This window comes from Spirosoma fluminis (assembly GCF_054778895.1).
On sequence record NZ_BAAGZD010000004.1, the window covers coordinates 921,005 to 978,675 of the forward strand.

Genomic DNA, 57,671 nt, shown 5'->3' on the forward strand with positions numbered 1-57,671 from the left:
AAGCTTCGGGCGGTAACGGTTGATCAGTTTTATCCGCGCCTGCCGACGGGAAACGAAACGCAGGTAGTTATATCGCCCGATACGCTTGCCCGCCGTATCTCGAATATGGTGTTGCTCGACTGGGCCGAAGGCACACGTATCGATCTGCCGAAGCTGTGGGCGGCCTACCGCGCCGAGCTTCGTGAGCGGGGTATACACGCTGATTTCAAACTCGATACGATAAGTGTTCATCCTCAAAAGCCTTCCAACAACGTACTGGTTCATCAATTGGGGGCACCCTCAAGGCCAGATGATCGACCGAACGTAATGAATAAGTTAGTATTGCCTATCAATCCGATTCGGAATCTGTTTGTGCAGGTGTCCTTTGACACGCCAACGTTCTATTTGTTACGTCGGATGGGCTGGCTGCTGGGTGGTTCGGTGCTTTTGGTATTGCTGACTACGGGTAGTTTCCTGTTCATGCTGAGTACGATTCTGCGCCAGAAGAAACTGTCGGAAGTAAAGAACGACTTCATCAACAACATGACGCACGAACTGAAAACGCCAATCGCAACGGTAACCGCGGTTGTGGAAGCGTTGCAGAACTTCGGCGCGTTGAACGATCCGCAGAAAACGCAGACGTACCTGGCAATCTCGCAGAATAACCTGCAACGACTCTCTGATCTGGTGGAGAAAGTGCTCACGCTCGCGGCCGAAGAAAAGAAAGAACTCGTCCTGAATCCGGAGTGGGTAAAACCGTCCGAACTGATTCAGCAGGTGATCAGTAATCATCAGCTTAAAGCCGACAAGCCCGTGCAGTTTGAGATCGACGCATCGGCAGATGATGCACCGGTCCGGATCGATCGCTTTCACATCGCGAATGCCATTAATAACCTGATCGACAACGCCATTAAGTATTCCAGCGAATCCGTGACGATTCACATCAAAAGTCAGCAGCAGGAACGGCTTTGGCGGCTATCGGTGAAAGACAACGGCATCGGCATTCCCAAGACGTACCAGGGCGCAATTTTCGACCGTTTCTTCCGCGTACCCACCGGCAATCTGCATCCCGTAAAAGGGTTTGGCCTGGGGCTATCCTACGTGCGCCAGGTAATGGAGAAACACGGTGGGCACATTGACGTCACGAGTGAACCCGGCGCTGGCAGCGAATTTACTCTGTTGATTCCGGAGACGGGTGGTGACGGCCATGCCGGCGTGAAACGATTACGTGTCAACCTGAATCCTCCTGACTTTTATTCCGCTTCGAAATAGATGGCCAGCGTTTTACTCGTTGAAGATGAATTAGCCCTCGGCATGATCGTGCGCGATAGCCTGGAAGTGCGGGGGTTTACGGTCTTTTACGCGGCCGATGGGGCTGAAGGCCTTAACCTGTTTCGCCAGCAGCAACCTGATATTGTGGTGGCCGACGTAATGATGCCCGAAATGGACGGGTTCTCACTGGCGGAGCACATTCGCCAGGACAATGCCCATATACCGATCCTGTTTCTGACGGCCCGTTCGCAGACCGCCGACGTGGTACGCGGCTTTGAACTGGGCGGAAACGACTACCTCAAAAAACCATTCAGTCTCGACGAGCTTATCGTGCGCATCAACGCCCTGCTCCGCCGTCCGGCCAGTCTGGGTACAACCCCATCGACGCCAATGCTGCTGGCAGTTGGGCGGTATCGGTTTGATCCCCCCAAACAAAAATTGTTTCTGGATGGCAACGAGACCGTACTGTCGCACCGCGAAGCCGAACTGCTCCGCAGACTGTATGAACAGCGTAATCAGGTTCTGGAACGTAGCGCGGTGCTTACTGAACTCTGGGGTGATGATTCCTTTTTCAACGGCCGCAGCCTGGACGTATTCATTACCCGACTCCGACGCTACCTCCGTGACGATCCGCAAGTGCAGATCATCAACGTTCGCGGCATTGGCTATAAACTAATTATTTGAGTGCCGATCAGTTGCCTGATTGTGGGCAAGGCCGGGCAGAACGCCCGGCCTTGCTGGCTAGTTACGCAATTGCGTATCCGCAAAATAGACCATCGCTTTGTTCAGAAACGCGGCATACTCCGGGTTTTCCTGCCCGTTCCCGCTCGTGTACCGGAGGTCGTCGACGTACAGTTGAGCTAACCCTTTGTAGGCTTCGGCCATGTCTTTGCCCGCACATACCGACTCGCCCCAGAAACCCCTGATGTTGCGGTAATGCCGGGCAATCTGCTGCTGGACAACCGCACTGGTCGGGTCCTGATCTATGAGAGTTAACAATCTCTCGCCGATGTCTCTGGCGTCGGCTTTTAACTGCTCAAAACCCACTTTCCCTAACCGATGGAGTCCATTTTCCGACCCCTCAACTACGTCGGCACCGTACTTCTCCACGGCCTCCCGACGATAGGCTTTCCCGTTCGGAAAGCCTTCATACAATTCTTCGTCTGTCAACATAGTTTGTTCACCTTTAAGTGATTTAATTGTCTTGTCAATCGTTGTCAAAAGAACCGAAAGCTGGTCTCTACGACGCAGTAGGGCTTCTTTGTGTTGGTTTAAGGCAAGTATCGTATCAAAATCAGGGCCTTCCAGGATGCGCTGGATTTCACTAAGCGGGAAATCCAGTTCCTTGTAAAAGAGAATCTGCTGCAGTCGGATTAACTCGGTTTCGCCATACAGCCGGTACCCGGCCTCGGTACGGATGGACGGCTTTAGAAGACCCAGCCGGTCGTAGTGGTGTAGGGTGCGCACGCTGACACCGGCTAACGCGGCTAGTTTTTTAACAGAATACTGCCTCATAAACAACCTAAGCTTGATTGACGGGGTAAATGTAGACTATGACGTAAGGGGAGAGTCAAGGAAAATTTTGACTTTTTTTGTTCTTGCCAGATAGAGCCAGAAACGAGACCACAAAAATTCATTTTTGTCATTTGCAATCGCAGCCTATCTTTGCGGCATGATTATCGGCTGGGCTCTATTCTCCTCGTTTCGACATCGTCGCCATCATGGCGGCTGTTAAGTTCTTGTCGCTGACCCGCCGAACCCTCTCTTTTGCTTACTTTTGCCCTCAATTTGTTGATTATAGCTCACTAAGGCCGATTGTGTGACGGTGGGTTAACGCGTTTGTTCTCCTGAATTATGTCTTCTTTATTACGGATTGCCTTACAAAAATCGGGTCGGCTGAGCGAAGACTCGTACCAGCTTTTTAAAGAGTGCGGGATTCGCTTCGATTACGGCACCGGAAAGCTCAAATCGGTTTCGTCGAACTTCCCGGCCGAGTTTCTTTTTCTGCGCGATGATGATATTCCGGGTTACGTTGAAGATGGCGTGGCTGATCTGGGTATTGTCGGTGAGAACGTAGCGGTCGAAACCGGCCGACCCGTCCAAACGGTCCATCGGCTGGGCTTCTCGAAGTGCCGCTTGTCTATTGCCGTGCCCCGCGCCACCGATTGGAAAGGCATTCAATACCTGGATGGGAAAAACATTGCGACCTCGTACCCGAACCTGTTAGGGAAGTATCTGGCCGAACAGGGCGTAAACGCTGAAATTCATGAGATCAGCGGATCGGTGGAGATTGCCCCCAGCATTGGGCTGGCTGAGGCCGTCTGCGATATTGTTAGTTCGGGCAGTACGTTGCTGAGCAATGGCCTGAAAGAAGTTGAAACGATTTTTCGCTCGGAAGCAATTCTGATCGCCCGTCCTGAACTGGAAGCCGACAAACAGGCGTTAGTGGAGAAACTGCTGTTCCGGATCAAATCGGTGCAGGCGGCTAAGAACAACAAGTACATTGTACTGAACGCTCCCAATCACGCCCTCGATCAGATTACGGCGTTGTTGCCCGGTATGAAGAGCCCGACGGTAACGCCCCTGGCTACGGAAGGCTGGAGTTCTGTGCATTCCGTATTAAACGAGAATGAGTTTTGGGAAAACATCGAAGCGATTCGGACTGCCGGTGCCGAAGGTATTCTGGTCATTCCGATTGAGAAAATGATTTACTGAACTAGTATATAGAAGTGAGGAGAGAGAAGCGAGAATGCTCTGCTAAAGCGACCGAATGAATTCTCTCTCGTATCTCCTCGCTCCACGCTCCTTTTAAAATGAAAATCATTCCCTTTCCCAGCCGTACCGAATGGCCTGCTCTTTTAGCCAGGCCCGTGCAGTCGAACCAGCAGATTGAAGCGACGGTCGCGCCGATTCTGGCGCAGGTAAAAGCCCGGGGCGATGCGGCCCTCGTTGAGTTTGCTCAGAAATTTGACAAGATCGACTTGGCCCAGTCTGGCTTGAGCGTTTCGGAAGCGGAACTCGATGCCGCCGAAGCGCAACTGAGTCCGGAACTCAAAGCGGCCATCCTGCAGGCGTACCGGAACATCCGCCTGTTTCACGAGCGGCAGCGGCAGCCCATCGAAAAAATCGAAACGATGCCGGGCGTTACGTGCTGGCGCCGGAGTGTGGGCATCGAAAACGTTGGCCTGTACATTCCGGGGGGAACCGCTCCCTTGTTCAGCACAGTGCTTATGCTGGGCATACCGGCCCAATTGGCAGGATGCCGTAAAATTGTTCTTTGCACGCCCAGCAATCACCCGGCTATCTACTTTGCCGCCAAGCTGGTGGGCGTCACAAACGTGTTCCGGATTGGGGGCGCCCAGGCCATTGCCGCTATGGCGTACGGTACCGAATCCGTGCCGCAGGTTTATAAACTGTTTGGTCCGGGCAATCAATACGTAACGGCCGCAAAAATGCTGGTTGCCAAAGAAGGCGTAGCCATCGATATGCCCGCCGGTCCGAGCGAAGTCGCCGTATACGCCGACGACACGGCTGTGCCTTCGTTTGTGGCCGCTGACTTGCTCTCGCAGGCCGAACACGGTGCCGATAGTCAGGTGTTGCTCGTGTCGACCAGCAAACGGTTGGTTGAACTGGTCAATCTGGTTCTGATTACCCAATTGAGTAAACTCTCCCGGCAGGATTTGGCCGTTAAGGCGTTACAAAACAGCAAAATGATTCTGGTGGAAAGTCAGGCCGAAGCGATTGATCTGCTGAATGCGTATGCGGCCGAACACTTGATTCTTAGCGTTGACAATGCCGAAGCCGTAGCCGAGCAGATTGTAAATGCCGGGTCTATTTTCCTGGGGAACTACACGCCCGAATCGGCCGGCGATTACGCATCGGGTACCAACCACACACTGCCGACCAACGGCTTCGCCCGGGCCTACAGTGGCGTATCACTGGATAGTTTCGTGAAAAAAATTACGGTGCAGCACATTACGCCGGAGGGTTTACAAAACCTGGGTCCGATCGTTGAGGCCATGGCAGAGGCTGAATCGCTCGACGCGCACAAGCGGGCTGTGAGTCTGCGACTGGCGAGTCTGGCCGAAGCGAATCCGGCCTGATTTTGTTATTTTGTCCCAAAAGGAGGAACTGTTATGAGTCAGCTATTGATCGAAATAGATACGCCAGCGGATGAAGCCTTACTGCGGGCGTTGTTACCAAAATTAAACGCACGAGTTGTCGAAGAGAAAGCCGTCCCGAGCGATCAGGCAAAGAAAGAGCAATTGAAGGCTTTTTTCGATACGGCCGAGAAGATAGCGGCTAGCGGAGGGGTTGGCGAATCGTTTGGCGATCCATCCGAGTGGCAACGGGAAGTACGTAGCTGGGATCGGGTATTAGATGGCCGGGAGGAATGATTCTCGATAGTACTATCCTAATTTATTTCGTTGAGCCCAATTATGAGACCTTACGGACGTATCTGCAAGCACAAGAAGATACATTGTATTTTTCCTTAGTCACTAAACTAGAAGTATTAGGTTATCATAAACTCAAACCGGAGCATAAGATCCAACTTGAGCAGTTATTTCTGAATGCTTCAATGTTACCCATCAGCCAGGAGGTCATTACGGAAGCCATCCGTCTGCGCCAGCAGCGTAAACGTTCGCTGGCCGATTCAATCATTGCGGCTACAGCGTTGCTGTATTCGTTGCCAGTTCTTACCCATAACGTAGCCGACTTCACCGATATTGATGGCCTGCAACTCATTGCGCTGGCTGATATTCTGAATGCATGATTGACCTTTCTTCTCTGCGCGTTGGTACACAGGACTATCACTCCACATGAACAATACAGCAAGTCAGAGCTGTCCTGCGCATCTCACCGTATTCGTTTAAAAATGGTGAAGAGACGGTTCTGTACATCTTCGATCTATGAAACACCTCGCTGACTTACTGCTTCTTGGCGACCCGCGGCTGTACGAAACCTGCGAACCCGTTCTGGAATCGGAGTTGCCACTGGTTGCCGGTTGGGTTGCCGACCTGCACAACGTAATGGAGGAGATTCGGGCGAAGTACCAGTTCGGGCGGGGGATTGCCGCTCCGCAACTGGGTATTATGAAACGGCTGATTTATGTGAATGTTGACCGGCCGCAGGTGATCATAAACCCTGAATTTGTTGCGGTAAGCGACGAAACCGAGGAACTTTGGGACGATTGCATGAGCTTTCCCAATTTACTGGTACGTGTGCGTCGACATCGTTCGCTGACAATGACCTACCACGACGAATATTGGCAACCCCACAACTGGCACGTAACCGACTGGGCAATGTCAGAGCTCATTCAACATGAATACGATCACCTGAATGGCGTATTATGCACCATGCGGGCGGTTGATCAACAGGCGTTTCGCTGGCGGCCAACACCGGATGAACGGGGCTAGCCGATGACTATTTCAATACGTTTACTGTCAAGATTTTTATGTTTAATCTACAAGCGCTTCTTCGTCCACACATCTTTACGTTAACCCCCTATTCATCGGCTCGGGATGAATACACGGGAAAGGAGGGTGTGTTTCTGGATGCGAACGAAAACCCAATCGGGTCCACTACAACCGGAACGTATAACCGGTATCCTGACCCGCATCAGTGGGCCATCAAGCAGCGTCTGGCGCCGATAAAAGGCGTTCGACCCGAGCAGATTTTTCTGGGAAACGGCTCCGATGAACCCATCGACCTACTGGTGCGGGCTACGTGTACGCCGGGCGCCGATTCGATCCTGATTATGCCGCCCACTTATGGTATGTATGAGGTTTCGGCAGCCATCAACAACGTACATATCATCCGGATTCCGCTTACGGCCGATTTTCAGGTGGATGCTGATGCAGTGTTAGCTTCCATAACGCCAGCCACAAAGCTGATCTGGCTGTGCTCACCGAATAACCCATCAGGCAATCTTTTGCAGGCTGATGCAATTAAAGCGATACTTGAAGCGGCTGGGCATTCGCTGGTCATTGTCGATGAGGCTTACATCGACTTCGCCGACACCCCTTCCTGGACAAACGAGCTGGATACGTACCCAAACCTGGTAGTGTTGCAAACGTTTTCGAAGGCCTGGGGGCTGGCGGCTTTGCGGTTGGGCATGTGTTTTGCCTCCGAGGAATTGATTCAGGTGCTTAACAAGATTAAGCCGCCCTACAACATCTCCGCGCCGACCCAGCAACTGGCGCTCGGAGCCCTGGAACGCGAAGCGGAAAAGAACGAGATGGTAACCCAAATTTTGGCCGAACGTCTCGTTTTGGCGGAAAAACTGCGTTCTTTGCCTGCTGTGCGGGTCGTGCATCCGTCGCACGCTAATTTCCTGCTCGTACAGTTTGAGGATGCCAAAGGAACGTTTGAACACCTCATTGAGCAGCAGGTGATCGTGCGCGATCGGTCGAACGTAAAACTGTGCGATGGGTGTCTGCGTATAACCGTCGGTACACGATCCGAGAACGAGCGGCTGCTCGACGTGTTACGAACCATGAGCCACACACCGGTTACGGGCGATTTGCCGTTAGGAACAGGAGAGGTGGCCACCCGGCCGGAAGTAGTATCAAACGCCTAACTGGTACGCATAGAACGAAGCGGAACAGACGGCAAATATCAGTCTATGAGAACACTACGTATAGTTGCGCTGCTGGCCATTTCGGGCTGGCTGCTGATGCCCAGTCAGGCACGGGCGCAATACAACAACTGGTCGGTCGGTTTCCGCATCGGTGAACCCGCGGGCGTAAACATCCGAAAATACTTCGGAAGCAATCACGCATTCGACCTGAATATTGGTACGTATGGTGGCCTGTACGGCAATCGGCGGAGCTACCGTTCGGGTGATTACAAAAGCGTTGGGCTGGCGGTTCAGGGACATTACATCTGGCATAAGGCGTTAACCAGCAGCGAGAGTCTGCGCGGGTATTATGGCTTTGGTGGACAGATCAATACACGTCGGTACTACGCCAACCGGCTTGCCAGCGTGGGCCAGTACGAGAATGCGTTATCCATTGGCGGATCGGGCGTGGGCGGCCTGGAGTATTTCCCGGCCAACAAACCGTATTCGTTCTTTCTGGAAGGCGGTCTCTACGTCGAACTTCTTCAGGCTCCGTTTTTCCTGAATCTGAATACAGGTTTAGGGTTGCGGTATAATTTTTAGGAAGGGAGAAAAGGGAGGAATGGGATGAAGGAACAAAAGCGCTTGCGCATATCATCCTGTCCCTCTATCCCCTCTCGTCCCTTTCTTCCCTCTCATCCCTTTCCTCCACATGTTCAAGATCTACAGTTCTTCGGCTGGTTCGGGTAAGACTTACACGCTCACCAAAGAGTACCTTAAACTGGCACTCCGGCCCGACGCGCGCGACGATTACTTTCGGCACATCCTGGCCGTTACGTTCACCAACGCGGCCGCCAACGAGATGAAGAATCGGATTCTGGAGCGGCTGCGCGAGATTGCCGATGGTAAGCAAATGCCGCTGCTCGATGATCTGGTTAAGGAACTGTATGCGCTGACCCCGGGGGAAGATGCCTTTGAAATCGCCAAACTTGAGGTGCGTAAGAAAGCCGAGTCCGTTTTTAAAACCATTCTGCACCGCTACGCCGATTTCAGCGTCACCACCATCGACTCGTTTACGCAGCGGGTCGTTATGGCATTTACGGATGAACTAGGGTTTCCCTATTCGTTCGAAGTCGAGATGGAAACCGACGAAGTCCTCGAACTGGCGATTGATAACCTGATCGAAAAGGCCGGAACCGAGGAAATGGACGAGATCACGACCATTCTGGGCGAATACTATACGCACACGGCGGCCGAAGGAAAAAGCTGGAACATGCTTCCCGAACTGCTCAAAGAGTTTGGCAGAAATTTAACCTCCGATCAGTTTTACGAGGCCGTTAGCTCCGCGCAGGAGCTGTCACCGACGGCGTTACGTACTATTCGACTACAGTTGCTGGAGTACAACCGCCAGGCCGAAACCGATATCGTCGGGCACGCACAGCGGGCCTGGAAGCTGGTCACCGATGCGGGGCTGGACGAAACGGATTTTGCCTACGGAGCGTCGGGTGTGGGCGGTTATTTAAAAGCAGTTGCCAACGGTGAATACCGAAAAGAAGCCGGGGCGCGGGTGAACAATGCGGTAAACAACGGCGATTGGTACGGCAAGAAAACGCCCCAGCCCGTGAAGGATATAATCGACGGCATGGCTGCGGAGCTTAGCGACTGTATCGAGCAGATTAATGGCATTCGGGAGGAGCGTGGCAAGCAGATGGTCCTGTTCGACTGTCTGCTGCCTCATTTGCAGAAACTAGCCTTACTGAAGCAAATGCGTGTGGAGTTCGATGAGCTGCTCCGCAAAGACGGGCGCGTGCATATTTCCGAGTTTAATAAAAAAATTCTGAGTATTGTCGCTTCGGAACCCGTGCCGTTCCTGTACGAACGGTTGGGTACGAAATACAACCATATCCTTATCGACGAGTTTCAGGATACGTCGCGGCTGCAGTTCGCCAATCTGCTGCCGCTCATTGAAAACTCGCTCGGGGGTGATCATTTCAACCTCGCCGTTGGTGATGGCAAACAGGCCATCTACCGCTTTCGGGGGGGCGATATGGACCAGATCGTCGCGCTGCACCGGAAGGATCTTACTACGTTGAAAGAAGCCCATAAGCCCGGCTCGTGGACCGCCGATCGGATCGACATGCTTGATGGCCACATTCAATCGGCACTACTGACGACCAACTGGCGGAGCGCAGAGCCGATTGTGCGTTTCAACAACGATTTCTTCGAGTTCACCGCCCGCCGGTTTGAGCACCAGCACCCGAAACTGGCGGATGTTTTCGACGTTAAGCAGGAGTTTCATCAGGTCGCGCAGGCCAACGCTCGTACGGAAGGGCACGTACAGATTGATTTTGTGGCTAGGGACGAAGCCCAGGTTAAGGATCTGACTACGATGATGCTTGAGAAAACGATCGAGCATCTGGAGCGGGCCATTGCTGAAGGATATCAATACGGCGATATCGCCATTCTTTGCCGGAAAAAAGGGCAGGCAAAAGCCCTGGCCAACGAACTCAACGCCCGGCAAATTCCGCTGGTGTCGGCCGATTCGTTGTCGCTGGAGTTTTCTGATCCGGTGAAGTGGCTCATTACGTTGATGCGGCTGCTTCAGCAACCCGATCAGAAGCTGCTCCGCTACGAACTGCTGTATTTATTCCACCGGGTGGTGCAGGGCGTCTTCCCCGACGATGCACTGACTGAAAAGATTCGGAATGTTGCGGAAGGGGAGATTGGCGGCATGTATGACTACCTCGGAGCGCAGGGCTACCCCCTCGATCCGTATGCGCTGGGGCAACTGAACCCCTATGAACTGGCCGAACGCCTGACGGCTCAGTTTCATCTGTTCGACCAGGCCGAACACAACCCGTTCCTGTTCCGCTTCCTCGATGAAGTGTTGACCTTTAACCAGAAACGCAGCGGGCACTTAAGCGATTTTCTGCTGTACTGGGAAAGTGTCCGGCAGAAGATTTCGGTGGAGGGAAACGCGCGGAATGCGGTTAGTATTCAAACCATTCACAAATCGAAGGGGCTGGAGTTTCCGGTCGTTATCATTCCGTTTGCCAACTGGTCGGTTGAGCCCAACCGAAACAGCTCGATCTGGCTCAATCTATCGGAGATCCGGGCCGATCTCCTGGCGCACGAAAGCCACACTGGTGAGGTAACCCGACTCATGGCGGCACCTGTCGTGGCGAGCAGTACGTTGACAAAAACGCCCGAACCCGTAGCGGCTCAATATGAGGAGGAGCTGACGCGGACTTTTCTCGAAAATATGAACCTGCTTTACGTAGCGTTCACGCGGCCAACCGATCGGCTGTACGTCATTGCCGAAGCGGCTGACTTTACCAAAGGGGGGAGCCAGAAAGACGTGAGCTACTGGCTGCATTCGTTCCTGCGCGATAGTGAGGTTGCCCGTTCCTGCGGCTATGCCTGGCAGGAAGGCCAGTTACAGTACGAAATATGCCAGTGCGCTGACGGTAGTTCGCATTATCAGGTTGATGCTGTCGATGAGGAGATAGTGCTCGATGAAGTGATTAGTGGTCACCGGGGACAGGATTTGCAGTTACGTCGGCAGGCCGATCGGGTGTTCGACGTCGCTACGTTTGAGCGTACCCGCGAGCGCGATCGCAAGCTCGGCGCGGCTCTGAGCCTGATTAAAGGACCCGGCTGCATCGACAAAACGCTTCGGCAGCTGGTCAGCGAAGGGCTCGTCCGGAGCGTCGAATGTGCGGACCTTAAACGGAGTCTGCTGACCATTGTGACGCACCCGAACCTGGCCGATTTATTCGACCCAACGCTACGTATCGACACAGACCGGAGCATTTTAAGCCGTACGCGCATTCATGGTGCCCCGCATCGGGTCGTGCATTACCCCAACGGAAGCGTTGTTTTGGTTCAATATGAATCGGAAGTCGCGTGGCAGGCTAGTGAATCCGCAACTACCTACGACCCCATTAAATCCCTGAAATATTTTACCGGCTTATACCGCGAGATGGGCTTTCATGAAGTGGAAGGCCGAGTTGTGTTTCTATCCGACGAACCACAGGTCGTGCACGTTATGTAAGCCATTAACCCGTTGAATGTTGAGACAAAAAACCTTATTCGTTTCCCTGTGGCTTACTGTGCAGTCACTAATTGGCCTGGCGCAGTCAACTGATGCCACGCAGCTTAGTAACTCATCACCGTACCAGCTGAAAACAGGCCGTGAATTAACTGCCTTAGGAGTGGGTGCGGTAACCTTCGGTGCATCGCTGGCGCTGACGAGCATTATTGATCCGCTGACGGCCGCTGACATAGTCACGCTGAATCGGGCGGATATAAATGCCTTCGATCGCAGTGCTGCCAATCACTGGTCGAAAGGCGCCGATCGGCTCAGTGACGTAACACTGGCGGGGAATATAGCGCTGACGGGCCTGTTGACCATAGCCGCACCGAAGATGCGCCAGGATGTAAAGACCATTGCCGTGATGTACGTGGAAACCATGCTCCTCACCAACGGAGTCAAGGGGACCGTAAAAGCCCTTACCCAACGGACCCGGCCTTTTGTCTATAACCCAATTGCTCCGTTGGACGAGAAACTGGAGCGCGACGCCCGCCAGTCGTTTTTCTCTGGCCACGCGTCCAATGCGTTTGCTACGGCAGTGTTCACGGCGGAAGTGTTTCGGCATTATTTCCCGCACTCGCGGCTGAAGCCGGTGGTATGGGTCGGTTCGCTGGGGCTCGCCACGGCCACGGCAGTGCTTCGCTACGAAGGCGGGCTGCATTACCCTTCCGATCTGTTGACCGGGGCTGCCGTTGGTTCCCTGCTGGGATGGGGGATTCCGAAACTGCACGAAGTGAAAAATCAGACCGAACTGGGGCGACGGCTGGATGTACAGCCTTGGAGTACCGGAACTGCCAACGGAATCTCTGTCTGCCTGATGGTGTTCTCGCGTTAGATTCGCTGCGCAATGACCAAAATTACCGACCACATTCGGGCTGCCAATGGCAAGCCCATCTTTTCCATTGAAGTGATCCCGCCGATTAAAGGGGATAATCTGAAAAGCCTGCTCGACAACATTGAGCCGTTGATGGAATTTAAGCCGCCGTTCGTCGATGTTACGTACCACCGCGAAGAATACATCGAACGGCCCTTACCCGATGGCACCATCCAGAAGATTGTCACCCGCAAACGCCCCGGTACAGTCGGCATTTGTTCGGCCATCATGCATCGCTTTAGCGTTGACCCCGTGCCGCATGTGTTGTGCGGAGGGTTTTCGAGGGAAGAAACCGAAGATTTTCTCATTGATCTGCATTACCTGGGCATCGACAATGTCCTGGTGCTGCGGGGTGATCCGGCCAAGCCATTTACGACCTTTAAGGCCAAAGAAAACGGGTACGCATACGCCAGTGAACTGGTGGAGCAGGTGGCTAACATGAACCAGGGAATTTACCTGCACGAAGAAGACACACCCCTGGCTCCGAGTGGCTTCTGCATTGGCGTAGCGGCTTATCCCGAAAAGCACTTTGAAGCGGTCGACCACGACATCGACTTCTACTACCTGAAACAAAAGGTCGACAAAGGAGCGGACTACATCGTGACGCAGATGTTCTTCGATAACCGGAAGTACTTTGACTTCGTCGAGCGCTGCCGTCAGCACGGCATTCGTATCCCGATCATTCCTGGCCTGAAACCTTTGAGTACGCGCAAGCAGCTTCAAGTGCTGCCCAAAATCTTTCATCTCGACATGCCCGACGACTTAGTCCGTGCCGTTGAAGCCTGCGAAAACGACCAGCAGGCCCGGCAGGTCGGTATCGAGTGGAGTATCCAGCAGTCGCGCGAATTGCTGGCGGGTGGCGCGCCCGTGCTGCATTTTTACACGATGGGCAAATCGGACAACATCACCAAAATTGCCAGGGCGATATTTTAGCTCAGGCGATCTTGCCGGAGTTCACGTAAAAGTCGGCCAGTAACGACAGGAAATCGTCTTTGCGCCGACGCGATACTTCCACTTCGGAGTTGTCGCTCAGCCACACCTGTCCGCCGTCGCCTTTAACGTACCGTTTGATATGTTCGAGATTCACGATGTTGGACTGGTGAACCCGGAAGAAATAATAATTATCCAGAATCTCTTCGTATTCTTTCAACAGCCGGGATACCACAATGGATTTACTGGTAGTGAGGTGAAATTTTGTGTAGGAACCCAGCGATTCGCACTGGATGATATCGGCCATCTGCACGAAATGAATCCCTTCGGCGGTAGGCAGGGCCAGGCGCTGATTGGCGTTGGGTGTACGCTTTTTCAACTCCGAATGCCGGGGTTCGTCGATGTGCTCCTGCAATATTTTCAACTGCTGCTGATCGACGGGTAACAGCTTTGTTTTAAACTTACCGATGGCCGACTGAAGCTCATCCGGATCAATCGGTTTGAGTAAATAGTCGATGGCGCTGAATCGAAACGCGCGAATGGCGTATTCCTGGTAAGCGGTGGTGAAAATGACCCCAAAGTCAGCTGTAGGGAAGCTGGACAAGAGATCAAAACCCGTTTTCCCGGGCATCTGAATGTCCAGAAAAACCAGATTTGGGTGCTGTTCATGGATCAGGGCAATCCCTGAATCCACATTTTTCGCTTCGCCACAGATAACCACATCCGGGCAAACTAGTTGAAGCAGGTTCGAGAGGGCCTGGCGGGCGTTGGTTTCGTCGTCGATAATAACGGCACGTAGCGGATTCATTGGTTCAGGGCGTTTCAAGGGGAATAGTCATGACAATCTGGGTGCCCGCGGGGTTATTGTCGGCATCGACCAGGTCGATTACGGCCAGGCGGGCGGTACTGTCTTTATGGCGCAGCGACTCAAAGATGCCGTTGGTCATTTCCTGTCCTCGGGAAATGTGCCCCTCCCGGCGGGGCGAAAACGCCCGACCTACGCCGTTGTCTTCGATGGTGCAAATGATGTGCTGCTGGTCAACCCTGGCCGAAATAATAAGCCTTTTCTCGCCTTCTTTCGGCATCAGGCCGTGCCAGATCGCGTTTTCGACGTAAGGTTGCAGGAGCATGGGCGGCAGGAGCGTGTTCAGCAGGGCGTCGTCATCGGCAATGTCAAATTCGTAGCTGAACTCATGGTTGAAGCGGAACGACTCGATCTCGACGTACATCCGCAACGTATCGATAATCTGCTCGAACGGCAGATATTGGTGGTTCGAATTCTCCATGATCCGACGAACCAGCTTTGAGAATTTTGAGAGATACTTCGCCCCTTCAATGCCCTGGTTTGTCAGCAGGTAGTTCTGCACCGAGTTCAGCGAGTTGAACAGAAAATGCGGGTTCATCTGCGATTGCAGGGCCTTCAGCTTTAGCTCGGTCATCTGTAACTCCAGCCGGTTGCGTTCGGCCAGGGTGTATACCCGCCAGCGCATAATGCTCACCAGAATACCCGCCACAAGTAGCCCGACCAGACTTCTGAACCACCAGGTGCCGGTAAAATGCGGTTTAATGGTCAGCGGCACGATTAAAGGTGCAGCGCTCCATTCGCCAAAACTATTACTCGTTTTTACCCGTAGCCGATACGTTTTGGCCGGGAGGTTGGTGAACGATACCGTATTCTTGGTGCCAAGGTCTACCCAGTTATCATCGAAGCCTTCGAGCTGGTATTGATACCGGTTCTGGGAGGCTGGCTCGAAATTCAGCGACGAAACACTGAAGGTAAGCGCGTTTTCGTCGGGGTTGACCGTGATGCCCTGGGTCGGATTCCCGACGTAATAAGTTCCTTTAACCTCAACGGAGGTGATAACAATTTTGGGAGCGCTTTTTCGGACACTTAAGGTGTCGAGGTTCAGGATGTTGAGGGTATTGATGTGCCCAATCAGCAGTTCGCCCGACTGAGTTTTCAGAAAGCCAACCGGGTAGTTGCTGTGCAGTCCCTCAATTGTGGTCAGGTATTTTAGTTTCCGCGTTTTCAGATTGGCGATATGAATTCCCTCGTTGGTGCTGAACCATAAGTTGCCCAATTTGTCTTCGCAGATGTTCGAGCAATACGTATCTGCCAGTTTATCGTGCTTGTATTCGAACGTAGCCAGAATCGCACCCGATGCCGAGACTTTGTTGACCCCGCCCCAGCTAGCCACCAGAATCGATCCGTCTTTCGCCCGCTGTACGGCGTTGATACAGAGTCCACTCAGCGGTTTTCCTGTATTGATGGAGAGTTCATTGATATTAACAAACCGCGACTGAGCCGGGCGCGACGGCCGTTCGTCGAAATAATATAACCCATTTGGGCAGGTGGCGACCCAGATTTTTCCGTCGGCTCCTTCGGTGATCGATTTTATGTAATTGTTATGGCATAGCTGTTTCCCCGTCGAACTGGGCCACAGCTTCACTTCGGCATAGCTGGCTGGGTCAATCACTTTTAGCCCTTCGGTCAGATTGGCGATCCAGAACCGCCCGTGCCGATCCAGCAGCCCGTCCCGGAACTCGACAGAGGTAAACAGCCGGGATACGGCCGGTACAGTCACGAAATTGCCTTGAGCGGCATCGCCAAAAAATACGCCTTTATCGGTAAACGCAACCGGACGGTTCTGTATCCAGCGGAGACTGTAGGTGTAGGCATTGGTCGGGTATGAACGCAGCTTAAAAAGGTTTGTCGATGGCTGCCAGTCCAGAACGCCCGAGTGCGAAAGCCCCAGCAGGTAATTTCCGTCGGGCTTCTGCAGGGGACTGGTCAGTTCAACCGGTAGTCTGACGGCGCTGGCGGGGACATCGACGGTGTGAATGCCTGAATTGCGGTACCGGTATTTGAAAAGGCCCTCCCGCGTGCCGATCCAGAGAATGCCGTTCTCTTTATCGTCATACATATCTTTGACGTGGATGCCTTTGTTGTAAAATTCCGGTACGTGGTATACCTTGCCCTGCGCCGGATAATACAGGCTAACGCCTTTCTCTGTACCAATAAACAACAGTTTCCGGCCATTCTCATCGATCGACTCCTGCCCGCAGATGACGTTCTGATTCTCGAAACCGGCGGCCAGAACCGAAAACGACCTATCATCGGGCGAAAATCGAACCAGTCCCTGGTCATACCCGCCAATCCATATACTACCTTGCGCGTCTTCGAAGGCTTTCTCCAGCCGGATTGGCCGTTTATTCTTGGCCAGCCGGGCTTCGCGGCCGATGATGCAGCTCAGTTGGTCGGACCGGCGGTCGTACTGGTAAAGACCGATCTCGGAAATTACCCAGAGCCGATGGCGGCTGTCTTCAAAAAAAGTGGCATCCTGGTGCACGTTGTCGGCCGAGGAAAGGGCGTAATTGCGAAGCTTTTTCTGACGCGGATCATACCGTTTAACCGATGTATAATCAGACATCCAAACCTGATTATACGAATCGACAAAGACCCGCTCATGCATGTCATTCGTCGGGTCCTTATCTTCATAATTATTGCGGAGTAAAGTTCGGGCTGTCAGCCGCCCGGCATCAATGGCGCACAACCCTTCTGTCGCAATGGAAGCATACACCGTACCGCCCGAGTCGAGTGCGATGCTGGAACAGTAGCCGACTTTTAAGGTCTCCAGCCGCTGAAACGTATAACCATCATACCGGCAGATGTTCCGGCCGGTGCCTACCCACAGGAAGCCCTGTTTATCCTTTTTCGTACACCAGATGTCATTAGACGGTAATCCTTCTTTAGTGGTCAGGTGTTCGAGGGCCAGCGTAGGCATCTGTGCGCTGACGGTTCCAGCTAGCAAAAGCTCCAGCATAACCCAGAAAAAGCAGCGTAGATACCTCATGAGACATAACCAGGCTAATTAGCCTGTAAGGACGTATGAACTAAGGATTTAGAGTGGAGCGCTGTAAGTTAGTGCGTAACGGGTTCTGGATCAGCCGCGCTCTTACTTAAAGGTAAATCTGCAAGTTGGCCGTAGCGGACGAACTCGTTGGTCGGTTGGTTTTCCGGGAGAATCGGCGCGTCTGACTTTATATCCGGAGCGCAGCTAACCTAACCAGGAAAACGCTTGCCCGTTACGGCCGTTGAAAAAGTTGCCCGATGCGGCTGACGACACGCGCTGGGTAAAGGGTTCGGGAAAGGAACTGTCGGGTATCGTACACGACCCGGCCATTTTCGTCGGTCAGGTATTCGAAGAACGTCCCCTGGTGTGTCTCAATCCGGTAGTTACCCAGCAGCAGCCAGCCCATACTGCCCAGTACAAAAAGAAAAATGGGTAAAACCAGCAGATAAACCGTAATTGTAAGCTGGCGTTGGTAGCTGGTGACCAGCCACACGGTACCAGAAGCTGAGTTGAAAAAAATCGGTACTACGTCGCCGGGCTGCACATTCGCAAACGTATCGTTCCATCGGCCAACGGTTTGCTGACTAATTCGGCCTTTACCGCTTCGGTCGGTGAAGCGCAACCGGACACGGGTAGTCATGAACTGGGTCGACCTATCAATTACCGTGGCCTGAGTGAAGGCGCTACGTTCCTTTATCTCGTTGAGCGAGCGAAAATGGATAAACCAGCCACAACACAGACTAATGCCGATAAGGAAACATACTGAGAACAGCCGGAATCCCAGCGAGTTATACCTCCGCAACACCAGTGTATAGAACATTATTAACCCCGCTCCCAAACCGAGTAGTTGCCAGTATTTCATTACGGTGGACATAATTGATTACCTCCTTAAACCTACGAGTGCCAGAACTGTCAAATGACTGGGCTGCATATATGGCAGCTTCTGATTCAAAAACGGTGCCGTTTGACTTATGGACGGTTTGCTGACTGCCTCGTATTGGTTGTGCGCTGATTTATATTAGTCGTTGATCGTACTCATTACGTTAGTTGGTCATACGCCACAGATCGTCCGGCATTTGCACAAACTTCTGGTTTGTGAGTAGTCTGTTGCCTGTTTAGTTAGGCGGATTTGGGTAAAGTATGGGGGGTAAACTGTGATGGACACAGCATTGCTCCTGAAGGCCTGAATAAACGTAAGCCGCTATGTCGAAACAACTTAGAGTATGCGCATACACTAATTTTTCCGAGTCCTATCAGCATCTGCCTGCTATTTTCGTTATTGAATAAGCATAAACCGACAGTGCATCCTTTAGTTATGTATAGATTTCGCCCGGCGCTGCTGCTTTTACTGGTAGCCATACTGACAAGCTCGTTCTCGCCCAAATCGGACAATCCGGATGCGGTGGTAGGGAAGTGGCTTAGCTCAAAGAAGAAAAATCAGGTGCAGATTTACAGACAGGGTACCAGCTTCTATGGGAAGCTGGTCTGGATGCAGGAACCCAACGACCCGTCCACAAACCGCCCAAAGGCAGACGAAAAAAACCCCGATGAAAAGCTGCGGACACGGCCACTGATCAACATGCTAATTATGACCGATCTTCGCTATAAGGGCAATAATGTCTGGGGGGATGGATTAATCTATAACCCTGAAGATGGAAAAACCTACGGCTGCCAGGTAACACTTAAGGACGCGAACACGCTCGATGTGCATGGGTACGTATTCGGCATCAGTATGCTGGGTAAAACCCGTACCTGGACCCGGGTAAAATAGATTTTACGAAGAGAAAAAGACGTAAGACGACACTGTCAGCAGGCTTGCGGCTCAACTCGTATGTCTTTTGTCTAACGTCTTTTTCTGTTAATGTCACCGAATCAGGGTTACGGGCCCTTTAAACGTTCGTTTGCTGGTGGTCAGCAGGTAGTAGTACGTTCCGGTTGGCGCGTCGGTACCAGCCCAGCGGAACTTCGGGTCTGTGGACGAAAACACCGTCTGCCCCCAGCGGTTGGTGACCTGAATCGACCTGAACTGTTCACTACAGGCATTTTCCGGCAGATCTTTCACCGTAAAATAGTCATTCATCCCGTCGCCGTTGGGCGTAAATACGTTCGGAACGGTTATCTCCGCGTCGACCGATGGATCTTTCAGACGAAACGTAACGGTCGTTACAGCCTGGTGATTAGGCTGGCATGAACGGTCGTCTACAACAAAATCCACTACGAACGTTGCTTCACTTCGCCCGGCGAGCAGTTCGCAGCTGGGCCGCCAGCTAAACGGTGATTGCAGAAGAGGAGCGCCCAGCTTATTGATGAACGACATGCCCACGCCCTTTACGTCAAATCCCCGACCGACACCCGTAAGCTGCAACGTATCTCGGTCGGGGTCGTTTCCAAGCACATCAAAATCGACCTGCCCGTCGGCACCCGTCGGACTAACGATCATATCAACAGTTTGCTGCGCCAGACTTGTGCGTACATTGGGGGGCTGACTGGGCAGCCCTTCAGCCGCGAGTCGGACGGTAATGGTGTCGCGCAGGTTCCGGCTGCACCGATTGTCGGTTACAATAAAATCGACCAGGTACTCCGGCTGAGTCGCCTGCGAACAGGTTGGTTTCCACACGAACGGCTGGGCGACTTTACCGATACCCGTTGCTGAAGAAAACGACATCCCCGCCTGAGCCAGGGAGAATCCACGCCCGACGGCCTGAATGCTGATGTTGTCATTATCCAGATCGTTGCCAAAGGCGGTGAACGTTAGCGATGAGCCGACCGAAACCCGGCTCTGGTTATTTGTCAGGTTTGTGCTCGCTACCGGTTTATTGTTCGGGCCGGGAATGATGTTCAGGCGAATGCTGATGGTGTCGCTTAGTCCTTGCGGACAGCCATCGTCACTGGCCCGGATGAGTAAGGTAAACGGGCGGCCATCTCCCCCCACGCATTTGCCAAAGCAAAACTTGGCCTGCAACGTATCGCGGCTGGTGCGGGTAAGCAGTTCACCCGGTGCAACGGTCAGACCGGGCAGCGATCCACTCATGTTAATGATCTGAATGCGCTGGTTGGCGTTGGGATCGGTGATGTACAGATTCAGGCAGTTTGTGTCTTGCTCGGCAATCGTCAGCACCGTTCCTTCTGCGTAAAACGCTTTCTGCCCTTCGGTACGTAGCAGCAGCCTGGGCGGATCATTTTTCTGACAGTCGAGCACCAGCACTTGGTAGTCGCGCCGGACGCGGCCAATGAGCTTACCAGCCCGGTATTCGCCAACTTCGACCGAAAAGACGAATAAGCCAATCCGGTCAGGCGTTACGTTCAGCAGGCCCGAACGTGCGTTGATGCGCAACGGAACCGTACCCGGAATCTGGTTGGCGGCTGAAATACCGTTTATCCAGCGAACCGGCGGGTAAGGCCCCGGCGCAAAATAAGGCGGTACGTTACGGTTCAGCGCCCCTGGGTTTGGGTCGAGCGTGGTACTGAAGCCATTAAAGGGCGTCACCAGGGCGTAACTCAGGCTGTCGCCGTCGGCATCTTTCGCGCTGAAATCAAGCGTAAACGGTTGGCCGATACAGGCGTAATCGCCTTTCGGAATGGCAAACACCGGAGACGAGTTGTTGACCCGTGTTTGGCCGTTCACGATCGCCGGAAATTCGAGATAAAACGTTGAGCCTGAGCCACCGGGATTGTCAATGTTCACAATCGTGCGGTTGCGGCAGCAGCGTTCCCAGGAGATGTAGTAGCCATTCGGATCATTAAACACGTTCGGATCGAGCGTCAGATCGACACTGTGGCGAATCAGGCGGGTGCTCAGACTGCCGCTGGTGCAGGCCGGTCGGGTATACGGTACGTATTCGCTGCTGATTCGGTTAAGGGGCACGTAGCCAATGAACTGGTTATTCCGTTTGGCAAAGATCCCCACCGTCACCCGGCCGTCATCCGCGCCGGGGTCACCGTTCACATCATCGAAGTATAGGTTAAGGTTGATGCGATGCGTAAAGGCACTCTGCGCACCCAGATAGCGCAGTTCAAGTTCGCCCCCAACGATGTGCGTGGCAAACGTGAACTGACTGATGGTCAGTAAAAAGCTGGTTACTAAAATCGTTAACCGCCAGACACGGTAGACGTTGGACATAGAGAGAAACGGTTCGTAATTGGGCTCGTCCGAAAACGGCTGCTTAAATTAGCAGTTTTTTAGGACTTATGCGTAGGAAGATCCATAAAACACCCGAACGGTTGGCAGGCATGCGTATCGATGCTGTAGCTGCGGAAGGGAAGTGTATAGTACGTACTGACGAAGGTGTCATCTTTGTCGAAAATCCCACCGGAGGGCCCGGTGTTGCGCCCGGCGATATTGTTGATCTGCGCATCACCAATAAGAAAAAACAGTACCGCGAGGCAGTTGCGGAACACATTCAGGAACGGTCGCCCGTACGAACGGAGCCATTCTGCGAACATTTCGGTACGTGTGGCGGGTGCAAGTGGCAGCACATCCGGTACGACGAACAACTTAGCTTCAAGCACCAGCAGGTAGTCGATCACCTAACCCGAATCGGTAAGGTCGCTCTGCCGACAATTCAGCCTATTCTGGCGGCTCATCCGACTCAGTATTACCGGAACAAACTGGAATTTACGTGCGCCGAAGGGCGCTGGCTGACGCAGGCCGAAGTGCGAACCGACGAGCCGATGGATCCGAGAGCCGTGGGTTTTCACGTCCCCGGCCGATTCGATAAGGTCCTGCCGATCCGGCATTGTTACCTTCAGCCCGATCCATCGAACGACATCCGGCTGGCCGTGGCCGACTATGCCTTTCGGAATGACATGAGCATGTATAATCTGAAAGTGCATACTGGGTTTCTGCGTACGCTGATTATCCGTACTGCCGATACTACGCAGCAGGTAATGGTAACGTTGCAGGTGGCGCAGGATAACCCCGAGTTGTTGACAGGCTTACTTTCGTTCCTGCGGGATACGTTTCCGCAGATAACCTCGCTGAATTACATTCTGAACACGAAGAAAAACGACAGCTATCAGGATCAGGACGTAATCCACTGGGCGGGGAAACCTTATATCGAAGAGCGGATGGAGCACTTAACCTTCCGGGTGGGCCCCAAATCGTTCTACCAGACGAACGCGCAGCAGGCCTACAATCTCTATAAAGTGACACGTGACTGGGCCGGGCTGACGGGCCAGGAGCGGGTATATGATCTGTACACGGGCACGGGCACCATCGCGCTCTTCGTGGCGCATCAGGCCCGCGAAGTCATTGGAGTTGAATACGTTGAGGCATCGGTGGCCGATGCCCGCGTAAATGCAACGGTCAATAACATTACTAATGCTAGCTTTCACGCAGGCGACATGCGGGATATTTTAACGGACAGCTTCTTCGACCAGCACGGCCGACCGGACGTTGTGATAACCGATCCGCCACGGGCCGGTATGGACGAAGCCGTGACTCGTCAACTGCTCAGCGCGGCCCCTGACCGAATTGTGTACGTTAGCTGCAATACGGCCACACAAGCCCGCGATCTGGGCATTCTCGATGAAGGATACGTCGTTGAACGGGTGCAGCCCGTCGACATGTTTCCCCATACGCACCATGTCGAGAATGTGGTATTGTTGAAGAAGAGAAGATAAGATAAGTAGGGGAGAAAAGAAATAGAGGGAGTAAGGGGGACGAAAGGGATTGACAGATTACTCTTCCTCCCTTTCTTCCACTTCCTCCATCTTCCCCTTCGTTCCTCTATTCCCTTTTCTTCTAAAATTCTAAGTAAGGCGCAATTTTTTCGATCGTTTTGGCGTCGAGAATACGAATTGGTTTCAGCGACTCCGCTGACGTATACGCGCCGTGCTGCTCACGGTAGCTGACAATGATTTGCGCCTGTCGTCGCGACAGAAACGGGTGGCGGTCTAATTCGTCGGCACTGGCTGTATTCACCGGAATCTTGCGGGCGCTGGTTCTGATCTTACCGAACTTAAGTAACTCCTCAACCGCACTCGAATCCAGGCCATACACGTCGCGAAACTGGTCCGTTGAGATAAAGCCGCCCAGCGCATCGCGGTATTTAACGATACGTCCGGCTAACGTAGCACCAATCCCTTTCAGGGCAATTAACTGGCTCGTATCGGCCGTGTTAATATCAAACGGTTGAAGTGCCGGTTTAGCGGGGCGTTCCGCGTAGGTAGTTCGCTCCGCTGATTCGGTTCGGTCAGCCCCGTAACCCGATCGCGCTGACGCGGTGAAATTGCCGCTTTCCTGGCGAGTTCCTGCTGGGCTTGTTTTGAGCGCAATATAGGGTTCGAGCTGTTCGTAGAGATCGGCCGGGAAGTCGTAGATACGTAACAGGTCTTCTTTCTTCCGAAACTGCCCGCCTTTATTACGATACTTTTCAATACGTTCGGCTAACCATTTCGGCAAACCGAGTTGCTGCCATCCGGCCACACTGACCGTATTGGGATCGAAGGTGAATAGTCTGGGTTCGCTGAAGTGCTCGGTAGTGGTTTTTTCAGCAGAACGGCGGTCGCCAAATTTCGGTTGCTTCGCTTCTTCAGCCTGCATCAGCGCGACAAGGCTATCCAGCTTCCGCTGATCGGCGGGGGACGTAGTGACGGGGGACCTGTCGGCAAAGAAACGAGTTAAAAACGGAGCCAGAACAAAGAGCAGGGTAAGAACGAGGAGGACAACAACTCCTCTGGCTTCCTTATGGGACAGCCCGAAGTAGTCGCGCATGAGCGACTGAAACCGTTTGAACATGAAGAATACGGTGGAGAGTTACGGTTTTAAACAGCCAATATAGGTTACTTAAGCAGGATTTCTAGCTGTCAGCCGATTAATTCATTCCCTGTTGTATTTTTGCCGCACGTATGAATACTAATCCAGCCCGTACCGACGGACCGCCAGCAGCATCGCTGCAAGATATTATCGCCCACGCCAAAGAATATGGCTTTGTATTTCCCTCGTCTGAAATCTATGATGGCTTACAGGCCGTGTATGACTATGGGCAGAACGGCGTTGAACTCAAGAACAATCTCAAAACGCTCTGGTGGAAAGCCATGACGCAGTTGAACGACAATGTTGTCGGCATTGACGCGTCGATCTTTATGCATCCACTCACCTGGAAAGCCTCCGGACACGTCGATTCGTTTAATGATCCGATGATCGACAACCGCGATTCCAAAAAGCGGTACCGCGCTGACCAACTTCTTGAACTGAAGGCCGAGGAGTATGCCAACGCAGGCGACGAAGCCCGGAGTCAGGCGCTTTTGCAGGAGATGGGCCGTCTGTTGGGGGATAATGATCTGGAAGGCGTTCGAAATCTGATTATTGCCGAAGGAATTAAAGACCCTGTCTCGGGCACCGACAACTGGACGGAGGTCCGTCAGTTTAACCTGATGTTTTCAACCCAGGTCGGCTCATTAGCCGAAGACGCCAGTCTGATCTACCTGCGCCCGGAAACAGCACAGGGAATTTTCGTTAATTTTCTGAACGTACAGAAAACCGGCCGCATGAAGGTGCCGTTCGGTATCGCCCAGATCGGGAAGGCGTTTCGAAACGAGATCGTCGCCCGTCAGTTTACCTTCCGTATGCGGGAGTTCGAGCAGATGGAGATGCAGTTCTTTGTTCGGCCGGGTACCGAAATGGAGTGGTACGAGCGCTGGCGGGATACGCGGATGAAGTTCCATCAGGCGGTTGGCCTGCCCGCCGAAAAACTCAAATTTCATATCCACGAGAAACTGGCGCACTACGCCAATGCCGCCGTAGATATTGAGTATCGGTTTCCGTTTGGCTTTCGCGAGATGGAAGGTATTCATTCCCGTACCGATTTCGACTTAAAATCGCACCAGGAGCTGAGCCGTAAGAAGCAGCAGTATTTCGACAATGACGTTGATCCGGCAACGGGTAAGCCTTACGGCAATTATATTCCCTACGTAGTGGAAACTTCAGTCGGCGCAGACCGGCTATTTCTGGCAGTGTTCTGTAACGCGTTCACCCGGGAGACCGTTGGCGAAGGCGACGACCGGAAGGAGCGTACGTACTTAAAACTCCATCCGGCACTTGCCCCCGTTAAGGCAGCGGTGTTTCCGCTTGTGCGCAAAGATGGTTTACCGGAGAAAGCCGAGCAGATCGTGAAAAGCCTTCGTTCGGAGTTTCGGGTCATCTACGAAGAGCGCGACGCTATCGGAAAGCGTTACACCCGGCAGGACCTGATCGGAACCCCGTTCTGTATCGCAGTCGATTATCAGAGCCTGGAAGACGATACCGTCACTATTCGCTACCGGGATACAACCGAGCAAATTCGGGTACCGATCAGCGAATTAAAGGCGCGCATTGGTCAGGAAGTATCAATGGAACGCGTTCTGGAAAAAATGTAAGCGTCTAAAATTGACCATACGCAGCAGGGGCGGCCACTAGTGGCCGCCCCTGCTGCGTATGGCTATAAAAAAACTAAAGCTGAAGAGAATACTAGCTGAGATGAGACGCGTTACCAGCTAGTTGACGGCGAACAGTCGTCCAGCGCCGACGTGATACAGGCAACACTTCGCCCGTTGACAAATGAACCAACCCACCGGTATCGGTACGTTCCAGCCGCTCGACGTAGCGCCGATTGACAACGCAGTTGCGATGCAGGCGAATGAACAATTCGGTCGGCAGTTTGGGAGAATAGTACTTTAAGGTACGTGGCATAAGCATACGACGGCCGTCTACCCAATTCAGCCAGCTGTAGTTCGCTACCGCTTGCAGATAAACAAGATCAACTACCGAGAACGACTGCCGACCTGTTTCGCGTAGGTATAGTTTGAGAGGAGGCCACTCCGTTGGCATAGTGCGAGCTGAGCTCGAAGCAGAAGAAAAGTATGTCACGAGAGTTTGCAGTTTTGGTTTATCGAAAGTTGGTCAAGTGTTTATGATACAATACTAAACCGAATGCTTTCGAGCCTCTTGCTCTTACGTAACAAAGCCTATAAAATTTGTAACATGTGCCTGAGAGTAGCCAGTTAACCTGAGCCACTGGCCCAGAATAGACTATAAACCATACCGGTTTGGGCGATTTTAATGAAGGGCAGTAGGGCAGTACAACTCTGGATCAAACAAACTTGCCTAAATAACTTCCTGCCGGTTTTGGTCCACGTACTCAGAGGGGGTCAGGTGGTATTGCTCTTTGAATACCTTTGAGAAATAGGCCGGCGTATCGAAGCCAACCAGATCGGCCACAGCGGAAATCGACGCGCCCGTTAACAGCAGCTCGGCGGCCCGGCGAAGTCGCACAACCCGAATCAGTTCATTTGGGGTCATGCCGGTCATGGCTTTGATCTTCCGGTTCAGGTGCATCCGACTCATGCCTACCGAAGCGGCCAAAGGTTCCACCCCAAAGGTCGAATCGTCCAAGCGAGTTTCGAGGACTTCATAGACCCGATTCATAAACTCGTCCTGTGGAGCCTGACTCGCGATCGGAAGATGACCTTCGCGTAGTAGCTGGGCCCGGTAATGCAACCGCATGCGCTGCTGCTGCTCAAGCCGGTTACGAACGCGTCCCAGCAGCTCATCGACCTGAAACGGCTTGGCTACGTAATCGTCGGCACCAGCGGCTAACCCTTCGACCCGGCTCTCCAGAGCCGCTTTGGCCGTCAGCAGAATGATCGGGATATGACTCGTGGCGGGATTGTCTTTTAGCTGCCGACAAAGCTCGTAGCCGTTCAATTCGGGCATAATCACATCACTGATGATTAAATCAGGCCCCTCCGCAATGGCGGTATCAATCCCTTGCTGGCCATTACTGACCCGGTGAACATGCCATTCGGCAGACAGCACGGAAACAACGTAGTCCGCAATGTCGTCGTTGTCTTCGACCAGCAGGATATGGGCTGCGTTGGCGTCCAGAGAAACGCCAGCCGCTTTTGTGTTTCTCGACTGGCCGTCGGCCTGAAGGGGTACACTCTGCGCAAGAGCCGGACGGCAGGGCAACTCAATGGTAAACGTAGTGCCAGTGTTACGTTCACTTTCGACGCTCACGCTGCCGTGCATCACTTCGACAAGTTCCTTGACCAGCGCCAGGCCAATGCCTGATCCGCCCACGGAGCCATCTACGGATGGATTGGTCTGGTAAAACCGGTTGAAAATCAGCGGTAATTTTTTGGGGTCGATGCCAATGCCCGTATCGCGGACAACAAGTCGAATGCGTTCGGTCTGGGTTAGGGTCTGCGGGTTAGCGTTACCAACCTGACCCGGTGCCGAAATCGTTACGCTCACCAGGCCGTTTTCCGGTGTGAACTTCAACGCATTCGACAAAAGGTTATTGAGTATCTTCTCGACCTTATCCGAATCAAACCAATAATACGGCTGCGTTAACTGCGTATTGATCTGTAAGCGAATATGCTTCCGCAACGCTTCTTCGTTAAATACCGTCGTGATGCGTTCCACAAACTCCGGTAAATCGCCGGGGGCAGGCGTAACGCTTAGCTTACCCGCGTCGAGTTTGGCCAGATCGAGGAGTTCATTAATAAGCCGAAGCAGCCGATTCGCGTTTCTGTAGATCAGGGACAGGCGGCTCTGACGCTGGTCGTCGGCAATGGTTTTGTCCGTCAGTAACTGTTCTAACGGTGTTAGAATTAACGTAAGCGGAGTGCGAAACTCGTGGGTAATATTCGCGAAAAAGCGGGTTTTGAGTTCATCCAGGTGCTTGAGCTGCGCGGACTCCTGCTCACGAAGCTCCATACGAGTCTTTAGCCGAATCCGGTTAAGGCGGATGCGCAAAAATAAGCCAATGGCGCCGAGCAGCAGCAATAGATACAGTACGTAGGCCCACCAGCTTGCCCAAACGGGCGGCTCAATAACAAGTCGAATCTGCCGGGTGTGCGGACTCCAGACACCGGACGTGTTGGACGCGTTCACCATGAAGGTATACGTCCCCGGCGACAGATTCGTGTAAGTAGCCGTGGCTACGTTACCACTGTAGACCCAGTCTTTGTCAAGCCCGACGAGTTTATACCGGTACTGATTCTTCTGCGTGTTGTTGAACTGAAGCGCGGCAAAATCGACAGAGATGAAATTCTGCTGATGATCCAACACGATCTCCGGCGTTTCGTTTATATCCTGCTGAATAGGCGAATTCGGCGTGTTGGCGCGTATGGGCTGGTTATTGATTCGTAAGCTCGTTAACGCAACCAGCGGCTTAAAGGCGTCTTCGTTCACCCGGCGCGGGTCAAAGATGGTGTAGCCCCCGATACCCCCGAAAATCAGTCGGCCATCGGGTAAGGTTACGTCGTGAAACCGGTTGAATTCTTCGTTGGGCAGGCCATCGTCGGCCGTGTAGCTCCTTACTTCGTAGGTTCGGCTATCGAAGCGGCACAGCCCCCGGTTGGTACTCAGCCAAAGGTGCCCATCTGCGTCCGGCCGTATGGCATAGATCACGTTATTGGGCAACCCCTGCGCTACCGAAAACCGGCGAATGCGACCTGTCAGCTTGTCGAGCTGGCATAAGCCGCTGCCGAAGGTGCCAATCCACAAATGGTTATATTGCGCCGGGTCCTGGGCTAAACAAAGCAAGGTATTATTCGGCAAGGCACCATCGCCCCCCGCATGCCAGCGTACCAGCCGCCTGGTCGACAGATCGGCCCGGAGCAGACCGTGGTTTTTCGTTGCCAGGTAAATACGGCCTCCATCAACCACCATCGCCTGGATTTGATACGGATGATTGGCGGGAAGCGGTAGTGGAAATGCTGTGAACGTTTGCAGATCAGGGTTATGGCGTATTACGGCCTGACTGTTTGGGCCAAGTAACCCCCATAATTCACCTTGCGGGCCAGTCGAAAGCGCGGTGAGCCGAAACAGACCGCCGGGCAGCCAGTTTGGGTTTATACCAGTTGGTTTTACTGCATCGAACGTCTGCCGGACCGCATCGTACCGGTAGGGGGTGGTCCCTGAACTGCTCAGCCAAAGCGTTTTGCGCCGGTCTACCAAGTAGCGCATGTTGAAGGCCGTCTGCTGTTGAATAGCGGGTGGGATGGCCGGTAGAGGAACCTGAAACTGCTGCGTAAGCCAATCGATATGGAATCCATGCGTGTAAGGCCAGGCCCGAAACGCCTTTTTGTTCAGGTCGCATTTTATGACTCCGTCGCCATTCAAACCCATCCATAGCACATTCGAACGGTCGACGAGTATCGACAGGGCTGGGTACTGGCTGAGCTTGGGATCAGCGGGAGAAGGAACCAGCCCGGTTCGGTCGGTATAGTAGTGCTGATTCACGTAGTCAACCCCTCGCTCGTCTTTGGTGAACAAAGGAATCCGGCCAGCGGTCGGGCTGCCAGGAACGGGGATGATTAGGCGAACAAGTCCAGTCTTTGGGTTAAATAAGGCAACCTGGCCCGGAAACCCGAGCATCAGTTCTCCGTTGGTACGTTCATGGAGGTTATATACATCGGGCTGGGGCAACCCCTGAGCGGCCTGATAGTTGGTGTATTGACTGGTGGTAGGGGTATACCGGAACAGCCCGTTTCGGGTAGCCAACCACAACTGTCCCCCTTTGTCGAGCAGAAGCGCATGGGTAACCTGCTGTACGGTGTTATTCTGAATGGCCCACTGGCGGTGCGAGACGGTTCCGTTGGCGTGCAGCAGGAAAAAACCGTTGCTCTGGGTGGCCACCCAGACATTCCCTAAGCGATCGGGCTGGATGCTCACAAGTTGATCACGACCGAGTGCCTGACGAAACTGAGCGGAGTTCGAGACGCGAGCCGACTGTTCCGTGACCGGATCGAAACAATCGACGTCGTTATTTTCAGTACGTATCCACAACCGCCCTCTGTTATCTTCCCGAATTTCGAGGATGCTGCTGAAGGATAAAGATTTCGGCTGTTGAGCGTCGTGGTTGTAGATCCGAAAGCGTACGCCGTCGTAGCGACACAGGCCATCGCGCGTGGCAAGCCAGATAAAGCCACGACGGTCCTGAACCAATGATTTTATAAAACCTTGTGGTAGTCCGTCCCGTACGGTTATATATTCGGGCGTCGGTTTGCTGGTATCGGTCGGTAGGGCCGAAAGGGGCAACGCTACTGACAAAACCAGCATCCAACAGAACCACCGCTTAATTTGATGCATAAGCCGATCCGGATTTTGCCCGATTCAGCTTTGTAGAAGCCGAAAACAGATGGTCAAATTCGTTCATATCAACGGGTTTATCAATTTTACGGTAGCGTTTTTTATTTAACGGTTAATTCGCCTTCATCAATCTATACACAATCCGTCGCGACTATGAAACTCGTTCTTAAAACGCAGGTAAACGCTTCATTGCCAGCTGTATGGGCCGGTTTCGATCGTGCTTTATTCAATCAGCTTAGCCCGCCGTTTCCGCCGGTCGAGGTGGTTCGTTTTGATGGCTGCCAACAAGGTGATGTGGTTCATCTGAGGCTGAATTTCGGGGTGTTTCGCCAAGACTGGATTAGTCTGATAACGGATCAGCAACGTACCGATTCAGAGATTTTCTTTATTGACGAGGGCACCCAGTTGCCCTTTTTTCTCCGTTACTGGCGGCATCGCCACCGGCTGATCCGCGACGAATCCGGCAAGACAATACTCGTTGATGACATTACGTATCGGACGCCATTCCGGCTGACCGACTATTTGTTTTATCCCATTATGTGGCTACTATTTGCATATCGTAAACCTATTTATCGACGCGTATTTAACGAACAGAGAGGCTAAAAACCTCGACTGCGTTCGCTATCAATACAACGTTACGTATGGTTACAAAGATAAATCCATTTTAGTGCCGTCGGACGACGAAGTTGAGCCGCTTCCTGAAGGATACGTATTGCTCAGGCAGCGGCTTTCTGAACTCCTAATATTCCGTTACATTTGTTGATACGGCTATTTAAACGCTTGCATGAAACTTCCCAACTTAACTACTCGCATTTTTCTGGGCATGGTGCTCGGCATCGCCATTGGTTATTTTTTCCCGGATACCAACGCTGGCTTCTCGGGTTCCGACCTGAACATTCTGTCTAAAATATTCTTACGGCTCATAAAAATGATTATCGGGCCGCTCGTATTTGCTACCCTGGTCGTTGGTATTGCAAAGCTGGGTGATTTCGGTACCGTCGGCCGCATCGGTCTGAAAACACTGGCTTATTTTTATTTTGCTACGATCCTGTCGCTGATCGTCGGTTTGCTGGTGGTGAACATCATGAAACCCGGCGAGGTGATGAGTCTGCCGTTGCCCGCAAAAGGCACCGACACGGGGGTTGAAGTGCAGAAACTGACCTTCGATAATTTCATCACGCATATCGTGCCGACCAGCTTTATTGATGCGATGGCTACGAACGAGATTTTGCAGATTGTTGTCTTCAGCATCTTTTTCGGCATTGCCGTCGGGGCCATTGGAGACCAGGGTAAACTCATGATTAAAGCCCTGGATGCGTTATCCCACGTAATGTTCAAGGTAACCAGCTACGTTATGTCGTTTGCGCCGTTTGGCGTATTAGGCGCTATTGCCGCGGTTGTGGCCAAGCAGGGGCTGGGTATTCTGGCGGGCTACGCGTACCTGATTCTTTGCTTCTTCGGCGGGTTACTCTTTTTTGTGTTTGTCGTGCTAGCGGTTATCTGCCTAGTGGTCCGCATCCCCTACATTGCCCTCCTGAAAGAAGTGCGATCGGCAATTATTTTATCCTTTAGTACAGCCAGTTCAGAAGCCTCGTTTCCGCAGACGATTGAAGCGTTACGTCGATTTGGCTGCTCAGAGCGAATCATTTCGTTTGTGTTGCCGCTGGGCTATTCGTTTAACCTGGACGGATCTATGCTGTACATGACGTTCGCTACGGCCTTCATTGCCCAGGCCTATGGCGTTCCCCTCAGCCTTGAGCAGCAGATTACTATGATGCTGACCCTCATGATTACGTCGAAAGGCATTGCGGGGGTGCCACGGGCGTCGCTGGTGGTCATTGCCGGCACAATGTCGCTCTTTAATCTCCCCATCGAAGGCCTGGCCCTGCTGCTCGGAATTGACCAGGTGCTCGATATGGGACGCAGCGCCACGAGCGTAGCGGGTAATGCCGTTGCTACGTGTGTCATCTCGAAGTGGGAAGGTGAATTTAGGACGCAACCCATTGAGTCGAACGAGGTTACCGTTTAATAAACCGGTTTACCTTTCACACAATCACCCTGCGGTAGTGTGTACGAATTGCGTAGGTTAGGCTTTCGTTGTTTACGTTTTCGTTCACCTAAACCCGTTTGCCGTGGAATCCTCATTTACTCCAGTTGGTACTTCTGTAAAAGCGACCGCTATTCAGCGGTTTGCAGCCGCCTTCATCGACGGTCTTGTTGGTAATGTGCCTGTATGGGTGCTGGTTATGGTGTCTTATAATCTGGCGATGGTTGGTTATGCCGTGGCCATTGGCTATCTGCTTACCAAGGACGCGCTGCCTTTTCTGAATGGGCAAAGCATTGGCAAAAAGCTGATGGGCATTAAGGTCGTCAAAGAAGATACGGGCCAGCTGCTGACGAATGACTACGGCACGGCGATTACGCGGCAGGTTTCGCTGCTTATTCCGCTGTTCAATATTGTCGACGCCCTGATGGTGTTTAGCGATGACCGGAAACGGTTCGGCGACAAATGGGCCAAAACCGTTGTTGTGAAAGCCTAACGGCGCTCAGGTCCGCTTAAAAACCACAATCCACATCGGATTGTGGTTTTTTTATGACCGTCTGTATAGCTGTGTGGCAGTTCATCCGTAATTTGGTTGGCGGTACGTAACAGAACACCGTAGTTTGACCTAATAAAGACCAGGTTCGCCCAAACCCGGACCAGGCTGCTCCGAGAATCGGCGACTGTCAGTTGGCAGCGTTCGTCCTCAGATTTAACCTAAGCAAATCAATGATTTCATGACCAACATCCTCGAAACTCACCACATTGTTAAGCAGTATGCCCAACACCGAGCCCTGGATGACGTTAGCCTGACTGTTCCCACGGGCAGTATTTTCGGATTGCTCGGCCCAAACGGAGCGGGTAAAACTTCGCTTATCCGAATCATTAACCAAATCACCGCCCCCGATGCGGGCGAGGTCATTCTGGGGGGCGAACGGCTGAGACCAGACCATATTCAACGCATTGGCTACTTACCCGAAGAGCGCGGTCTGTACAAAAAAATGAAGGTGGGGGAGCAGTTGCTGTACCTGGCGCAACTAAAAGGACTGAGCGAGAAGCAGGCAATGGACAAGCTGAAAACCTGGTTCGTGAAGTTCGATATCAAAACCTGGTGGAACAAACAGATCGAGGACCTGTCGAAAGGGATGCAGCAGAAAGTGCAGTTCGTGGCTACGGTCATGCACGAGCCCGACCTGATCATTCTCGATGAACCCTTTTCGGGCTTCGACCCCATCAACGCGAACCTGATCAAAGACGAAATTCTGGAACTGCGCGACAGCGGCAAGACCATCATTTTCTCAACCCACCGTATGGAATCGGTTGAAGAACTCTGCGATCATATTGCCTTGATTAACCGCTCCCACAAAGTGCTGGACGGCCCCAAACGCGCCATAAAAGAGCAGTTCAAGACTCATACGTATCACGTCGAGTATCAGGGCCAGATCGACAATTTGCCTGCCGCTTTTGAGGTTTTGTCGACCCGCGCCACGGAGGATGAGTTCTGGCGGTCCGACATTCGAATCCCGCCCGATGCGGCCGTTAGTGACCTGATCCGGTACCTGATCGACCGCGTAGCGGTCCGCTCGTTCGGCGAAAATATTCCGAGTATGAACGACATTTTTATTAAAGCCGTTGGCGAGACCAATGACTGATAACAGGAACTACTCTTTCTGCCGGTATCACGTACTGATACGCTCACCTTATTTCCTTTTAGATTCATGAGAACGATTTTACTGATTATAAAACGCGAATACTTGACCAGGGTACGTAAGAAGTCGTTCCTGATCATGACCATTTTAGGGCCGCTTCTAATTTTTGGCTTTTATGCTGCCATCGGCTGGGCTGCGGTCAGCTCCATCAATCAAAAGAAAATAGCGGTCATCGACGAAAGCGGCCGGTTTGCCAATCAGCTCAAAAACACGAAGGAAATAACCTTTTCGTACCTGAAGCAGCCGTTGCCCGATGCCAAAAAGCAGTTTACCAAAAGCGGCTACGATGCGTTGGTATACATTCCGAAGAATGTAATTGACCAACCTAAAACGGTTCAGATTTTCGCCGAGAAAAGCGTCAGTATCGAACTCCAGAGTAATGTTGAGCGAGCGATCGCCCGGGAGATCGAATCGATCAAACTGGGTGAAGCAGGCATTACCCGCAAAATTATTGACGACGCCAAGGTAAACGTTGATGCCCAGACCATTAGCCTGCGCGAATCGGGGGAGCAGAACAGCAGCGCCATTGCTACGTCGATCATCGGCTACATCTGCGCATTTCTGATCTATATCTCGGTGTTCATCTATGGCACTCAGGTCATGCGGGGCGTAATGGAAGAGAAAACCAACCGCATTGTGGAGGTCATCATTTCGTCCGTCAAGCCCCTGCAACTGATGATGGGTAAGATTATTGGGGTGGCTCTGGTTGGGTTAACCCAGTTTCTACTATGGATTGTGCTGACTATTGGCCTTTTCACTATTGGCAGCAGCATCGTCGGCGATAAGGCCCAGAAAGGCCGACAAGCCATGCAGAACTCGCAAATGAGCATGGCGCAGGCTCCGTCTCCCGAGATGCAGAAAGCGCAGGACAGTATGATGACGAACGTAGTCAATGCAATTGAAACCCTGCCCATTACGATGATTGTGTCTTGTTTTCTGTTTTATTTCCTGGGTGGCTATCTGCTCTACAGCGCGTTGTTCGGAGCCATTGGCGCTGCGGTCGACAATGAGACGGAAACGCAGCAGTTTATGTTTCCCATCACCATGCCCATTATCGGCGCGATTGCCATCGCGCAGTTTGTGATTCGCGAACCCGACGGAGCGCTGGCGTTCTGGACGTCGATGATTCCATTTACGTCGCCGATTATCATGATGGTCAGGATTCCGTTCGGCGTTCCGGCCTGGGAGCTAGCCCTGTCCATGGCTCTGCTGGTGGTTGGCTTTGTGGGCACAACCTGGTTAGCCGCCCGCATCTACCGCGTAGGTATTCTGATGTACGGTAAAAAAGCGTCGTACAAAGAGCTATCGAAGTGGGTGTTTTACAAAGGCTAAGCTTATTTTGCCTTTTTCAATACGTAATGAGCCGTATGACTCTCCAGGGTCATACGGCTTTTTGCTGGTTAGAGGAATCCTGAGTCAGCTCTTTGTTGCTGGTAAACCGGTAGAGATAAGGGGCTTTATGGGCTCCTCCGCTGAATTTTTTCTCGATACGTTCCAGTATGCCCAAGCTGAGCATTTTTCGTTGAAAGCCCGATCGGTTAAGCTTCTGGCCTAAAACGGTTTCGTACAGGCTTTGTAAATCGCCTATTGTAAATGTGTCACCAAGCAGGTTAAAGCCAATCAGTTTTCGGTCGAGGTTAGCCTGCAGCGTTTCCAGAGCTCTCTGCACAATCTGTTCGTGATCGAGCATCAGCGGGGGGAGCGACTCTAAATCGTACCACTCGCAGCGGTCGGATAACAAATCCGGGATGGGTACCGCTTTGGTAAAATCAATCAGGGCGTAGAAACCTACCGTAACAAACCGACGTAACAGCCAGTGCGTCTCGACCGGCGAAATACCTTTGGCCTGCATGATGGCACGCAGCGGAGCCGCATTGTGTCGACTTGTATCACCAAACACGTAAAACTGATCCAGGTAGATGTCGTGCAGGCCGGTACGTTCGGCGAGCACCCGGCGGGCGGCATCGTTTACGTTCTCGGTTTCTTTGATAAACCCACCCGGCAAGGCAAACAGATCGGTATTCTTATACGCCAGCAGCAGAATTTTCAACTGGTTCTCATGGAAGCCAATTATGACCAGGTCAATGGCCAGCCCTGGTAGAAAACCATCACCGTTCTGATCAATCTCTTCGCGAATTAAGGAAATACTCATGCTGTGCTGATTATACCGAAACTAACAAAATTTGCCGCTTTCGATTTATCCGGTTATTATTGTCACAATTTGCGACAATAATAACCGGTTTTCGGAAATATCCCGCGAAACGGGTTGAATTGCGTAGATGAACTCCTTTTCTCATGCTTAAATTATTTACCATGAAAACGCTTTTAGTGCTTTCTCTGCTGGCAGTGCAAGTGGTTCCCAGGGCGCTGGCGCAAGGGAACAAAGAGTCGTCGGCCCCGCGCGTCAAAACGGCGAACGGTGCGGTAGAAGGCGTCGTTGAGACCAGCGGTATTCGGTCGTTTAAAGGGATTCCGTTCGCGGCTCCGCCCGTGGGCGATCTGCGCTGGAAGGAGCCTCAGCCTGCAAAAAATTGGCAGGGGGTTCGGAAAGCCGACAAGTTTGGGCCCCGGGCCATGCAGCGTGCCGTATTTGGCGACATGGGTTTCCGGTCTGACGGCATGAGTGAAGATTGCCTGTACCTGAACGTATGGACGCCTGCTGCGTCAGGGAAAGAAAAACTGCCGGTGCTGGTGTATTTCTACGGGGGTGGTTTTATCGCCGGTGACGGCTCGGAGTCGCGCTACGACGGCGAAAACATGGCTCGCAAAGGCATTGTAACACTTACCGTAAACTACCGGCTTGGTCCGTTCGGATTCATGGCGCATCCGGAGCTGACCAAAGAATCTCCGCATAAGTCGTCGGGAAACTACGGCTATTTTGACCAGAGTGCGGCCCTGCGTTGGGTACAGCAGAACATTGCCGCCTTCGGGGGCGACCCCAGGCGGGTGACCATCGCCGGGGAGTCGGCCGGTTCAATCTCCGTTAGTGCGCAAATGGCGTCGCCTTTGTCTAAAAATCTGATCGCCGGCGCTATCGGCGAAAGTGGTTCGCTGCTCGGTACGTTGCCACCCGTTACGTTGGCCGAAGCTGAGCAGAGTGGCATTAAGTTCGCCGAGCAGCTTGGCGTTAAGTCACTGGCTGAATTACGGGCCCTGCCCGCCGAGCAGATTCTGGAGGCAACGGCCAAGCCGAGTACACCGCGGTTTTCGTCTACGATCGATGGCTATTTCTTTCCAAAATCACCCGCTCAGATTTTTGCGGCTGGTGAACAGGCAAAAGTTCCTCTGCTGGTTGGCTGGAATTCGGAGGAAATGAACTACCGGGCCGTATTAGGAAAGGAAACGCCGACGGCGGAAAATTACACGAAAGCGGTACAGAAGTTATACGGTGACCGGTCCGACGAAGCCTTAAAGCTCTACGCTGGCGCATCCGAAGACGAGATTCAGCAGGCCGCTACCGACCTGGCGGGCGATCGGTTTATTGGCTTCAGTACATGGAAGTGGGCGGATATGCAAAGCAAAACCGGTGGCGGCAAGCCCGTGTACCGCTATTTCTACGCCCGGCCGCGTCCGGCTATGACGACCCAAATGGGCGATGCCGCACCGGGTTTAGCCGGGGGTGTTGTGCGGGGTGGTGATGCAAACGCGGTGAAGATGCCGCCCGCCCGCGGAGCTGTGCACTCGGCCGAAATCGAATACGCCATGGGTAATCTGGCTTCGAACAAAGTCTACGCCTGGACGCCCGACGATTACAAGGTTTCGGAACTGATGCAGAACTACTTTGCCAACTTCATCAAAACCGGCAATCCGAACGGTGCCGGACTACCCAAATGGCCAACAGCCAACGCCAGCACGAACGTACAATATATGCGCCTGGATGTTGACAGCCACGCTGAAACCGAAAAGCATCGGGACCGGTATCTGTTCCTCGACCAATTCTCTGTTAAGGAATAGGTTTGGTCAAACTGCTACGTAGCTTAACAACCAGCCCCAACAGTCGCAACTGTTGGGGCTGGTTGCGTTAAAAACCAATGTCAATCACTAGCGGCTGTACCACCAATTCCTGAGTCGTTACGTTGTAAATGGTTCGAAGACCAACTTCAAAAGGCGTACGGAGCCGAAGCGCATTGAAAATAAAGGATACATCAACTCCTGTTGTCTGATAGGCAGTATGCCGGATTTCGTAACCGCGTAGTCGACCGTATATATCCCGCACTTCGAGTCGGCTGGAACCAGAGGCCAGATCATAAAAACCAGCGGCTTTGATGCGCTGAATGTACAGCCAGCGGCCTAGCGACCAGTGCGTGTCGGCAACGGGCAGCCGGTATTCGGCGCTCCCTGCGCTGATCTGGTCGTCGCTGATGTAGGGTTGACCGCGTGGATAAAATACAACCGGACTGAATCGATACGTGCCCTGGAGCTGTTGCTGATAGCCCGCCCGCAGGCGCAGAGAATGGTGCTTCCCCAGGCCGGGGAAATATAAATTGCCCTGAACGCCCCATTGTTCGCCGTTGAGTCGGCCGCCGAAGGGGGTGCTGCGATAATTGGCCGATACCGTCTGACCCCACCGGGGCGCTACGTCCCGCTTGCTCTGGCGAAGCAACCGCGAGTAAGTAAAGCTATATGTTAAGGCATTCAGGGAGCCCGCGGAGCCTACTTCCGTTACGAACCGGTAGGGCAGGTCATAGCCCGTTACCTGCAAATAATTGTAATAAGCCGCCACACTTAGGTTCTGGGCGTATTTCGATTGGGTCAGCCGAAGAGGCAGCCGGATGCCAGCCGTTACCTGGTTGTATTGCCACTGATCGGTGCGGAGACTGTCGGCGGGTTCGAGCCGGTCGACGTAAAGCGACGTATGGCGGTTGCCATGCTGCAAACTGAGGTCAATGATGGGGTAGAGGCCCTGGTAGCTGAAGTTGGCGAAAAAACTGCCAACTCGTTCTGCCTGGTTGTAGGTGTAGCCAACGCCAAGCTGAGTGGTACTTAAGATGTCCTGCGAGCTTAATCCAACCGACAAGGCCTGACCCGTGCTGCCGACCGTTGGTCCCCAGCTATAAATGTTAATGGCGTTGGCGAAGCGGTTAAACCGCGAGGGCGAATAGGGGCTAACAGCTGGTACCGAATCCGCTAAAATTTGCCGTCCCTGAGCCGCGCCGGGGCCCAACTGAGGAAGCTGGCCGATGAATTGAGCGAGGGGATCGTTCGCTGCTTGGCCGAAAGGAGAAGAGACGGGACGCCAGTCTGCCGGGTTGAGGGACATATCCATAATGCGATACCCATTCGCCGAAAAATCGTCGAAAGCGAGCCGGTTTCCGGATGGGGATACGGCAGCGTGGTAAGCCGCCAGCGGACGCGACGTGACCTGGAATTGGGCTTTCGTGCGGATGTCAACCGCATAGATGTTGTCGATACCCGACCGGGGCGAGTTATATAGAACGTAATTTCCCCAGGCCTGCGGATGGCTCAGGTTTTCGTTCGCGCGGGGAAGAAGGTCGGTTTTCTGGTTCGTTTTGGTGTCGATCAGCTGTATGGTTTTCTGCCAGTTCCGGAGCACGACGGTAACGATCGTCTGGTTGTCAGCTAACCAGCGGGGGTGCTGAAAAAACGCCTGATCCGGATTCGGCACGACGCTTAAAATCCGTCCATTCGCAGCATCGAGAACCAGCAGGCGAGTGGTGTATTTGTCTGTATTCTCCACCACGGCCAGTTTTTTGCTGTCAGGCGACAGCGTCGCTACGGTGTAGCGGGCGCGGTGCGTTAAGTGGGTGAGCGTACCGGTTTTTAAATCGAGCAGCCGGATGTTAGAAAAAATGCGCTGTCCCCAGCGGGCATCGTAGCCAAACTCAATCCAGCACGCTTTCTCGGACGTAGCCGACAGCAGGTCAGGATCATTCGGAAACCCCTGCACGAAGACGGTTTTCTCCGGCTGATTTTTCGTCAATAATACCAATCGGGGCGTATCGCCCAGCCCACTTTTGACGCAGAGCAGCGTCGAATCGGATACCCACTGCGGGTACTGGTAATTGGTAAACACGGGCCGCTTTGATTCCTGCTTTTCGGCTTTGACCACATACGTAGCAGCAGGCGTCAGGGTCAGGCTTTTCTGCTGATTTTGCCACGATTCGGTCAGTTCATCCATGGTTTTCTGGTACAGATCTTCGGTGCGCAGGCGGGTCTCGTTTTTGATACTGGCCGAAAAGGCAAACGGCCACGGAAACCGGTGGTAGTTGCGGTTCAGCACCCGACTCCACACATCAGGTCCATGCACGCGCTTGAGATACGTAGTCAGGAAGTAACCAAGTACGTAATGATCGGGTACGTTGTCCCGGTACGAACCAGCCACCGCTTTGGGGTAAGTGAACCGTTTGCCTGCCAGCAAATTGGCCCGCATGCCCAGACTGAAATTCGGAATCCGGCCCCGGCCGCTGTTACTGAGCAAGGTTTCGGTGCCGACCGCGTCGCCTTCCGCAAACCAGTCGGGCACGGTAATCAGCGGAAAAAACAGCCCTCCGTTTCCCAGCAGTGTGTACAGAAACCGACCATAGCCCTGTAGCGCTTTGTCGTTCTGAACAACGTGCCGGTATTCATGCACCGAAAGCAGATCAAGCCAGTTATACGTACCGAGCAGACCCGGACTTTGGGGCGTAACGGCGAAAAACTCCGACCGACGCGGGTACAACGTAACAAAGCCGTTGCTGTTGGTTGTCTGATTCTGAAGAACAACCGAAATAGGGCGGGGACGCTTTTCGAGCGAAGCGCTAACCGGTTCGTACAGACTCTCTAACCGGTGGGCGGTACGTTGCGCCGTCGAATCGAACCCGGCCGGGTAAACAACGCGAAAATGAGGAGTGGATAGCCGATACCAGCGGAGGCCCGTAGGGTTCTGATCTAAAACAGGAAAGATCTGGGCGAAGGTGGTCAGCGTTGTTAAAAAGCTAACGACCGTTAGCAATGACGTTTTCATAAGTAGCGACTACGAATGTACGGCAGATGCCCGTTGTTTACTACGGCTATTGCACACGTACCGAGAATATAGCTGCCTGTAAGGCAACCTGCCGACTCAGAGATGGGTCATCACCGGAAAATAGAAGCCATGAACAAGAACCTGATTGTACTGGGAGCGCTTGCCGTACTGGCGTGTCGCGACGAACCGCTTCGACCGAATACGTGTCAGGTGAAAAACCCGCTCAAGGAGTTGGGCTGGTTGCAGGAGAAGGTAACAAAGGCGACTCGTTACGATGCCGATGTAACGGTTTATCAGGCTACGTACCAGGGTGACACTGTGTTTGAGATCAACTCGTTCATGGGCGTTGACGCCAGTAATAGTGTCATTTGCCGATGCGATGGGTCGGTCGTTTGCCGGTCTGTCGTTACGATTGCGGGTCTGTCCGGCAATTGTGGTACGATTGCCAGCGACCTTATCAATCAAACAGTTATCTATGAACGAAAGCGGTAAGTACAGAGGGAGCAACGCCCCGAATCCCTATATGTACTTCGCCAGAAAGCCGATCAGCTTCTTTACCTTGTCGGTATACGGCGGGTAGATAAACTTCATCGTGCCAAAGTCGCGCTGCATCACGCCCCGCTGGTTCGAGAACTCCTGAAAGCTGAAGAAACCATTCGATTTGCCTAACCCGCTGTTGTTAACGCCCCCGAACGGCAACTCAACATTACTGAACTGGAGAAGCGCATCGTTCACGACGGTGTCGCCGGCCGAGCTGCGGTCGAGAATATACTGCGTGTGCTGCTGGTTGCGGCTGTGGATGTATAAGGCCAGCGGTTTCTCGCGCTGATTGACGATTTGCAGAGCCTCATCCAGCGTGGAATACGTCAGAACGGGCAAAACAGGGCCAAAAATTTCGTCCTGCATCACGCGCATATCGTTCGTAACCCCTTCCAGAATGGTCGGTTCAATAAAGTTCTGGTCGGCGTTCATCTGCCCGCCCAACGTAACGGTGGCTCCTTTCTGCACCGCATCGTCGACGAGCTCTTTTATCCGGTGAAAGTGAGCGTTGTTCACAATGCGGGCGTAGCTGTCCGACAGTTCAACCGGTTTTCCCTCAGGTCTATACATGCCCGCGATGGCAGTCTGCATAGCCTGCATCAACGGCTGCTTCACCGACTCATGAACCAGAAGATAGTCGGGTGCAATGCAGGTTTGCCCGTTGTTCAGGCACTTGCCCCAGGCGAGTTGCTCGGCCGCCTGCCTGATGTTGGCGGACTCGTCGACAATGGCGGGGGACTTGCCGCCCAGCTCCAGCGTAACCGAGGCCAGGTGTTTGGCCGCAGCCGCCATCACGATACGTCCAACCGCCGGACTACCCGTGAAAAAGATGTGGTTGAACGGTAAGTCAAGTAACGCCTTCGCTACCTCCGCGTCGCCTTCGAACACGGCCACTTCGTCCGCCGGAAACAGCTCGCCGATCATTTGCCGGATCAACCCGGCCGTGTTCGGTGTTAGCTCCGATGGTTTCAGTATTACTACGTTACCCGCTGCCAAAGCCGACACCAACGGCCGGATCGACAGCACGAACGGATAATTCCAGGGCGAGATAATTAAGACGTTTCCTTTGGGTTCGTACCGGATATAGCTTTTCGTGCCAACCAGACTAAGCGGAGTTGGCACGCGCTGGGGCTTTATCCATTGGTTGAGGTGCTTGATCGTGTACCTGATTTCGGCATGAAGCGCCATCAGTTCGCCCAGCGTTACTTCGGCCGATGGTTTGCGGAAATCGGCGTACATGGCCTGCTGAATAGCCGATTCGTGGGTCGTTATCCAGTGCTGAATGCGCCGGATGCGTTCAATACGCTGGGCAGCCGTTGTCAGCGCCATCTGGGGAGCATGCCGACGCTGTTGTGCAAAAACCGCCTGTAAATCATCCCGCAAATCGGTACTGGCCAGTAAGATGTTCATGGAGGAAATCAACTAGATACGATCAAGTCAAACGAATACACTAAAAATACAAAATAATGGGCCAAATGGTTGACATTGGCATTTAAAACCGAATCGGCTATCTTAGCTCAAACTTTAGTAAACCCAAACCGGATGACGCTCGTCAGTGAAAACATCCGCTACCTGCGCAAACTGAATGGTTTAACGCAAGAGCAATTTTCTCGGAAGATAAATATAAAGCGTTCGTTGTTAGGGGCTTATGAGGAAGCCAGAGCCAACCCGAATCAACAGAACCTACAGGCCATAGCCAAGGCGTTTAACACCACGGTTGAATTACTGACGCGGCAGGACCTGCGGAAAATCCGCGAAACACCTAACCTCAGCATTCCCCTCGGTCAGTCAGGCCGATCGGCCGAGTCGCGTACGCACAGCATTCGCTCCGATGGAAAGATTGATACGGACGAGGACGATCCGTTTCAGCATCCCGACTTCCCCGACATATTTGCCCAGCCGGAGCCGAAAGCACCCGAGCCGCAGCCGCTGGCTTCAGTGCTGAGTAAGTATTACCGCCAGCAGGAAGAGGTTCGGCCCGGACCACCGCGCGATATACGTCAGGCTCCCGCTCCACCCGTTATTACCCCACCCATGCATCCGGTAAGCGAACGCGCTCAATCGGCCGGGTTCCAGCCAGCGCTGACCGAATCGCCGGTGGATCGGCTGTTCGGGCAGCAGCCCGAAAATCGGTCGGCGGGGGCAGCTATACGTCAACCCGAGAGTCGGGCGGCTGAGCCGCTTACGTTCAATAACGTATACGAAGGAGCCGGTACGTCCACGCGCCCCAATCCGCCGGTTCAGGCCGTAGCGCCGACCATCCCGGTTGTGATGCAGCACCAGTTTGGCGAATACACCCAGCGGTATCAGCACGCTGACTTTCTGCACCGGCTGCCCGCCATGCACCTGCCGACGCTGCCCGAAGGCCAGTACCGGGCGTTCGAAGCAGGCGACGATTTTACATTTCCGGGGGCGTTGCTGGTGGGTCAGTTCGTCAGAAACTGGTTCGACATTGCCGACGGAAAAATGTATATTCTGCTCGTGCAGGGCGTGGGCATCTGTTGTCGGAGGGTGTATAATCAGGTGAAAGTGAAAGGGACGCTGCTGCTGACGGCCGATCAGCCCACCATTCCAAACCGCGAGACTGCGCTGAAAGAGGTCCTCGAAGTCTGGGAGATCCGGGCCTTTGTGAGTCAGCAGTTGCCACCTCCCGCCCCCAATACCGAACGCCTTCGGCAACTGGTCGATGAACTGCGGTTTGAAGTTGAACGCTTGTAAACACGCAGGCTGTTTAAGTAAGCATTGCCCCAGTTTTCGTGTATTTCTTTAAACCCTATTCGTACAATGGAGTTTTAAGGAAAGACAACAAACGAACCAGGCTGATGCAAGCTGAACAGACACTGAACTCGATGGAGCTGGACAAGCTCCGGGATAAAATTAAGGACATCCGAATTGCCATGCTCACCACGCTGGAAGAGGATGGCGACTTTCATACGCGCCCGATGGCGACTCACCAGATGGACCCCGACGGGACGATGTGGTTTTTCACCTACGACAATTCACCTAAGGTTGACGAGGTGAAGCATGACCAGCGGGTGAGTGTCGCGTTCTCCGATCCCGGATCGGAGTTGTACGTAACCACGAAGGGAATCGCCCAGGTTGTAAAAGACCGGATGAAGATTAATGAGCTCTGGAGCGATTTTCTAAAAACCTGGTTTCCGAACGGAAAAGAAGACCCGCACATCGCGCTGCTGAAAGTTACTATTCATGCGGGCGAGTACTGGGACCGGCCGGGCGGCAAAATGGTGAAGCTGTTCGAAATGGCCAAGGGAGCAATCACCGGCGACGCCGATAAAAGCGGACGCAACGAGAAGTTTGGCGGTTAACTCCTAACGAGTAAACAGTTTAGCAAATTTCTCGTTTAGTTTTCGTTCCTTCCTTCTTTAACCGGGGCTTTGGCTTTAGACTAATCTAGTCTGACGCTAAAGCCCTTTATTATTTCATCCTGCCGTGTGCTTCGTATTTTTGCCCCAACTATGCGTTATTTTCTTGAGTTGGCCTACCGGGGCACCCGGTATCACGGCTGGCAGCGGCAACCCAACGGGATCAGTGTGCAGGAGGTACTCGAAACGGCCCTCACAACGGTGTTCAGGCAGCCGATTGCTATTGTGGGCAGCGGACGTACCGATACCGGCGTTCATGCCGGGCAACAGTTTGCTCATTTTGAAACGGATGCTCTCTTGCCCGCGAACCTGCTCCGTTCGATAAATAGTTTAATCCCCCCGGATATTGCGGTGTACGATTGCTTTCCGGTACGGGCCGACGATCATGCCCGCTATACGGCTACGTATCGGTATTACCAATACCAGATTATCCGCCGGAAAGACCCGTTTCGCGAGGGGCTGGCCTACGTATTTACCCTGCCGCTGGATGTGCCCCGAATGAACGAAGCGGCCAGTTGCCTGCTCAGACACACGGATTTCGAAAGTTTTAGTAAGGTTAAAACCGACGTAAAAACCTTTAACTGCCGGATTGATACAGCCTATTGGGAACAGAAACCGACGGCTGAGTTAACTTTTCATATTCGGGCGGATCGGTTCCTGCGGGGTATGGTTCGCGCCATTGTTGGCACCTTACTAGATGTAGGTCAGCACCGATTGGGTGTAGCCGAATTCGAATGGATCATTAACGCCCGCGATCGAAAACAAGCTGGCCGGGCGGCTCCCGCCGAAGGACTTTCACTGGTCGAGGTGGGTTATCCAACGGACGTGTTTGCCCACCGACAGAACCCACCGATGAGCTAAGGTGTTCTGATGGTAAACGGTTCAGCCGTTGTCTTTTTCATTGCAATGGTGCCGGAGCCAGTACCTAAAAACAAACCGGAATGCCCTGCAATGATCGGATCACAAGCGCTGAACCGCCGAACTCGCTTAAACAAACTTCCCTTGAAAATCGGAACAATTATATTAGCTGCCGGGGACTCATCCCGTATGGGGGGCGAACCTAAACAATTGTTGATGTATAAAGGTCAGTCGCTTATCCGTCGGATCACGGAAAGCGCACTGGCGTTGCAGCGCGGACCTGTCGTGGTGGTGCTTGGTGCCAATCGGGAACGTATCGTACCCGAATTAAGTGGTTTGCCCGTTACATTGGTCGATAACCCAAGCTGGCAAACGGGTCAGGCCTCATCGTTGAAAACGGGGCTGGCGGCTCTTTATATTACGCATAAAGACATCGATACGGTGCTGGTGTTGCATACCGATCAGCCACTGGTATCGCTGGGGTTATTGCTGCACATGCTCGAAGTACAGAAGGAAGAACAAAAAGGGATAGTGGCCTGTCGGTACGATACGCAGATTAGCGTACCGGCTCTGTTCAGTCGCGATTATTTCGCGGAGTTGCTTCAGCTCGAAGGCGACAAAGGCGTAAAATGGGTGATCGTGCGGCACCGCAGCGACTGTTCGGAAGTGCCTTTCGAGGCTGGAGCTATTGACCTGAACTCACGCCGTGATGTAGATCTGTTCAGGCAGGCTCAACTTTCCGTATAACGTATGCATTGATCGGGCATTGCCCGATCAATGCGTCTTATGGCGGACTATTTCAGGTAAAAAACGCTGCACGGCCTTTTGTTCGATGAATACCTGAATGGATTTTAGGGTAATCATAGATCCATTGCCACCCAGGCTGCATAACTGGCAGACAAGTATCAGCTACGCGATAATTCTTGTAATGGTATGCTTACTGGCAATCAGAACTTTCGGGGGCGAGGTACCCGGCCTACAATTGAGTGAGGAAATTATTGTATTTGGTTGACCAGCACTCGAACTCGCCCATCCAGGTGAATGGTATCGCCGACCAGCTTTACTTTTTCGCCAACCTGCAACTGGCGATACGATTGTTGCATACGTACCCGGCTCACCACGGCATCGAACTCACTTCCCTGAGGATCGCGCAGGCTGGCCGTATACCCATCCTTACCCGGCTCGGTTCGTTGAACGGTGCCTTTAATTGAAAACGGCTTGGGGCTGGCACAGGAGGTGACAAGCAAAATACTGGCTAAGGATAACAGCCCCAGCCAACCAGGAACAAAAGACACTTTATTAATCATACGTACGTCAATTTATAGATAGACCCTTAGGCGCTCAGTAAAGTTGCCACATGGTGAAATAATTAAACCGCCCGCCAAAGCTTCCAGCTTCAGCAGGCGGCTCAGGGAAATAAGTTACCGTATCAGGCCAGTACGGGCTCAGTTTGTTTGACGAGTTGGATTTCACCCTGAATTTTTACCTCCTCACTCAGCGCTACCCCCCCCGTTTCCAGAACGCCATTGAAGCTAATACCCCAATCGCTGCGGTTAATTTTGCCGCTGATGGTAAACCCAACTCTCACTCCGCCCCAGGGGTCTTTTGTGATGCCACTGTAGTCAGCCAGTAATTTGACGGGTTTACGAACGCCTTTCATCGTTAAATCGCCATAGACGGAAAAGCGATCCTCATCCAACTTCTCTACATTAGTCGACTGAAAGCTTAACTGAGGGTAGACTTCGGCTTCGAAGAAATCTGAGTTACGCAGGTGGTGGTCTCGTTGCTCGTTGTTGGTATGGATTGACCCAATTTCAGCGGTAGCCTGGATACGGGCTGTGCTAAAATCATCATCCTTCGTTTCAACTTCGACCTGAAATTGCTGGAAAGAACCTGATACGTTGCTGATCATCAAGTGTTTGACCTTGAAACCTAATTCGCTGTGAGTAGGGTCGAGAACCCATTTGGTAGTTGACATATATTTAAACATTTAAAAATTTGAAAGTATTAGTCAAGCACTTGTTTAAGTGCTTCAGGCAAAACCATTTATGAAAGAAAATTAAGCCAACGGGCAGGTTTACCAGAGCATCCGTTGCGATGCCGGTACGGTAGCGATGTGGTTCATGCGACCCTGTCTGTATTCCTGGTAGAGCCTTCGAATATCCTCCTGCGTATTGCCAATGAAAGGGCCGTGCGACACGATGGCATCTCCCTGCGGCTCTCCGCCGTAGAGAATAACCCGACTTCCGGCTTCGCCACCGGTCAGTTTGATCTCGCTCTGTGCCTCCCCGTCGTAGCGGTTGAACCAGCCCACCTGATTCTGACGGATTTCTTTTGCTTCGTCTCCAACTTGTAGACTCCCTTCAAGGACGTACAAAAAAGTGGTGTACGAGCCAGGAATCTGCTGCACAGTAGTCACGCCCGGCGACAACTGAATATCGGCGATGAGGAGAGGGGCATAATTTTGAATCGGTGAAGTTACACCACCCAGCGAACCACTGTAAACCTTTATCGTGAGGCCCTCCTGGGTCAGAGTGGGCACCTTCTCCAACCTAAGATCCTGTACCCGTGGCTGGACCCATCGATCTTTTTTGGGCAGATTCAGCCATAACTGCAACAGGCGCATCGTTGCTTTCCGATCGATGGTCTCTGTGTGAACGATTCCGCTTCCGGCGGTCATGAGCTGCAAATCACCCCCTTTCATTCGATGGGCCTCGTCGCCTACTTCGCCTTCCAGGAGTAAGGATACCGTCTCGAAACCGGCATGTGGATGCGGCCCTCCGACCGGCAGTTCGTTTTGTTTGTCGAGTCGATCGTCCATCAAGACGATAAACGGATCACTTTCCGTAAAGTCCATCTGAATAACCGGGCTAGCCAGGTGGCCAGCCCCCAGAAATCCCTGTTGAGTAGGAGGGGTGTATATGTGAACTACTTCTCTATGAATAGTCATGTCATATTCTTTTTAAATAGGGCGAAACGTTCTCCCGTATTGCTGGTGCAAATTTACTTTGTTTACTATACTTTTGTAAGTACTATACTGTTGTATAGCCCTATACTTGAGTATAGTGGATTTGTGCTACTTTTTACGTATAATGTGTAGATGCTGAATAAGATGGAAGCACCCCAGCTGAAGCAGGAGGAGTGCGTGACTACGTTACGTCCGATACGGGATGCGCTGGACGTACTAAATGGCAAATGGAAACTGCCAATTATTGTGGCACTTACGTTTGGGGAGAAACGGTTTGGCGAAATTTCCAAAGAGGTTCACGGAATTACCGACCGGATGCTTTCCAAGGAATTGCGCGATATGGAGGTAAACGGATTAGTAAAACGAACGGTGTATGATACCTATCCGGTAAAAGTTACGTACACCTTAACCCCACATAGCAAAACGCTGGGCGGGGTGATCGAATCATTACGTAACTGGGGCGAACTGCACCGGAAAAAGATCCTGTCGGGCGAAGTGTAAGCTAGTATCATACGCGGAGGAATAAGCACAAGGCTTATCTAGTGTTAGGGCTTCGCAGTATCGTTAACGTATATCGAATGCATTATGGATGAATACGAGCAATCCCATAGTTAGCACGTTACTATGTTGCTGCATGTCGAAACGTACTTGTTCTCAATTTAGAAACCTGTTAAACATAGCTTGTAGATACGCGGCTCGCCCATACGCAACTCCGCTCATTTTGAGGTTAAAAACGTCATTTGTATTCTAAAAGGGCTAGCTTTGTTACATTCATCTCTCAACGAACCCCTAAACAAATGGCGATGCCTGCAGGCTACACGTCTGGGTAGACGATGTGAACTGAGCCTCGTTACCTGGTATGAACAAATACATACCGTCAACCCTACGCCTGCTGTTCTGTTTGATGAGCCTGCTGGCTTCATCGGGCGTTCTGCAATCGCAGTCGGTTCCGTTACCCCAACCCCAGGTTATTACCGACCGCCAGGGATTACCCCAGGCCTTTGTGCCGTCTATTCTTCAGGATAAACAAGGCTTCATCTGGGCCGCCACCCGCGATGGCCTCTGTCGCTACGATGGTCAGCGGTTTAAGGTCTTTCAACCCGACCCCGACGGGCGGCCTTCGCTCTCCTTTGCCGGACTCAACCAACTGGAACTGGACCGTCACGGGCGCATCTGGATCCTTTCCGAGCAGATGGATATTGATGTCTTCGACCCACGGACGGAAACCTTCACCAATCTCTCCCGGCAGGCCGCTTTTCGCCGGCTGGTCAAACCCGGCACTACGTATGGTTTACGCATCGACCAAAAGGATCGGCTCTGGTTAATCGTATTTGGAACGGGCCTCTTTAGCTGGGATCTGGAAAAAAAACAGGGCCGGTGGTTCCGTCACCAACCCCGGCAAGCGTCCTCGATCAGCAGCAATGGCATATTCGATATGCAGGAGGGGGCGGATGGAACGATCTGGCTGGCTACGGTAAACGGGCTCGACCGGTTTGAGGAAGCTACCCAAAGGTTTACGCACTTTCGACACCAGCCGGGCAATGTTCAGTCGCTGCCCGAAGATACGTTAGGTGCCGTTCGGATTCGACCGACCGGCGAACTGATGCTCTTCTCCCGGCACTACCTGACCTTGTTCCAGCCCCGCACGGGCCAGCTGCGTCCCTATCGATTACCCGCCCGGGGGAACGACGAATGGCATAGCGCTCATACGGCCATCGACCGGCAGGGAACGGTCTATTTCGGTCGGCTTGGTAACCTGTTTCGGTTTACGGACCAGCAGGGCGTCCAGCTCGTAGCCCACTGGGACCAGCTCAACGATGAGTGCCGGAGTTTGCTCATCGATCGGACCAATGTCTTATGGATGGGCACCACGGGAGCCGGTATCCGCACCTTCAATCTTCAGCCGAGCCCGTTTCAGAAGCACCGGTATCAACGTGAATTTTATCTGGACCTGCTTACCCGCGATTCGCTGGGACTACCCCCTGTTACCCCAACGGTACTGGCCACCCTGCGGGGAATGATCAACTATAATTTCCGATCGACCTTCGATAGGGCAGGCCGTTTCTGGTTTAACGTAGGCACTGCGGATCTGTATCGGCTGGATCGGAAAACGGGCCAGGCCGAGCATTTCCCCTTGCCCATCCACCAGCGCTACTGGGACGGGAGTACTATGATTCCTTACCCCATGACCACCGATCCCAAGGGCCGTGTCTGGGCGGTGTATGACTCAATGGCATTCTGGTTCGATGAGTCAACGCACCGCTGGAACCGGTTTCAATATCCAATTCCTGCCAGCCTATCCTCGGGGCCCATTATGGAAGTGGTGGTCGATGAGCAGGCGCTCTGGCTGGCCAGTCAGGTGGGAGGACTCTGGCGGCTCGACCGCCACAATGGCGAGGTCCGGCAATTTGTCAACCGGCCTGGCGATGCCACCTCCCTGAGCAGCAATACCCTGTACTGCCTGTCGGCCGATCCAGCCGATGCGAATCGGTTGTGGATCGGCACGTTTGGTAGTGGGTTGTGTCTGTTTAATAAACGAACGGGGCGGTTTCGACGGTTTACCCAGGCTACAGGTCTGCCCAACAACGTCATTTACTCGGCCCTGCCCGATCGCTTTGGGTATTTATGGGTGGGTACCAACAAGGGGTTATGCCGGATGAACCGCCGGGATTTTTCAACTCAGACCTTTACGCGGGATGATGGTATCATGGCCGACGAGTTTAACCGGAACCACTACATCCAGTTCCCGGAGGGCAACATCTTGATGGGCGGTCTGGAAGGGTTCACGCTGTTCAATCCCCGGCAGATTGGTCAGGATACCTTTGAGCCCGTCGTTGAACTGACCCAGCTCCAGGTGAATAATCAGGTCATTCAGCCCGATTTGCCAGTACCCGACGGCGCGGACACGACTACGTTCGCCAACCGATCTGTTCCGGGAACCTCCGTTCCGGGAACCTCCGTTCTGGGCACGTTGCCCATCCAGGCTACCGATCAACTCAGTCTGGCTCATAACCAGAATTACCTGACCGTTCAATTTGCCGCCTTACAATTCAATCGACCGGCTAAGAACCGATACCGCTATCGCCTGGAAGGTCTGGAAGACACCTGGAAGGAGACAGACCGGACCGAGGCTGTTTATACCAACCTGCCACCGGGCGATTATGTCTTGTTGCTCAATGCGTCCAATACGTCGGGGCGGTGGAGCCGCTATGTACGAAAACTGACTATTACCATCGAGCCTCCCTTCTGGGCCACCTGGTGGGCCATTCTGCTGTATTGCCTGATTGGTTTGGGCATAGCCTGGGCTTTACTCCAGGTTTATCTGAACCGGCTCCGACTCAACCAAACCATTCAGCTTCGCCAGCAGGAAGCCGACCAGCTCCGGGCCGTCGACACAATCAAGACTAATTTTTTCACGAACATCACCCACGAGTTTCGGACCCCCCTCACCCTGATACTGGCCCCTACCGAACAAATGGCCAGCGAGAATCCGGGGCCCAAAAATCGGAGGAGACTGCAAACGATCGAACAGAATGCGTACCAGCTCCTGGGCCTGATCAATCAACTGCTGGATCTGTCCAAGCTGGAGGCCAGCGTCATGCCCATTCACGAGTCGCGTGGGGACCTCACCGAATTTTTCCGTCACTGGCTGAAACCCTTAACCGACCAGGCCACCAACCAGGGGCTTGGTCTGACGTTCGACTCCGATGTAACGGGCGCCTACTGGTTCGATGCAGAAAAGCTGGAACGTATTGTCTATAACCTGACGGCCAACGCGCTGAAGTTCACTAAAGCTGGCACCATTACCGTAACGTTGACGGAAGCGTCGCAACATATCCGGCTAACCGTTGCCGATACGGGCGTTGGCATTTCGGCTCAGGACCTGCCTCATATTTTCGACCGCTTTTACCAAGTCAGTGATACGGCTGATCGGGTGTCGCACAGGCCCCCGCAGGGAGTCGGCACCGGCCGGAGCAGGACCGGTTCAGATCGGGATACAACCGCTGTGCCGGGTACGGGAATCGGCCTGGCGCTGGTGCATGAATTGGTTCAGTTGCAGGGCGGGCACATTTCGGTCGAGAGTCAGCTACATCAGGGCACTACGTTCGTGGTCGAGTTGCCTTATCGACGGGTTGATACATCAGAAGCGGCACCGGGCGTACTGGCTCCCAGGAGTCCGAATGTCAACGTCTGGACAGCCTCGGATGAATCAGATGAACCCCGTTTGCTGGTGGTGGAAGACAATGATGAGCTGGCCCGCTTTATTGTTGAAAGTATGCCTCCGCACTACCGCATCCAGCGGGCCGCTAACGGACGAGATGGGTTGGAGCAGGCTCTGGAATATTTACCTGATCTGATCATTTCGGATGTGATGATGCCCCTGATGGACGGCTTCATGCTCTGTAATCAGTTAAAGACCGACGTGCGTACCAGTCACATACCCGTCATCCTACTGACGGCCAAGTCGTCGGTCGAGAATCGGCTGTCGGGCCTTTCGATGGGGGCCGATGATTACCTAACCAAGCCTTTTCAGATCACCGAACTTCAACTTCGAGTACGTAATCAACTGATGAGTAAACAGCGGCAGCGGGAGTGGGTACAAGCCAGTCTAAATAATCCTAATTCGGCTCCTTCTCGACCGGTCTCTGAAGCCACCGACCCGTTTCTGACTCGCTTATACGCCCTAATCGAAGCCAACCTGGGCGATTCCGGTTTTGGACTCGATCACATGTTGAGTGAATTAGGCATGAGCCGCACCAATCTGTTCCGCAAGGTGAAAGCGCTGACGGGTCTGACCGCCCATGAACTGCTACGTAATTACCGGCTTAAACGAGCCACCCAGCTCCTGCGCTCAGGCGTTTCAGTGAGTGAAACGGCCTATCAGGTTGGCTTCGAGAGTCCGCCCTATTTTAGTAAGTGCTTCCGGGACTTATACCAGGTAAGTCCCAGTGAATTTGCCGCTCAAGCCTGATCAGGTAGCCTTCCCGCTTATCATTCTCGCATTTTAACCATAGATGGACCATTTCTTATTGGATTTGGACCATTTCTTATCGTCCCCAAGGGTGCCTCCGCCCTAGTTTTGGCTTGTCTTATATCTACGGCTAACCAAGAGATCTTCCCTTTTTTTAATCTTTTCCATGCTCAAGAAAATTTTCAAATGGACCGGTATTGTTTTAGGCAGTCTGGTTCTTCTGCTCCTTGTCTTTTACGGGTTTGTTTACGCCAAAACCGAAGCGAGTATTAACAAAATATACGACGTAAAGCCCCAGCGTTTAATTATTCCCAACGATTCTGCCTCCTACATTGCGGGTCGGCACGTGGCCGAGATCAGGGGGTGCCTGGCTTGTCATGGTGCAAATCTGGCTACGGGTGAAGTGTTTGCCGATGAAAAATCGCCCATTGGATTTATTCAAGCATCAAACATTACCAGTGGGAAGGGCGGTATTCAGTATACGGATCAGGACTGGATTCGGGCGTTGCGGCACGGTCTGGGGAAAGATAACAAACCCCTTTGGTTTATGCCGTCGCACGAGATCTGTGGCTTATCGAACCAGGATCTGGCGACCCTGATCAGCTACGTCAAAAAGCAGCCGCCAGTCGATAAACTAACCCCACAAAAGTCAATCAAGCCACTCGGGCGAATTCTCACGTTCATAGGTGAGTTTCAGTTACTTCCCGCCGAAAGAATTGACCATACCGCTACGTATGTGGACGACGTGAAACTGGCGGTCAACGCTGATTACGGAAAATACCTGGCCGTTACGTGCACCGGTTGCCACACCGACAGTTTCAAAGGAGGGCCTGCCCATACGCCCGGACAGCCGCCTATCCCCGATATTTCATCGACTGGAAACCTGGGTAAATGGACGCAGCAAGGGTTTGTTAACTTGTTCCATACGGGCAAAACGCCCGAAGGTCGTGTGTTAAGTAAGTACATGCCCGTGCAGGCATTCACCTATTCCGACGATGAATTAAGAGCTATTTACCTGTACCTGCACGAGATAAAATAAACGTAGCGGCCGCCCGGGTCGAATGTCTGAATGCGTCAACCCATACTCCAAAGTCTGTCCTAAACTCTTTATTTCATGATTCTATCTCTGGAAACTGCGCTGCCCCCCCTTGTTCAGGAGAAGTTTGAACAACTCTGGTATTTGGTTGGCAATACGCCCATGCTGGAACTGTCTTATACGTATCATGGACGGTCTAGTTCGCTCTACGTAAAATGTGAGCAGTACAACCTGACCGGGAGCATGAAAGACCGAATGGCGCTTCACATAGTACATCAGGCGTATCGCAGAGGCACCATTCAACCAGGTGACCGTATTGTGGAAGCCACCAGCGGCAGTTCGGGTATTGCTTTTTCGGCAATCGGTCGGGCGCTGGGGCACCCCGTTACGATTATCATGCCCACCGGTGTAAGCCAGGAACGTATTGATATCATCCGAAGTCTGGGTGCCGATATCGAGCTGTTTTCAAAAGAAGAAGGTGGGTTTATGGGCGCTATTCGACGGTCTGAAGAGATGGCCGCCATTGACCCGGGCGTTTTTCTGCCCCGCCAGTTTGCCAACAAAGACAATGCAGAAGCCCATCGCCTGACAACGGGCAAGGAAATCTGGCAGCAGCTTCGGCAGGTAGGGGTCACACCCGATGCCTTTGTGGCCGGGGTCGGTACAGGAGGTACGGTGATGGGCGTAGGCCGTTATCTCAAGTCCCGCAAACCCGACATTCGTATTCACCCGCTCGAACCTGCCGAATCACCCACCTTATCCGTCGGATATAAAACCGGAACGCACCGGATTCAGGGCTTTTTCGACGAGTTTGTCCCTGAGGTTATGCACCTGAACGAATTAGATTATGTGGTGCAGGCCAGCGATGGCGACGCTATACTCATGGCACAGAAACTGGCTCAACAATTGGGCATAGCGGTAGGAATTTCGTCGGGCGCGAACCTGATCGGCGCCATCAGGCTACAACAGGAAATGGGGCCCGAAGCCCGCGTAGTAACAATTCTGTGTGACTGCAACAAAAAATACCTCAGCACCGACTTAGTCCGGGAAGAACCCATTAAGCCGGGTTACCTAGCGCCTGGTATTACGTTTACCGGGTACCGTCCTATCAGCCGTTTAGAGTAGTTAGCAGACCGGGTACGTAAAGAGTTTTCATTGACCGGTCCATACGAGATATAATTCCCACGCTAATCTTACTCAATATTCTTTCTGATGAACGTATTACTTATTGGAGCCTCGGGCACCATCGGCAGCGCTGTCGATCAGCTCTTTCGCGAGCAGGGACATACGCTCAGAACAGCCTCCCGGTCTACTCAGCCCGCCGTTGATTTTACCGATCAGGCCAGCATTAAAGCTTTTTACGAGCAGATCGACGAGCTGGATGCCATTCTGATTATTGGCGGTGACGCAACTTTTGGTCCGCTGAACCAGCTAACTGATTCTCAAATTGAGCTGACGTTATCGAGCAAACTGATGGGTCAGATTAACATGGCACGTAGCGGCATAGCCAAACTTCGGCCCAACGGCGTGTTTGTCATGACAGGCGGTATGCTGGCTTACTCGCCCTGGCCCGCAACGTCGATGGTGGCCATGGTCAACGCTGGTCTGGAAGGCTTTGTCAGAGGGGCTGCCCTGGACATGACCGAAAGGCGCAGGCTGGTCATTGTCCACCCGCCCCTGGTTGCTGAAACCGCCCGTTCGTTTGGCATGGATGAAACGCTGTTCCCAACGGCGGCTACGGTGGCCCAAACGTATCTGGAAGCCGTGGAAAAGGGGCAAAACGGAACTGCACTTTTTGTAAGCGAATACGCCCCCCGTAGCAACGCCAACCCGAGCAACTACGTCATCTGAATCAACCGCCTGACAAGCAAGTGTCGGCCATGCGACCAGCACCTGCCAATGCTCCCGGACAAGCTTGTCCGGGAAGCATTGGCAGGTTTATCGTCTAAGCCTGATTAGACGGCTTTCTTGCCTGTCATTTTCGCGTTTTAACCACAAATGGACCATTTCTTATCGGATTTGGACCATTTCTTATCGTCCCCAGGGATGCATGGCCCCTACTTTTGACCCGGTTCTAATCGACCACTTCCCCGTTAACCGGCTGATTGCCAAATTCCTGTCAGAACAGTATTCGATAAGGGACGAGTCGATGACCGAGATGCTCAATTTTTCCAAAACACCTCATGTTATGCAGTACAAATTGCCTCTTTTAGGTTTATTTTTGATGGGTAGCCTGCTCACCGGATGCCAGGATCACCGAATCACCACCGCACCCGTTCAGCTCACGACGACCACGCTGGCTACAGGTCTGGTCGGGGTGATTGGCGTAGAGACCGACTCCCGTGGACGGGTCTTTGTAACCGAACAAGGCACAGGCAACAACGATGGCCGCGTATCAGAAATCACACCGGATGGAAAAGCACATCCGATTATTACGGGCCTGTATTCCTTCAAACGCCCCGATAACGAGCTCGACGCTACCGATCACTTGCTGGCAGTCGATGGCGTGCTTTATGTACTGAATGCCAAAGGACTTTACACCTTTAATCTTAGCTCGTACA

The 57,671-nt window shown here is 52.9% G+C and carries 46 protein-coding genes (2 of these 46 running past the window's edge); 32 read left to right on the forward strand and 14 right to left on the reverse strand.

Features of this window, described 5'->3' with window-relative positions; all coding sequences use genetic code 11:
* On the forward strand, positions 1-1,251 hold the 3' portion of the coding sequence (locus ACYVBJ_RS09530) for a sensor histidine kinase (RefSeq protein WP_460982055.1). Its footprint begins 327 nt before the window's first position; 1,251 of the gene's 1,578 nt are visible here — the last part of the coding sequence; its start codon lies off the left edge, out of view; the stop codon is at positions 1,249-1,251.
* The gene (locus ACYVBJ_RS09535; protein ID WP_460982056.1) at positions 1,252-1,935 is read left to right on the forward strand and encodes a response regulator transcription factor; all 684 of its coding nucleotides are present in this window, start codon (positions 1,252-1,254) and stop codon (positions 1,933-1,935) included.
* Between the two features lie 57 nt (positions 1,936-1,992).
* Here the strand turns inward: ACYVBJ_RS09535 and ACYVBJ_RS09540 are convergent, their stop codons facing one another.
* A complete protein-coding gene (locus ACYVBJ_RS09540; RefSeq protein ID WP_460982057.1) occupies positions 1,993-2,766 on the reverse strand; it encodes a MerR family transcriptional regulator in 774 nt (257 codons plus the stop codon).
* 339 nt (positions 2,767-3,105) lie between these two features.
* Between ACYVBJ_RS09540 and hisG the strand changes: the two genes are divergently transcribed.
* The 10 genes from hisG to metF all read left to right on the forward strand — a co-directional run bounded on the left by hisG (position 3,106) and on the right by metF (position 13,710).
* Positions 3,106-3,966, forward strand: coding sequence for an ATP phosphoribosyltransferase (gene hisG, locus ACYVBJ_RS09545; protein WP_460982058.1), 861 nt, complete (start codon positions 3,106-3,108; stop codon positions 3,964-3,966).
* Between the two features lie 98 nt (positions 3,967-4,064).
* The gene (gene hisD / locus ACYVBJ_RS09550; protein ID WP_460982059.1) at positions 4,065-5,354 is read left to right on the forward strand and encodes a histidinol dehydrogenase; all 1,290 of its coding nucleotides are present in this window, start codon (positions 4,065-4,067) and stop codon (positions 5,352-5,354) included.
* A gap of 33 nt (positions 5,355-5,387) precedes the next feature.
* Positions 5,388-5,648 (forward strand): hypothetical protein, encoded by a 261-nt coding sequence (locus ACYVBJ_RS09555; protein ID WP_460982060.1) that lies wholly within the window; start codon positions 5,388-5,390, stop codon positions 5,646-5,648.
* Positions 5,645-6,025 (forward strand): type II toxin-antitoxin system VapC family toxin, encoded by a 381-nt coding sequence (locus tag ACYVBJ_RS09560; protein WP_460982061.1) that lies wholly within the window; start codon positions 5,645-5,647, stop codon positions 6,023-6,025. The genes ACYVBJ_RS09555 and ACYVBJ_RS09560 overlap by 4 nt, the downstream gene beginning before the upstream one ends.
* A 136-nt stretch (positions 6,026-6,161) precedes the next feature.
* Entirely contained in the window at positions 6,162-6,668 is a 507-nt protein-coding gene (locus tag ACYVBJ_RS09565) for a peptide deformylase (protein WP_460982062.1), read from the forward strand.
* A gap of 38 nt (positions 6,669-6,706) precedes the next feature.
* Positions 6,707-7,831: a histidinol-phosphate transaminase gene (gene hisC / locus ACYVBJ_RS09570; protein WP_460982063.1), complete on the forward strand. Its 1,125-nt coding sequence runs from the start codon at positions 6,707-6,709 to the stop codon at positions 7,829-7,831.
* A gap of 45 nt (positions 7,832-7,876) precedes the next feature.
* Positions 7,877-8,413: a hypothetical protein gene (locus ACYVBJ_RS09575; protein ID WP_460982064.1), complete on the forward strand. Its 537-nt coding sequence runs from the start codon at positions 7,877-7,879 to the stop codon at positions 8,411-8,413.
* Positions 8,414-8,522: 109 nt separating this feature from the next.
* On the forward strand, positions 8,523-11,864 hold the full coding sequence (locus ACYVBJ_RS09580; RefSeq protein ID WP_460982065.1) for a UvrD-helicase domain-containing protein: 3,342 nt from the start codon (positions 8,523-8,525) through the stop codon (positions 11,862-11,864).
* 16 nt (positions 11,865-11,880) lie between these two features.
* Positions 11,881-12,738: a phosphatase PAP2 family protein gene (locus ACYVBJ_RS09585; RefSeq protein ID WP_460982066.1), complete on the forward strand. Its 858-nt coding sequence runs from the start codon at positions 11,881-11,883 to the stop codon at positions 12,736-12,738.
* 12 nt (positions 12,739-12,750) lie between these two features.
* The gene (gene metF / locus ACYVBJ_RS09590) at positions 12,751-13,710 is read left to right on the forward strand and encodes a methylenetetrahydrofolate reductase [NAD(P)H] (RefSeq protein WP_460982067.1); all 960 of its coding nucleotides are present in this window, start codon (positions 12,751-12,753) and stop codon (positions 13,708-13,710) included.
* Between the two features lies 1 nt (position 13,711).
* Here the strand turns inward: metF and ACYVBJ_RS09595 are convergent, their stop codons facing one another.
* From ACYVBJ_RS09595 to ACYVBJ_RS09605, 3 genes are all read right to left on the reverse strand, one after another.
* On the reverse strand, positions 13,712-14,515 hold the full coding sequence (locus ACYVBJ_RS09595; RefSeq protein WP_460982068.1) for a LytR/AlgR family response regulator transcription factor: 804 nt from the start codon (positions 14,513-14,515) through the stop codon (positions 13,712-13,714).
* A 4-nt stretch (positions 14,516-14,519) separates the two neighbouring features.
* Positions 14,520-17,531: a sensor histidine kinase gene (locus ACYVBJ_RS09600; protein WP_460982069.1), complete on the reverse strand. Its 3,012-nt coding sequence runs from the start codon at positions 17,529-17,531 to the stop codon at positions 14,520-14,522.
* 262 nt (positions 17,532-17,793) lie between these two features.
* A complete protein-coding gene (locus ACYVBJ_RS09605) occupies positions 17,794-18,435 on the reverse strand; it encodes a hypothetical protein (RefSeq protein WP_460982070.1) in 642 nt (213 codons plus the stop codon).
* 441 nt (positions 18,436-18,876) lie between these two features.
* Here ACYVBJ_RS09605 and ACYVBJ_RS09610 point away from each other — a divergent pair, with 441 nt between their 5' ends.
* The gene (locus ACYVBJ_RS09610) at positions 18,877-19,332 is read left to right on the forward strand and encodes a DUF2147 domain-containing protein (RefSeq protein ID WP_460982071.1); all 456 of its coding nucleotides are present in this window, start codon (positions 18,877-18,879) and stop codon (positions 19,330-19,332) included.
* A 93-nt stretch (positions 19,333-19,425) separates the two neighbouring features.
* Here the strand turns inward: ACYVBJ_RS09610 and ACYVBJ_RS09615 are convergent, their stop codons facing one another.
* Complete coding sequence (locus tag ACYVBJ_RS09615) at positions 19,426-21,681, reverse strand: gliding motility-associated C-terminal domain-containing protein (protein WP_460982072.1); 2,256 nt, start codon at positions 21,679-21,681, stop codon at positions 19,426-19,428.
* Between the two features lie 68 nt (positions 21,682-21,749).
* Between ACYVBJ_RS09615 and rlmD the strand changes: the two genes are divergently transcribed.
* Positions 21,750-23,183, forward strand: coding sequence for a 23S rRNA (uracil(1939)-C(5))-methyltransferase RlmD (gene rlmD / locus ACYVBJ_RS09620; RefSeq protein ID WP_460982073.1), 1,434 nt, complete (start codon positions 21,750-21,752; stop codon positions 23,181-23,183).
* A 121-nt stretch (positions 23,184-23,304) separates the two neighbouring features.
* Here the strand turns inward: rlmD and ACYVBJ_RS09625 are convergent, their stop codons facing one another.
* The gene (locus ACYVBJ_RS09625) at positions 23,305-24,300 is read right to left on the reverse strand and encodes a helix-hairpin-helix domain-containing protein (RefSeq protein WP_460982074.1); all 996 of its coding nucleotides are present in this window, start codon (positions 24,298-24,300) and stop codon (positions 23,305-23,307) included.
* A gap of 110 nt (positions 24,301-24,410) precedes the next feature.
* Here ACYVBJ_RS09625 and ACYVBJ_RS09630 point away from each other — a divergent pair, with 110 nt between their 5' ends.
* Positions 24,411-25,919, forward strand: a complete 1,509-nt coding sequence (locus tag ACYVBJ_RS09630; RefSeq protein ID WP_460982075.1) for a glycine--tRNA ligase — start codon at positions 24,411-24,413, stop codon at positions 25,917-25,919.
* A 91-nt stretch (positions 25,920-26,010) separates the two neighbouring features.
* On the opposite strand, the gene ACYVBJ_RS09635 is transcribed toward ACYVBJ_RS09630, so the two are convergent.
* Together ACYVBJ_RS09635 and ACYVBJ_RS09640 are read right to left on the reverse strand one after the other, a co-directional pair.
* Positions 26,011-26,370 carry a LytR/AlgR family response regulator transcription factor gene (locus ACYVBJ_RS09635; RefSeq protein ID WP_460982076.1) on the reverse strand — a complete coding sequence of 120 codons (360 nt, stop codon included), beginning with the start codon at positions 26,368-26,370 and terminating at the stop codon, positions 26,011-26,013.
* A 276-nt stretch (positions 26,371-26,646) separates the two neighbouring features.
* Entirely contained in the window at positions 26,647-30,639 is a 3,993-nt protein-coding gene (locus ACYVBJ_RS09640; RefSeq protein ID WP_460982077.1) for a hybrid sensor histidine kinase/response regulator transcription factor, read from the reverse strand.
* A gap of 153 nt (positions 30,640-30,792) precedes the next feature.
* Between ACYVBJ_RS09640 and ACYVBJ_RS09645 the strand changes: the two genes are divergently transcribed.
* From ACYVBJ_RS09645 to ACYVBJ_RS09665, 5 genes are all read left to right on the forward strand, one after another.
* Entirely contained in the window at positions 30,793-31,242 is a 450-nt protein-coding gene (locus ACYVBJ_RS09645; protein ID WP_460982078.1) for an SRPBCC family protein, read from the forward strand.
* Positions 31,243-31,423: 181 nt separating this feature from the next.
* Positions 31,424-32,668 (forward strand): dicarboxylate/amino acid:cation symporter, encoded by a 1,245-nt coding sequence (locus ACYVBJ_RS09650; RefSeq protein ID WP_460982079.1) that lies wholly within the window; start codon positions 31,424-31,426, stop codon positions 32,666-32,668.
* 103 nt (positions 32,669-32,771) lie between these two features.
* On the forward strand, positions 32,772-33,179 hold the full coding sequence (locus ACYVBJ_RS09655; RefSeq protein ID WP_460982080.1) for an RDD family protein: 408 nt from the start codon (positions 32,772-32,774) through the stop codon (positions 33,177-33,179).
* A gap of 238 nt (positions 33,180-33,417) precedes the next feature.
* Positions 33,418-34,332: an ABC transporter ATP-binding protein gene (locus tag ACYVBJ_RS09660; protein ID WP_460982081.1), complete on the forward strand. Its 915-nt coding sequence runs from the start codon at positions 33,418-33,420 to the stop codon at positions 34,330-34,332.
* A gap of 66 nt (positions 34,333-34,398) precedes the next feature.
* On the forward strand, positions 34,399-35,721 hold the full coding sequence (locus ACYVBJ_RS09665; RefSeq protein WP_460982082.1) for an ABC transporter permease: 1,323 nt from the start codon (positions 34,399-34,401) through the stop codon (positions 35,719-35,721).
* Positions 35,722-35,770: 49 nt separating this feature from the next.
* On the opposite strand, the gene ACYVBJ_RS09670 is transcribed toward ACYVBJ_RS09665, so the two are convergent.
* Positions 35,771-36,541, reverse strand: coding sequence for an NUDIX hydrolase (locus ACYVBJ_RS09670; protein ID WP_460982083.1), 771 nt, complete (start codon positions 36,539-36,541; stop codon positions 35,771-35,773).
* Between the two features lie 161 nt (positions 36,542-36,702).
* Between ACYVBJ_RS09670 and ACYVBJ_RS09675 the strand changes: the two genes are divergently transcribed.
* Complete coding sequence (locus ACYVBJ_RS09675; RefSeq protein WP_460982084.1) at positions 36,703-38,343, forward strand: carboxylesterase/lipase family protein; 1,641 nt, start codon at positions 36,703-36,705, stop codon at positions 38,341-38,343.
* A gap of 67 nt (positions 38,344-38,410) precedes the next feature.
* Here the strand turns inward: ACYVBJ_RS09675 and ACYVBJ_RS09680 are convergent, their stop codons facing one another.
* Positions 38,411-41,353, reverse strand: a complete 2,943-nt coding sequence (locus ACYVBJ_RS09680) for a hypothetical protein (protein WP_460982085.1) — start codon at positions 41,351-41,353, stop codon at positions 38,411-38,413.
* A 129-nt stretch (positions 41,354-41,482) separates the two neighbouring features.
* On the opposite strand from ACYVBJ_RS09680, the gene ACYVBJ_RS09685 reads away from it, so the two are divergent.
* Complete coding sequence (locus ACYVBJ_RS09685; protein WP_460982086.1) at positions 41,483-41,845, forward strand: hypothetical protein; 363 nt, start codon at positions 41,483-41,485, stop codon at positions 41,843-41,845.
* 27 nt (positions 41,846-41,872) lie between these two features.
* Here the strand turns inward: ACYVBJ_RS09685 and ACYVBJ_RS09690 are convergent, their stop codons facing one another.
* On the reverse strand, positions 41,873-43,303 hold the full coding sequence (locus ACYVBJ_RS09690) for an aldehyde dehydrogenase family protein (protein ID WP_460982087.1): 1,431 nt from the start codon (positions 43,301-43,303) through the stop codon (positions 41,873-41,875).
* 132 nt (positions 43,304-43,435) lie between these two features.
* Between ACYVBJ_RS09690 and ACYVBJ_RS09695 the strand changes: the two genes are divergently transcribed.
* The 4 genes from ACYVBJ_RS09695 (at position 43,436) to ACYVBJ_RS09710 (ending at position 46,881) form a co-directional block, all read left to right on the forward strand.
* Complete coding sequence (locus ACYVBJ_RS09695) at positions 43,436-44,611, forward strand: helix-turn-helix domain-containing protein (RefSeq protein ID WP_460982088.1); 1,176 nt, start codon at positions 43,436-43,438, stop codon at positions 44,609-44,611.
* Between the two features lie 104 nt (positions 44,612-44,715).
* Positions 44,716-45,219, forward strand: a complete 504-nt coding sequence (locus ACYVBJ_RS09700) for a pyridoxamine 5'-phosphate oxidase family protein (protein WP_460975873.1) — start codon at positions 44,716-44,718, stop codon at positions 45,217-45,219.
* Between the two features lie 150 nt (positions 45,220-45,369).
* Entirely contained in the window at positions 45,370-46,137 is a 768-nt protein-coding gene (gene truA / locus ACYVBJ_RS09705; RefSeq protein WP_460982089.1) for a tRNA pseudouridine(38-40) synthase TruA, read from the forward strand.
* A gap of 141 nt (positions 46,138-46,278) precedes the next feature.
* A complete protein-coding gene (locus ACYVBJ_RS09710) occupies positions 46,279-46,881 on the forward strand; it encodes a nucleotidyltransferase family protein (protein WP_460982090.1) in 603 nt (200 codons plus the stop codon).
* Between the two features lie 248 nt (positions 46,882-47,129).
* Here the strand turns inward: ACYVBJ_RS09710 and ACYVBJ_RS09715 are convergent, their stop codons facing one another.
* The 3 genes from ACYVBJ_RS09715 to ACYVBJ_RS09725 form a co-directional block, all read right to left on the reverse strand.
* Positions 47,130-47,441 carry a hypothetical protein gene (locus tag ACYVBJ_RS09715; RefSeq protein ID WP_460982091.1) on the reverse strand — a complete coding sequence of 104 codons (312 nt, stop codon included), beginning with the start codon at positions 47,439-47,441 and terminating at the stop codon, positions 47,130-47,132.
* A gap of 122 nt (positions 47,442-47,563) precedes the next feature.
* Complete coding sequence (locus tag ACYVBJ_RS09720; protein ID WP_460982092.1) at positions 47,564-48,112, reverse strand: YceI family protein; 549 nt, start codon at positions 48,110-48,112, stop codon at positions 47,564-47,566.
* 99 nt (positions 48,113-48,211) lie between these two features.
* Positions 48,212-49,084, reverse strand: a complete 873-nt coding sequence (locus tag ACYVBJ_RS09725; protein WP_460982093.1) for a pirin family protein — start codon at positions 49,082-49,084, stop codon at positions 48,212-48,214.
* 162 nt (positions 49,085-49,246) lie between these two features.
* Here ACYVBJ_RS09725 and ACYVBJ_RS09730 point away from each other — a divergent pair, with 162 nt between their 5' ends.
* From ACYVBJ_RS09730 to ACYVBJ_RS09755, 6 genes are all read left to right on the forward strand, one after another.
* Positions 49,247-49,603: a winged helix-turn-helix transcriptional regulator gene (locus ACYVBJ_RS09730; RefSeq protein ID WP_460982094.1), complete on the forward strand. Its 357-nt coding sequence runs from the start codon at positions 49,247-49,249 to the stop codon at positions 49,601-49,603.
* Between the two features lie 358 nt (positions 49,604-49,961).
* Positions 49,962-54,074 (forward strand): hybrid sensor histidine kinase/response regulator transcription factor, encoded by a 4,113-nt coding sequence (locus ACYVBJ_RS09735; RefSeq protein WP_460982095.1) that lies wholly within the window; start codon positions 49,962-49,964, stop codon positions 54,072-54,074.
* 166 nt (positions 54,075-54,240) lie between these two features.
* On the forward strand, positions 54,241-55,113 hold the full coding sequence (locus ACYVBJ_RS09740; RefSeq protein WP_460982096.1) for a c-type cytochrome: 873 nt from the start codon (positions 54,241-54,243) through the stop codon (positions 55,111-55,113).
* 75 nt (positions 55,114-55,188) lie between these two features.
* Positions 55,189-56,235 (forward strand): PLP-dependent cysteine synthase family protein, encoded by a 1,047-nt coding sequence (locus ACYVBJ_RS09745; RefSeq protein ID WP_460982097.1) that lies wholly within the window; start codon positions 55,189-55,191, stop codon positions 56,233-56,235.
* Positions 56,236-56,322: 87 nt separating this feature from the next.
* A complete protein-coding gene (locus tag ACYVBJ_RS09750) occupies positions 56,323-56,961 on the forward strand; it encodes a short chain dehydrogenase (protein WP_460982098.1) in 639 nt (212 codons plus the stop codon).
* A 199-nt stretch (positions 56,962-57,160) separates the two neighbouring features.
* Positions 57,161-57,671, forward strand: the 5' portion of a protein-coding gene (locus ACYVBJ_RS09755; protein WP_460982099.1) for a ScyD/ScyE family protein. 644 nt of this gene lie beyond the right edge of the window; only the first 511 of its 1,155 coding nucleotides appear in the window; its start codon is at positions 57,161-57,163; its stop codon lies beyond the right edge, outside the window.

What these genes read in the sequence shown, in the direction of transcription:
- ACYVBJ_RS09535 (WP_460982056.1), top strand. Translation starts at nt 1,252, where the DNA reads ATGGCCAGCGTTTTACTCGTTGAAGATGAATTAGCCCTCGGCATGATC.
- ACYVBJ_RS09540 (WP_460982057.1), bottom strand. Translation starts at nt 2,766, where the DNA reads ATGAGGCAGTATTCTGTTAAAAAACTAGCCGCGTTAGCCGGTGTCAGC.
- hisG (WP_460982058.1), top strand. Translation starts at nt 3,106, where the DNA reads ATGTCTTCTTTATTACGGATTGCCTTACAAAAATCGGGTCGGCTGAGC.
- hisD (WP_460982059.1), top strand. Translation starts at nt 4,065, where the DNA reads ATGAAAATCATTCCCTTTCCCAGCCGTACCGAATGGCCTGCTCTTTTA.
- ACYVBJ_RS09555 (WP_460982060.1), top strand. Translation starts at nt 5,388, where the DNA reads ATGAGTCAGCTATTGATCGAAATAGATACGCCAGCGGATGAAGCCTTA.
- ACYVBJ_RS09560 (WP_460982061.1), top strand. Translation starts at nt 5,645, where the DNA reads ATGATTCTCGATAGTACTATCCTAATTTATTTCGTTGAGCCCAATTAT.
- ACYVBJ_RS09565 (WP_460982062.1), top strand. Translation starts at nt 6,162, where the DNA reads ATGAAACACCTCGCTGACTTACTGCTTCTTGGCGACCCGCGGCTGTAC.
- hisC (WP_460982063.1), top strand. Translation starts at nt 6,707, where the DNA reads ATGTTTAATCTACAAGCGCTTCTTCGTCCACACATCTTTACGTTAACC.
- ACYVBJ_RS09575 (WP_460982064.1), top strand. Translation starts at nt 7,877, where the DNA reads ATGAGAACACTACGTATAGTTGCGCTGCTGGCCATTTCGGGCTGGCTG.
- ACYVBJ_RS09580 (WP_460982065.1), top strand. Translation starts at nt 8,523, where the DNA reads ATGTTCAAGATCTACAGTTCTTCGGCTGGTTCGGGTAAGACTTACACG.
- ACYVBJ_RS09585 (WP_460982066.1), top strand. Translation starts at nt 11,881, where the DNA reads ATGTTGAGACAAAAAACCTTATTCGTTTCCCTGTGGCTTACTGTGCAG.
- metF (WP_460982067.1), top strand. Translation starts at nt 12,751, where the DNA reads ATGACCAAAATTACCGACCACATTCGGGCTGCCAATGGCAAGCCCATC.
- ACYVBJ_RS09595 (WP_460982068.1), bottom strand. Translation starts at nt 14,515, where the DNA reads ATGAATCCGCTACGTGCCGTTATTATCGACGACGAAACCAACGCCCGC.
- ACYVBJ_RS09600 (WP_460982069.1), bottom strand. Translation starts at nt 17,531, where the DNA reads ATGCTGGAGCTTTTGCTAGCTGGAACCGTCAGCGCACAGATGCCTACG.
- ACYVBJ_RS09605 (WP_460982070.1), bottom strand. Translation starts at nt 18,435, where the DNA reads ATGTCCACCGTAATGAAATACTGGCAACTACTCGGTTTGGGAGCGGGG.
- ACYVBJ_RS09610 (WP_460982071.1), top strand. Translation starts at nt 18,877, where the DNA reads ATGTATAGATTTCGCCCGGCGCTGCTGCTTTTACTGGTAGCCATACTG.
- ACYVBJ_RS09615 (WP_460982072.1), bottom strand. Translation starts at nt 21,681, where the DNA reads ATGTCCAACGTCTACCGTGTCTGGCGGTTAACGATTTTAGTAACCAGC.
- rlmD (WP_460982073.1), top strand. Translation starts at nt 21,750, where the DNA reads ATGCGTAGGAAGATCCATAAAACACCCGAACGGTTGGCAGGCATGCGT.
- ACYVBJ_RS09625 (WP_460982074.1), bottom strand. Translation starts at nt 24,300, where the DNA reads ATGTTCAAACGGTTTCAGTCGCTCATGCGCGACTACTTCGGGCTGTCC.
- ACYVBJ_RS09630 (WP_460982075.1), top strand. Translation starts at nt 24,411, where the DNA reads ATGAATACTAATCCAGCCCGTACCGACGGACCGCCAGCAGCATCGCTG.
- ACYVBJ_RS09635 (WP_460982076.1), bottom strand. Translation starts at nt 26,370, where the DNA reads ATGCCAACGGAGTGGCCTCCTCTCAAACTATACCTACGCGAAACAGGT.
- ACYVBJ_RS09640 (WP_460982077.1), bottom strand. Translation starts at nt 30,639, where the DNA reads ATGCATCAAATTAAGCGGTGGTTCTGTTGGATGCTGGTTTTGTCAGTA.
- ACYVBJ_RS09645 (WP_460982078.1), top strand. Translation starts at nt 30,793, where the DNA reads ATGAAACTCGTTCTTAAAACGCAGGTAAACGCTTCATTGCCAGCTGTA.
- ACYVBJ_RS09650 (WP_460982079.1), top strand. Translation starts at nt 31,424, where the DNA reads ATGAAACTTCCCAACTTAACTACTCGCATTTTTCTGGGCATGGTGCTC.
- ACYVBJ_RS09660 (WP_460982081.1), top strand. Translation starts at nt 33,418, where the DNA reads ATGACCAACATCCTCGAAACTCACCACATTGTTAAGCAGTATGCCCAA.
- ACYVBJ_RS09665 (WP_460982082.1), top strand. Translation starts at nt 34,399, where the DNA reads ATGAGAACGATTTTACTGATTATAAAACGCGAATACTTGACCAGGGTA.
- ACYVBJ_RS09670 (WP_460982083.1), bottom strand. Translation starts at nt 36,541, where the DNA reads ATGAGTATTTCCTTAATTCGCGAAGAGATTGATCAGAACGGTGATGGT.
- ACYVBJ_RS09675 (WP_460982084.1), top strand. Translation starts at nt 36,703, where the DNA reads ATGAAAACGCTTTTAGTGCTTTCTCTGCTGGCAGTGCAAGTGGTTCCC.
- ACYVBJ_RS09680 (WP_460982085.1), bottom strand. Translation starts at nt 41,353, where the DNA reads ATGAAAACGTCATTGCTAACGGTCGTTAGCTTTTTAACAACGCTGACC.
- ACYVBJ_RS09685 (WP_460982086.1), top strand. Translation starts at nt 41,483, where the DNA reads ATGAACAAGAACCTGATTGTACTGGGAGCGCTTGCCGTACTGGCGTGT.
- ACYVBJ_RS09690 (WP_460982087.1), bottom strand. Translation starts at nt 43,303, where the DNA reads ATGAACATCTTACTGGCCAGTACCGATTTGCGGGATGATTTACAGGCG.
- ACYVBJ_RS09695 (WP_460982088.1), top strand. Translation starts at nt 43,436, where the DNA reads ATGACGCTCGTCAGTGAAAACATCCGCTACCTGCGCAAACTGAATGGT.
- ACYVBJ_RS09700 (WP_460975873.1), top strand. Translation starts at nt 44,716, where the DNA reads ATGCAAGCTGAACAGACACTGAACTCGATGGAGCTGGACAAGCTCCGG.
- truA (WP_460982089.1), top strand. Translation starts at nt 45,370, where the DNA reads ATGCGTTATTTTCTTGAGTTGGCCTACCGGGGCACCCGGTATCACGGC.
- ACYVBJ_RS09715 (WP_460982091.1), bottom strand. Translation starts at nt 47,441, where the DNA reads ATGATTAATAAAGTGTCTTTTGTTCCTGGTTGGCTGGGGCTGTTATCC.
- ACYVBJ_RS09720 (WP_460982092.1), bottom strand. Translation starts at nt 48,112, where the DNA reads ATGTCAACTACCAAATGGGTTCTCGACCCTACTCACAGCGAATTAGGT.
- ACYVBJ_RS09725 (WP_460982093.1), bottom strand. Translation starts at nt 49,084, where the DNA reads ATGACTATTCATAGAGAAGTAGTTCACATATACACCCCTCCTACTCAA.
- ACYVBJ_RS09730 (WP_460982094.1), top strand. Translation starts at nt 49,247, where the DNA reads ATGGAAGCACCCCAGCTGAAGCAGGAGGAGTGCGTGACTACGTTACGT.
- ACYVBJ_RS09735 (WP_460982095.1), top strand. Translation starts at nt 49,962, where the DNA reads ATGAACAAATACATACCGTCAACCCTACGCCTGCTGTTCTGTTTGATG.
- ACYVBJ_RS09740 (WP_460982096.1), top strand. Translation starts at nt 54,241, where the DNA reads ATGCTCAAGAAAATTTTCAAATGGACCGGTATTGTTTTAGGCAGTCTG.
- ACYVBJ_RS09745 (WP_460982097.1), top strand. Translation starts at nt 55,189, where the DNA reads ATGATTCTATCTCTGGAAACTGCGCTGCCCCCCCTTGTTCAGGAGAAG.
- ACYVBJ_RS09750 (WP_460982098.1), top strand. Translation starts at nt 56,323, where the DNA reads ATGAACGTATTACTTATTGGAGCCTCGGGCACCATCGGCAGCGCTGTC.